The sequence below is a fragment of the Kribbella catacumbae DSM 19601 genome (assembly GCF_000372465.1).
In the GTDB taxonomy this organism is placed as follows: Bacteria; Actinomycetota; Actinomycetes; order Propionibacteriales; family Kribbellaceae; genus Kribbella; species Kribbella catacumbae.
Map to the genome: position 1 here is coordinate 1 of NZ_AQUZ01000029.1, position 56,344 is coordinate 56,344.

At 67.4% G+C, this 56,344-nt stretch carries 55 protein-coding genes, 2 pseudogenes and 1 riboswitch (1 of these 58 cut by a window edge); of the genes and pseudogenes, 42 read left to right on the top strand and 15 right to left on the bottom strand.

The annotated features are described in order from the left end of the window. The 4 genes from A3ES_RS48595 to A3ES_RS51585 form a co-directional block, all read left to right on the top strand. Window positions 1-275: hypothetical protein (locus tag A3ES_RS48595; RefSeq protein WP_040455697.1), on the top strand; the 275-nt coding region annotated here is incomplete at its 5' end. A gap of 164 nt (window positions 276-439) precedes the next feature. Next, window positions 440-3,964, top strand: a complete 3,525-nt coding sequence (locus tag A3ES_RS0126740) for an error-prone DNA polymerase (protein ID WP_237745058.1) — start codon at window positions 440-442, stop codon at window positions 3,962-3,964. 197 nt (window positions 3,965-4,161) lie between these two features. Then, the gene (locus A3ES_RS54325) at window positions 4,162-4,473 is read left to right on the top strand and encodes a hypothetical protein (protein WP_020389916.1); all 312 of its coding nucleotides are present in this window, start codon (window positions 4,162-4,164) and stop codon (window positions 4,471-4,473) included. Next, window positions 4,470-5,513 carry a zeta toxin family protein gene (locus A3ES_RS51585; protein ID WP_020389917.1) on the top strand — a complete coding sequence of 348 codons (1,044 nt, stop codon included), beginning with the start codon at window positions 4,470-4,472 and terminating at the stop codon, window positions 5,511-5,513. The genes A3ES_RS54325 and A3ES_RS51585 overlap by 4 nt, the downstream gene beginning before the upstream one ends. Window positions 5,514-5,688: 175 nt before the next feature. Here the strand turns inward: A3ES_RS51585 and A3ES_RS0126755 are convergent, their stop codons facing one another. Further along, window positions 5,689-6,978, bottom strand: a complete 1,290-nt coding sequence (locus A3ES_RS0126755; RefSeq protein WP_157630769.1) for an MFS transporter — start codon at window positions 6,976-6,978, stop codon at window positions 5,689-5,691. 83 nt (window positions 6,979-7,061) lie between these two features. Between A3ES_RS0126755 and A3ES_RS0126760 the strand changes: the two genes are divergently transcribed. Together A3ES_RS0126760 and A3ES_RS0126765 are read left to right on the top strand one after the other, a co-directional pair. Continuing rightward, complete coding sequence (locus tag A3ES_RS0126760) at window positions 7,062-7,964, top strand: LysR family transcriptional regulator (RefSeq protein WP_020389919.1); 903 nt, start codon at window positions 7,062-7,064, stop codon at window positions 7,962-7,964. A gap of 10 nt (window positions 7,965-7,974) precedes the next feature. After that, window positions 7,975-8,583, top strand: coding sequence for an acyltransferase (locus tag A3ES_RS0126765; protein WP_020389920.1), 609 nt, complete (start codon window positions 7,975-7,977; stop codon window positions 8,581-8,583). Here A3ES_RS0126765 and A3ES_RS51590 read toward each other — a convergent pair. Beyond that, window positions 8,580-9,457: pseudogene (locus tag A3ES_RS51590) on the bottom strand (serine hydrolase domain-containing protein). The gene A3ES_RS0126765 and the pseudogene A3ES_RS51590 sit on opposite strands and share 4 nt — an antisense overlap. A 13-nt stretch (window positions 9,458-9,470) precedes the next feature. Next, a complete protein-coding gene (locus A3ES_RS0126780) occupies window positions 9,471-10,367 on the bottom strand; it encodes a DMT family transporter (protein ID WP_051084819.1) in 897 nt (298 codons plus the stop codon). Between A3ES_RS0126780 and A3ES_RS0126785 the strand changes: the two genes are divergently transcribed. Further along, window positions 10,366-11,808, top strand: coding sequence for an aminotransferase-like domain-containing protein (locus A3ES_RS0126785; RefSeq protein WP_020389923.1), 1,443 nt, complete (start codon window positions 10,366-10,368; stop codon window positions 11,806-11,808). The two genes, A3ES_RS0126780 and A3ES_RS0126785, sit on opposite strands and share 2 nt — an antisense overlap. A 33-nt stretch (window positions 11,809-11,841) precedes the next feature. After that, the gene (locus tag A3ES_RS0126790) at window positions 11,842-12,207 is read left to right on the top strand and encodes a VOC family protein (protein WP_020389924.1); all 366 of its coding nucleotides are present in this window, start codon (window positions 11,842-11,844) and stop codon (window positions 12,205-12,207) included. 28 nt (window positions 12,208-12,235) lie between these two features. On the opposite strand, the gene A3ES_RS0126795 is transcribed toward A3ES_RS0126790, so the two are convergent. Next, window positions 12,236-13,438, bottom strand: coding sequence for an RNA polymerase sigma factor (locus tag A3ES_RS0126795; RefSeq protein ID WP_020389925.1), 1,203 nt, complete (start codon window positions 13,436-13,438; stop codon window positions 12,236-12,238). Further along, window positions 13,438-13,806 carry a YciI family protein gene (locus A3ES_RS0126800; protein WP_020389926.1) on the bottom strand — a complete coding sequence of 123 codons (369 nt, stop codon included), beginning with the start codon at window positions 13,804-13,806 and terminating at the stop codon, window positions 13,438-13,440. The genes A3ES_RS0126795 and A3ES_RS0126800 overlap by 1 nt, the downstream gene beginning before the upstream one ends. Window positions 13,807-13,899: 93 nt before the next feature. Between A3ES_RS0126800 and A3ES_RS0126805 the strand changes: the two genes are divergently transcribed. From A3ES_RS0126805 to gcvP, 13 genes are all read left to right on the top strand, one after another. Next, window positions 13,900-14,247 carry an ArsR/SmtB family transcription factor gene (locus A3ES_RS0126805; RefSeq protein WP_020389927.1) on the top strand — a complete coding sequence of 116 codons (348 nt, stop codon included), beginning with the start codon at window positions 13,900-13,902 and terminating at the stop codon, window positions 14,245-14,247. Further along, window positions 14,244-14,807 carry an SRPBCC domain-containing protein gene (locus A3ES_RS56255; protein ID WP_020389928.1) on the top strand — a complete coding sequence of 188 codons (564 nt, stop codon included), beginning with the start codon at window positions 14,244-14,246 and terminating at the stop codon, window positions 14,805-14,807. Before A3ES_RS0126805 ends, A3ES_RS56255 begins: the two co-directional genes overlap by 4 nt. Window positions 14,808-15,028: 221 nt before the next feature. Further along, on the top strand, window positions 15,029-15,625 hold the full coding sequence (gene clsA, locus A3ES_RS0126820; protein WP_020389929.1) for a cardiolipin synthase ClsA: 597 nt from the start codon (window positions 15,029-15,031) through the stop codon (window positions 15,623-15,625). A 3-nt stretch (window positions 15,626-15,628) separates the two neighbouring features. Then, window positions 15,629-16,465, top strand: coding sequence for a DUF881 domain-containing protein (locus tag A3ES_RS0126825; RefSeq protein ID WP_237745059.1), 837 nt, complete (start codon window positions 15,629-15,631; stop codon window positions 16,463-16,465). Continuing rightward, window positions 16,462-16,794, top strand: a complete 333-nt coding sequence (locus A3ES_RS0126830) for a small basic family protein (RefSeq protein ID WP_020389931.1) — start codon at window positions 16,462-16,464, stop codon at window positions 16,792-16,794. Before A3ES_RS0126825 ends, A3ES_RS0126830 begins: the two co-directional genes overlap by 4 nt. Window position 16,795: 1 nt before the next feature. Further along, on the top strand, window positions 16,796-17,668 hold the full coding sequence (locus tag A3ES_RS0126835; RefSeq protein WP_020389932.1) for a DUF881 domain-containing protein: 873 nt from the start codon (window positions 16,796-16,798) through the stop codon (window positions 17,666-17,668). A gap of 61 nt (window positions 17,669-17,729) precedes the next feature. Further along, on the top strand, window positions 17,730-18,110 hold the full coding sequence (gcvH, locus tag A3ES_RS0126840) for a glycine cleavage system protein GcvH (protein ID WP_020389933.1): 381 nt from the start codon (window positions 17,730-17,732) through the stop codon (window positions 18,108-18,110). A 292-nt stretch (window positions 18,111-18,402) separates the two neighbouring features. After that, on the top strand, window positions 18,403-18,924 hold the full coding sequence (locus A3ES_RS0126845; protein WP_020389934.1) for an FHA domain-containing protein: 522 nt from the start codon (window positions 18,403-18,405) through the stop codon (window positions 18,922-18,924). Next, the gene (gene ftsR / locus A3ES_RS0126850) at window positions 18,911-19,612 is read left to right on the top strand and encodes a transcriptional regulator FtsR (RefSeq protein ID WP_020389935.1); all 702 of its coding nucleotides are present in this window, start codon (window positions 18,911-18,913) and stop codon (window positions 19,610-19,612) included. Before A3ES_RS0126845 ends, ftsR begins: the two co-directional genes overlap by 14 nt. Before the next feature lie 102 nt (window positions 19,613-19,714). Further along, window positions 19,715-20,206, top strand: a complete 492-nt coding sequence (locus A3ES_RS0126855) for a bifunctional nuclease family protein (protein WP_020389936.1) — start codon at window positions 19,715-19,717, stop codon at window positions 20,204-20,206. Window positions 20,207-20,947: 741 nt separating this feature from the next. Then, complete coding sequence (locus A3ES_RS0126865; RefSeq protein WP_020389938.1) at window positions 20,948-21,565, top strand: MerR family transcriptional regulator; 618 nt, start codon at window positions 20,948-20,950, stop codon at window positions 21,563-21,565. Window positions 21,566-21,613: 48 nt separating this feature from the next. After that, entirely contained in the window at window positions 21,614-22,510 is an 897-nt protein-coding gene (locus tag A3ES_RS0126870) for a dihydrodipicolinate synthase family protein (RefSeq protein WP_237745061.1), read from the top strand. Window positions 22,511-22,525: 15 nt separating this feature from the next. After that, a riboswitch (glycine riboswitch) is annotated at window positions 22,526-22,624 on the top strand. A 72-nt stretch (window positions 22,625-22,696) separates the two neighbouring features. Further along, on the top strand, window positions 22,697-25,564 hold the full coding sequence (gcvP, locus tag A3ES_RS0126875; protein WP_020389940.1) for an aminomethyl-transferring glycine dehydrogenase: 2,868 nt from the start codon (window positions 22,697-22,699) through the stop codon (window positions 25,562-25,564). Between the two features lie 36 nt (window positions 25,565-25,600). Here gcvP and A3ES_RS0126880 read toward each other — a convergent pair whose 3' ends face one another. The 4 genes from A3ES_RS0126880 to A3ES_RS0126895 all read right to left on the bottom strand — a co-directional run bounded on the left by A3ES_RS0126880 (window position 25,601) and on the right by A3ES_RS0126895 (window position 27,479). Further along, window positions 25,601-26,023, bottom strand: a complete 423-nt coding sequence (locus A3ES_RS0126880; protein ID WP_020389941.1) for a hypothetical protein — start codon at window positions 26,021-26,023, stop codon at window positions 25,601-25,603. 20 nt (window positions 26,024-26,043) lie between these two features. Continuing rightward, window positions 26,044-26,532: a hypothetical protein gene (locus tag A3ES_RS0126885; RefSeq protein WP_020389942.1), complete on the bottom strand. Its 489-nt coding sequence runs from the start codon at window positions 26,530-26,532 to the stop codon at window positions 26,044-26,046. 187 nt (window positions 26,533-26,719) lie between these two features. Continuing rightward, window positions 26,720-27,010 (bottom strand): hypothetical protein, encoded by a 291-nt coding sequence (locus A3ES_RS0126890; RefSeq protein ID WP_020389943.1) that lies wholly within the window; start codon window positions 27,008-27,010, stop codon window positions 26,720-26,722. Between the two features lie 64 nt (window positions 27,011-27,074). Then, window positions 27,075-27,479 (bottom strand): hypothetical protein, encoded by a 405-nt coding sequence (locus A3ES_RS0126895; protein WP_020389944.1) that lies wholly within the window; start codon window positions 27,477-27,479, stop codon window positions 27,075-27,077. A 294-nt stretch (window positions 27,480-27,773) separates the two neighbouring features. On the opposite strand from A3ES_RS0126895, the gene A3ES_RS48620 reads away from it, so the two are divergent. From A3ES_RS48620 to A3ES_RS0126950, 12 genes and pseudogenes are all read left to right on the top strand, one after another. Further along, entirely contained in the window at window positions 27,774-29,159 is a 1,386-nt protein-coding gene (locus tag A3ES_RS48620; protein ID WP_020389946.1) for a helix-turn-helix domain-containing protein, read from the top strand. Then, complete coding sequence (locus tag A3ES_RS0126910; protein ID WP_020389947.1) at window positions 29,156-30,046, top strand: phosphotransferase enzyme family protein; 891 nt, start codon at window positions 29,156-29,158, stop codon at window positions 30,044-30,046. Before A3ES_RS48620 ends, A3ES_RS0126910 begins: the two co-directional genes overlap by 4 nt. 173 nt (window positions 30,047-30,219) lie before the next feature. Then, a pseudogene (locus tag A3ES_RS57190) lies at window positions 30,220-31,029 on the top strand (serine hydrolase domain-containing protein); the annotation flags it as partial. Between the two features lie 87 nt (window positions 31,030-31,116). Continuing rightward, window positions 31,117-31,428, top strand: a complete 312-nt coding sequence (locus A3ES_RS57195) for a DUF7586 domain-containing protein (protein ID WP_420323155.1) — start codon at window positions 31,117-31,119, stop codon at window positions 31,426-31,428. Window positions 31,429-31,548: 120 nt separating this feature from the next. Further along, window positions 31,549-33,078, top strand: coding sequence for a pyridoxal phosphate-dependent decarboxylase family protein (locus A3ES_RS0126920; RefSeq protein WP_020389949.1), 1,530 nt, complete (start codon window positions 31,549-31,551; stop codon window positions 33,076-33,078). Further along, complete coding sequence (locus A3ES_RS0126925) at window positions 33,075-34,721, top strand: IucA/IucC family protein (protein WP_020389950.1); 1,647 nt, start codon at window positions 33,075-33,077, stop codon at window positions 34,719-34,721. Before A3ES_RS0126920 ends, A3ES_RS0126925 begins: the two co-directional genes overlap by 4 nt. Continuing rightward, window positions 34,718-35,263: a GNAT family N-acetyltransferase gene (locus tag A3ES_RS0126930; protein ID WP_020389951.1), complete on the top strand. Its 546-nt coding sequence runs from the start codon at window positions 34,718-34,720 to the stop codon at window positions 35,261-35,263. The genes A3ES_RS0126925 and A3ES_RS0126930 overlap by 4 nt, the downstream gene beginning before the upstream one ends. Beyond that, window positions 35,263-36,555 carry a lysine N(6)-hydroxylase/L-ornithine N(5)-oxygenase family protein gene (locus tag A3ES_RS0126935; protein ID WP_020389952.1) on the top strand — a complete coding sequence of 431 codons (1,293 nt, stop codon included), beginning with the start codon at window positions 35,263-35,265 and terminating at the stop codon, window positions 36,553-36,555. Before A3ES_RS0126930 ends, A3ES_RS0126935 begins: the two co-directional genes overlap by 1 nt. Further along, window positions 36,552-38,294, top strand: a complete 1,743-nt coding sequence (locus tag A3ES_RS48625; protein WP_020389953.1) for an IucA/IucC family protein — start codon at window positions 36,552-36,554, stop codon at window positions 38,292-38,294. The genes A3ES_RS0126935 and A3ES_RS48625 overlap by 4 nt, the downstream gene beginning before the upstream one ends. 112 nt (window positions 38,295-38,406) lie before the next feature. Continuing rightward, window positions 38,407-38,556, top strand: coding sequence for a hypothetical protein (locus A3ES_RS54330; RefSeq protein WP_157630770.1), 150 nt, complete (start codon window positions 38,407-38,409; stop codon window positions 38,554-38,556). After that, window positions 38,553-39,092, top strand: a complete 540-nt coding sequence (locus A3ES_RS0126945) for a hypothetical protein (RefSeq protein WP_157630771.1) — start codon at window positions 38,553-38,555, stop codon at window positions 39,090-39,092. Before A3ES_RS54330 ends, A3ES_RS0126945 begins: the two co-directional genes overlap by 4 nt. Window positions 39,093-39,184: 92 nt before the next feature. Further along, window positions 39,185-40,114 (top strand): Mom family adenine methylcarbamoylation protein, encoded by a 930-nt coding sequence (locus A3ES_RS0126950; RefSeq protein WP_020389955.1) that lies wholly within the window; start codon window positions 39,185-39,187, stop codon window positions 40,112-40,114. A 77-nt stretch (window positions 40,115-40,191) separates the two neighbouring features. On the opposite strand, the gene A3ES_RS54335 is transcribed toward A3ES_RS0126950, so the two are convergent. From A3ES_RS54335 to A3ES_RS0126965, 3 genes are all read right to left on the bottom strand, one after another. Further along, a complete protein-coding gene (locus A3ES_RS54335; RefSeq protein ID WP_020389956.1) occupies window positions 40,192-40,347 on the bottom strand; it encodes a hypothetical protein in 156 nt (51 codons plus the stop codon). A gap of 286 nt (window positions 40,348-40,633) precedes the next feature. After that, a complete protein-coding gene (locus tag A3ES_RS0126960; protein ID WP_020389957.1) occupies window positions 40,634-42,154 on the bottom strand; it encodes a carbohydrate kinase family protein in 1,521 nt (506 codons plus the stop codon). 278 nt (window positions 42,155-42,432) lie between these two features. Then, a complete protein-coding gene (locus A3ES_RS0126965) occupies window positions 42,433-44,274 on the bottom strand; it encodes an SCO7613 C-terminal domain-containing membrane protein (protein WP_020389958.1) in 1,842 nt (613 codons plus the stop codon). Window positions 44,275-44,936: 662 nt separating this feature from the next. Between A3ES_RS0126965 and A3ES_RS0126970 the strand changes: the two genes are divergently transcribed. Together A3ES_RS0126970 and A3ES_RS48630 are read left to right on the top strand one after the other, a co-directional pair. Continuing rightward, window positions 44,937-45,605 (top strand): class I SAM-dependent methyltransferase, encoded by a 669-nt coding sequence (locus A3ES_RS0126970; RefSeq protein ID WP_026163230.1) that lies wholly within the window; start codon window positions 44,937-44,939, stop codon window positions 45,603-45,605. A gap of 129 nt (window positions 45,606-45,734) precedes the next feature. Further along, complete coding sequence (locus A3ES_RS48630) at window positions 45,735-46,184, top strand: DUF805 domain-containing protein (RefSeq protein ID WP_020389960.1); 450 nt, start codon at window positions 45,735-45,737, stop codon at window positions 46,182-46,184. A 121-nt stretch (window positions 46,185-46,305) separates the two neighbouring features. Here A3ES_RS48630 and A3ES_RS0126980 read toward each other — a convergent pair whose 3' ends face one another. Both A3ES_RS0126980 and A3ES_RS0126985 read right to left on the bottom strand, forming a co-directional pair. Then, window positions 46,306-47,715, bottom strand: a complete 1,410-nt coding sequence (locus A3ES_RS0126980) for a metallopeptidase TldD-related protein (protein ID WP_020389961.1) — start codon at window positions 47,713-47,715, stop codon at window positions 46,306-46,308. Continuing rightward, window positions 47,712-49,229 carry a TldD/PmbA family protein gene (locus A3ES_RS0126985; protein ID WP_051084822.1) on the bottom strand — a complete coding sequence of 506 codons (1,518 nt, stop codon included), beginning with the start codon at window positions 49,227-49,229 and terminating at the stop codon, window positions 47,712-47,714. The genes A3ES_RS0126980 and A3ES_RS0126985 overlap by 4 nt, the downstream gene beginning before the upstream one ends. Window positions 49,230-50,025: 796 nt before the next feature. On the opposite strand from A3ES_RS0126985, the gene A3ES_RS0126990 reads away from it, so the two are divergent. The 3 genes from A3ES_RS0126990 to A3ES_RS0127000 are packed head-to-tail and all read left to right on the top strand — an operon-like array spanning window position 50,026 to window position 51,933. Next, on the top strand, window positions 50,026-50,535 hold the full coding sequence (locus tag A3ES_RS0126990) for an RNA polymerase sigma factor (RefSeq protein ID WP_237745062.1): 510 nt from the start codon (window positions 50,026-50,028) through the stop codon (window positions 50,533-50,535). Then, complete coding sequence (locus tag A3ES_RS0126995; protein ID WP_020389964.1) at window positions 50,532-51,221, top strand: hypothetical protein; 690 nt, start codon at window positions 50,532-50,534, stop codon at window positions 51,219-51,221. The genes A3ES_RS0126990 and A3ES_RS0126995 overlap by 4 nt, the downstream gene beginning before the upstream one ends. 55 nt (window positions 51,222-51,276) lie before the next feature. Continuing rightward, a complete protein-coding gene (locus A3ES_RS0127000; RefSeq protein WP_020389965.1) occupies window positions 51,277-51,933 on the top strand; it encodes a hypothetical protein in 657 nt (218 codons plus the stop codon). Here the strand turns inward: A3ES_RS0127000 and A3ES_RS0127005 are convergent. Then, complete coding sequence (locus A3ES_RS0127005; protein WP_040455700.1) at window positions 51,916-52,380, bottom strand: NUDIX hydrolase; 465 nt, start codon at window positions 52,378-52,380, stop codon at window positions 51,916-51,918. The genes A3ES_RS0127000 and A3ES_RS0127005 overlap by 18 nt on opposite strands. Before the next feature lie 144 nt (window positions 52,381-52,524). Between A3ES_RS0127005 and A3ES_RS0127010 the strand changes: the two genes are divergently transcribed. The 4 genes in view from A3ES_RS0127010 to A3ES_RS0127025 are tightly spaced (each overlapping or abutting the next) and all read left to right on the top strand, a layout consistent with a single transcriptional unit that may run on beyond the window. Continuing rightward, window positions 52,525-53,454: an ABC transporter permease gene (locus tag A3ES_RS0127010; protein ID WP_020389967.1), complete on the top strand. Its 930-nt coding sequence runs from the start codon at window positions 52,525-52,527 to the stop codon at window positions 53,452-53,454. Then, a complete protein-coding gene (locus A3ES_RS0127015; RefSeq protein ID WP_020389968.1) occupies window positions 53,454-54,452 on the top strand; it encodes an ABC transporter permease in 999 nt (332 codons plus the stop codon). Before A3ES_RS0127010 ends, A3ES_RS0127015 begins: the two co-directional genes overlap by 1 nt. Next, the gene (locus tag A3ES_RS0127020; protein WP_020389969.1) at window positions 54,445-55,446 is read left to right on the top strand and encodes an ABC transporter ATP-binding protein; all 1,002 of its coding nucleotides are present in this window, start codon (window positions 54,445-54,447) and stop codon (window positions 55,444-55,446) included. The genes A3ES_RS0127015 and A3ES_RS0127020 overlap by 8 nt, the downstream gene beginning before the upstream one ends. After that, a protein-coding gene (locus tag A3ES_RS0127025) for an ABC transporter ATP-binding protein (protein ID WP_020389970.1) crosses the window boundary here: on the top strand, window positions 55,443-56,344 show its 5' portion. The gene runs 133 nt beyond the window's last position; 902 of the gene's 1,035 nt are visible here — the first part of the coding sequence; its start codon is at window positions 55,443-55,445; its stop codon lies off the right edge, out of view. Before A3ES_RS0127020 ends, A3ES_RS0127025 begins: the two co-directional genes overlap by 4 nt.

Genomic DNA, 56,344 nt, shown 5'->3' on the forward strand with positions numbered 1-56,344 from the left:
CGGCGGCCGGACCCAACACCACCGGGGCACTGGAGGAGTTCTTCCACCAGCTCGACGAGACCATCGGCGACCGCGCCGCCAAGCTCACCAACAAGGTCCGCACCGACGCCCTGCTGAAGCTCATCGCCGCCCGCCGCAACGGCTGGACCAACCAGACCCGCTGGGCCGAACTGATCCGCGAACACCTCACCCGACACCACGGCCACGCCCCCCAGCAGCGCCAGCACACCGACCCCAAAGGCGCACCCAGCCTCCGCTCACCATATCCACCCTAAGCGACATAGGACAGGTGTTCTACTTGAGGAGTAGGTTGTAGCGGTGTGACGCAGCGGGAGGGCGAGTGGGGTCCCAGCACGTTCGTGAGCGGTCAACGGTCACGAGGAAACCATCGCTCCAATGGGACAACCCGCCGATTCCGTGGTCGGAGTTGGAGCGGAAGTTGTCGGACCGGTCGCCGCCGCCCGCGCCCGCGGACGAGTTGCTGGAGGCCGACGGGGGAGACGGGCCGGCCTGGTCGCGGCACCGGCCGCCGTACGATCCGGATCCGGCGGACAAACCGCGCGGCCCAGAGGGACCGGTGGTGCCGTACGCCGAGCTGCACTGCCACTCGTACTACAGCTTTCTCGACGGCGCGTCCTCGCCGGAGCATCTGGTGGAGGAGTCGGTCCGGCTCGGGCTGAACGCGCTCGCCCTGACCGACCATGACGGGTTCTACGGCGTGGTCCGGATGGCCGAGGCCGCGGAGGAGTACGCCGAGCTGAAGACCGTGTTCGGCGCGGAGCTGTCGCTGGAGCTGACCAAACCGCAGAACGGGATGGCCGATCCGGAGGGCAGCCATCTGCTGGTGCTGGCCGAGCGACAGGAGGGGTACCACCGGCTGGCCGGCGCGATCACCGAGGCGCAGTTGCGCGGCCAGGAGAAGGGCCGCCCGATCTACGACCTGGAGGAGCTCGCCGCGATCGGTGAGGACAACTGGCTGATCCTCACCGGCTGCCGCAAAGGCCTGGTACGCCGTGCACTCGAGCTGGGCGGTCAAGCGGACGGCCCGGCCGCCGCGGCGCGCGAGCTCGACCGGCTGACCGCGTTGTTCGGCAAGGACCGGGTGGTGGTCGAGCTGATCGACCATGCTCTGCCGACGGACACCACCCGCAATGCTGTGCTGGCCCGGCTCGCGGCCGACGCGGGCCTCCCGGTGATCGCCACGAACAACGTCCACTACGCACAGCCCCGACGGCACAAGCTCGCCGCCGCGATCGCCGCCGTACGGGCCCGGCGCAGTCTCGACGCGATGGACGGCTGGCTGCCACCCGCCGGCACGGCCCACCTGCGGTCGGGGGAGGAGATGCTCGCCAGATTCCACCGGTACGACGGAGCTGTCGCGCGCACCGTCGAGCTCGCCGACCAGTTGGAGTTCAGCTTGCGCGCAGCCAAGCCGAGCCTGCCGCATCAGGAGGTGCCACCGGGGTACGACGCGATGAAGTGGCTGAAGAAGCTCTGCGAGGACGGGGTGCGCAAGCAGTACGCCGACAAACCGAAGTACCGGGCTGAGGCCGAGGCCAGGGTCAAGCGGGAGCTGCAGGTGATCAGCGACCTCAAGTTCCCGGGGTACTTCCTGATCGTGCGCGACATCGTCATGTTCGCCAAACGCAAGGGGATCCTCTGCCAGGGGCGGGGTTCGGCGGCGAACTCGGTGGTCTGCTACGCCCTGGAGATCACCGCGGTCGACCCGGTGCAGTACGACCTGCCCTTCGAGCGCTTCCTGTCCGCGGCGCGTGACGAGGAGCCCGATATCGACGTCGACTTCGACTCCGACCGGCGTGAGGAAGTGATCCAGTACGTCTACGGCAAGTACGGCCGGCGCAACGCGGCCCAGGTGGCCAACGTGATCACCTACCGCCCGAAGCTCGCAGTACGGGACATGGCCAAGGCGCTCGGGTTCAGCACCGGGCAGCAGGATGCGTGGTCCAAGCAGGTGGATGCTTGGGGTGCGGTGCGCAGCAGCGCCGATCACGACATCCCGCCGCCGGTGGTGGCGCTGGCCGAGGATCTGCTGAAGTTCCCGCGGCACCTCGGCATCCACTCCGGTGGCATGGTGCTGACCGACATCCCGGTCGGGCACGTAGTACCGGTCGAGCACGCCCGGATGGAGAACCGGACCGTGCTGCAGTGGGACAAGGACGACTGCGCCTGGATGGGACTGGTGAAGTTCGACCTACTTGGGCTCGGCATGCTGGCCGCCCTGCAGTACGCGATGGACCTGGTCCGTGAACATCTCGGTGAGAACTGGACGCTGGACACGATTCCGAAGGAGGAGCCGGGCGTCTACGACCAGCTCTGCAAGGCGGATTCGGTCGGGGTGTTCCAGGTGGAGAGCCGGGCCCAGATGAGTACGCTGCCACGGTTGCGGCCGCGCAGCTTCTACGACCTGGCGATCGAGGTGGCGCTGATCCGGCCGGGGCCGATCCAGGGTGGCGCGGTGCATCCGTTCATCCGCCGCAAGCTGGGGGAGGAGGATGTCACCTACCTGCATCCCGCGCTCGAGCCGGTGCTGAAACGCACTCTGGGTGTGCCGCTGTTCCAGGAGCAGCTGATGCAGATCGCGATGACGGTCGGTGGCTGCTCCGGCGAGGACGCCGATCTGCTCCGGCGCGCGATGGGCTCCAAACGCGGTGTGGAGAAGATCTCGTCCCTGAAGACCAAGCTGTACGACGGGATGGCGGCCAACGGCATCACCGGCGACACCGCCGACCAGATCTACGAAAAGATCGAGGCCTTCGCGAACTTCGGCTTCGCCGAGTCCCACTCGATCAGCTTCGCCCTACTCGTTTACGCCAGCACCTGGCTCCGCCTGCACTACCCAGCCGCCTTCCTCGCCGCCCTCCTCCGAGCCCAGCCCATGGGCTTCTACTCCCCACAATCCCTGGTCGCCGACGCCCGCCGCCACGGCGTCGAAGTCCTCCGCCCCGACCTGCAAACCTCCAACATCCACGCCACCCTGGAACCCCTGCCCACCCCCACCCCGGCTTCTCCTGCTCCCACCCCCACCCCGGCTTCTCCTGCTCCCACCCCCACCCCGGCTTCTCCTGCTCCCGCCGCCTCCTCCTCTCCGGGGGCGGGGGATGAGCCTGCTCGTTCCGGGGTGTCCGCCGGGAAGATAGTTGCTACTGGCAATGATTCTTGTCTGGTGAAGGAGCAGCCGCCGATCGGGAAGTTCGATCCGGAGGTGCCGTTCGATCCCGATCTGCACCGGCGGGATGGGCGGCTCGTGGTGCGGCTGGGGCTGGCCGGGGTGAAGTCGGTCGGGGTGCCGGCGGCGACCACGATCGTCGAGGAACGCGAGAAGAACGGACCGTACGCCGACATGGCGGATCTGGTTCGCCGGACCGGGCTGACCGCAGTACAGGTGGAGGCGCTGGCGACGGCGGGGGCGTTCGACTCGTTCGGGTTGTCGCGACGGCAGGCGCTGTGGAATGCGGGCCGTGCCGCCGAGGAGCGCCCGGGGCATCTGTCCGGCGTGAGCAGTTCCGGCCCGCCGCCGATGTTGCCAGGGATGACCGGGATGGAGACGACGATGGCCGACCTGTGGGCCACCGGCATCTCACCCGACGACCACCCGATCCGGCACATCCGCGCCGCCCTCGACGAGCGCGGCATCCTCCGCGCGAACCAGCTCTCCACCGCCGAGGACGGCACTCGCGTGTACGTCGGCGGCGTGGTGACCCACCGCCAACGCCCAGCCACCGCGGCGGGCGTCACCTTCCTCAACCTGGAAGACGAAACCGGCATGATCAACGTCGTCTGCTCGAACGGCGTCTGGAACCACTACCGCCGCATCGCCCGCGAATCCAGCGCGATGATCATCCGCGGCCGCCTCGAACGCTCCTCCGGCGTCACCAACCTCGTCGCCGACAAGCTAGAACGCCTACCCCTAGCCGCCAAAACCACCTCCCGCGACTTCCGCTGACCGCTGGTGTCCGTGGGGATCGGTGGTTGCAGCGCTGCGGTCAGCGAAGCGCGTCACCTCTGTTCGGGCATCGCCCCCGCCGCACACGATGAGGTAGCCTGCCCCGACCGGAGACTGGACCGGGCGGACGGTCGCTGGACGGGCAGTCCGCGGGGCCTCTGACCGGCAAGCCCGCAAGACCTGAGAGGGAGTCGACGATGCCGGCCAGCGAGGAGTCACGGAAGCACATCGCGGAGGCGCTCGGCGGCCGTCCTGGTGCGCCACTGAGCGACGCGGAACGGGTCGAGCACGAGCGCGTGCGGGACCTGATCCAGGCGGTGGCCGCTTGCTACAACACGCTCGCCAGCCGGGAGACGGACACCGGGCTGCGGACCGGTCTGGTCGCGAAGCTCTCGTTCCACGACGACGAATTCCGCCGGCGGGAGACGATGTCCGCCGAGGAGCGCGCCGAGGTGCTGCGCACCTACCCGGACCTGCTGGACCGCCTCCGGGCGGAGATCGGCGAGTGATCGCCGACGCCGTCCTGACCCCGGCCGAGGCGGAAGCAGTCGTCGCTCGCCGGCTGGCCCAGATCACGCCGCGGCTACTGCCCGTGCGGGCAGCTGGCGTACGACCCATCCTGGTGCTGATCGGTGGCCAGCCGGCCGCTGGGAAGTCGACCGTCCAAGAGCTCGTCCAGATCGCCCTCGATGCCGATCGGATCGCGTCGTACGACCGGGACGACGACCCTGCGGCTCATCCGCGGTACGACGCGATCATGCGCGCGAACGGTGTCCAGGGCAACGATCTCGTCGCCGCCGGCCTCCCGCCGGACCTGCGCGATCGCTGCCTCGACGAACTGCGCTCGCAGCGGTACGACGTCCTCGCCAGCAGCCCGCTGCAGTCGGAGGCGACGGCCGCGTACTGGGTGGACGGCTTCAGGCCTGCGGGCTATCGAATCGCGGTCGTCTACATCGCCACCAACGAGGCCAACAGTCTGCTCGGGATGGCCGACCGGTACCAACGAGCGAAGGACACCGTCGGCGTCGGCCGTCTGCTGGAGCGGGTACTGCACGACCGCCCCTACGCCGGAATGCCGGACGCGGCGCATGCACTGGAGGTTCAGGGGCACGTCGACGACATCTACGTCGTCGATCGTGACGGCAACGTGCTGTACGAGAACCACCGCGACGACAGTGGTGTCATGCAGCCACCGCACGGTGCCCGGGACATGATCATCGCCGAGCGCAACCGCCCACCGACACCGGCCGAACACCAGCGCTTCCTCGCAACCGCCGTCCCACTGCTCGAGCGGGGCCACGAGTTGGAGCCTGCGGTCCACGACCTGGTCCAGCTCGCGATGGGCAAGCAGAACGAACGGCCCGGGGTCCAGTCGCTGACGCGCGAGGCGACACCCGCGCTTCGCCTCGACCAGCGGCTGGTCGACCTCCAACGGATCACCAGCTCCGGGATCGCACCACCGCGCCCGGTCCCATCGCCCGGGTCGGCACAGTCGGCCGGCGGTCACTTGGGAAGGGCGTCGTCGTCGGGAAAATCGCTGGACCGCTGAGCTGCCCCCGGTTGCCTGGGCGGGATGGACTTCCGTGCACGCACACCTTGGCGGGCAAACGCTTCCACCGGCGTGTCGAGGGGCTGAAACCGGGTTGTGTATGCATGGCGGTCCGCGGTACCGGGGGATGAACTTCGTCGAGTGCGGGGCGGCAACTGCCGGGCATCGGGGGTGGTCAAGACGGCGACCCAGGCCGGTGGTCTGGGTTGGGGCTTGTTGTGGTGGTGGGGCGGATGTCGATTGTCGGGGTGGTGGGGGTTCGGCGGCGTAGGGCTGGGGCGATGGTGTGTACCGCGGCGAACAGGGCTAGCCCGGTCAACGTGCAGGCCGCCCACAGGGTGGTTCGGCCGGCGTGGTCGAGTAAGGCGGTGCCGAGGAGGGGGCCCAGTACCGCGCCCAGACTCCACGTCGTGGAGGCGATGCCCATGTAGCGGCCGCGTAGGTCGGCCGGCGCGAGGTTGGCGAACGTGGCGCCGAACATGACCGAGACGCCGATCTGGCCGAGGGTCCACACGATGATCGACCCGGCATGGGCAGCGCCGCTGTGCACGACCGCGCCGAGTCCGCCGCCGATGCCGGCCAGCAGCATCGAAACGGCCAGAACCGAGGCAGTGTCGCGACCGTCGAGCAGCCGTACCGCGATAGGTTGGACGGCGACGATCACGATCCCGTTCAGCGCGAGCACTGCACCATAGGTCCCCGGACCGTGGCCATCGCCGGCCATGACGAGCGGGAGGGTCGAGAACGTCTGCAGGAACATGGCGAAGTAGACGATGTGGATCCCCACCATGGCGAGCATCACCGGATCGCGCAGGAGTGCTGGGAGCAGCGCCCGTCGAGTAGTTTCCGGCACAGCCGGACGGGTCTCAGGGACGAAGCGCCACACGATCAGTGCCGCGAGGACCGAGGCCGCCGCATTGATCCAGAACAAGATGCCGTATCCCTGCCGGACCAGGATCCCAGCAGCCACCGTCGAGACCGTGAAGCCAAGATTGGCAGCCCAGAAGAGCACACCAAAGGCACGGAGCCGCTCCTGCGCGGGCAGGTCCGCCACGGCAGCCGACCCCACCGGCCGGAACAGTTCCGCCATCAGCCCGACACCGACGGCCGACGCGCAGATCGCCGGCATCGTTTCCGCCGAACCGAGCGCGACCAGCGCGAAGGATGTGCCCAGGAACCCGACCAGCATGGTGTGGCGTCGACCGATCCAGTCGCCCAGCCAGCCGCCCAACAGTTGCGACCCGATATCTCCGATGCCGACCGCCGCGATCACCGCCCCGGCCGTCGACGCCGAGAGTCCCCGGTCCTGGGTCAGATAGAGCACCAGGAACGCCCGCGCCACCCCGCCGGCCCGACTCACGAAATGAGTCGCTGTGAGCGCCCAGACCAGATTCGGCAATCGCGCCCGAGGCGGTCGGGGATCGGTCGCTTGCAGGGCGGGTGCCGCTGTGCCATGGGTTGTCATATCACCGACGCTAGATCCGCATTCGCATCGGGAAAAGCGATTGTTTTCGATCGGATCGATCGGTATCGCCTATACTTCGGCACATGGTCGAGGTGGAACTGCGGCACTTGGAGACGATGGTTGCCATCGTCGAGGAGGGCACGTTCGGGCGAGCGGGCGCGCGCCTGGGCTACACCCAATCGACGATCAGTCAGCAGATCGCCGGGTTGGAGAAGTCCGTCGGCGGCGCGCTGTTCGAGCGGCCGGGCGGCCCCAGGCCGGTGCGGATCACGCCGCTCGGCGCCGTGGTCCTCGAGCAGGGACGCGAGCTGCTGGCGAAGGCGGAGGCGCTGACCGTTGCCGTCGAGCGGTTCAAGGCCGGCGGTGGCCGGATCGACATCGGCACGTTCCAGAGCGTCTCCAACGTGATCGTGCCGTCGCTCATCCGGCGACTGCGTGACGAGCAGCCCGATTGCGAGATCAGGCTGTCCGACATGCCGGCGGATCCAGAGATCGGCGAGCTGGATCTGCTGTTCAACGACCGGCCGATCGAGGGCGACGTCGAGCACATCAAGCTGGCCGACGATCCGTACCTGCTGGTGGCGCGACCCGGAGACCTTCCCGACGGCCCGGTATCACTGCAGCAACTCGATGACGCGCCGATGGTGGGATGCCATCTGACCTGCGACCGGGCGTGGATGGATCAGGCACTCGCCGATGCCGACGTACGGCCGCGGATCGTCTTCCGCACCCCGGGCAACGAGACGATCCTGGCGATGGTGCGAGCCGGGCTGGGCTGGGCGGTGCTGCCGTGGCTCGCTCTGCACGGATCCGACATTCGCTCCGACGCGCGGCTCGCAGTCCACAAGCTGCGGCCGGCGCCGACCCGCGGGATCTACCTTCACTGGCCGGCCACATCCTCTCGGTCCCCACTGACCGTGCGGGCGATCGAGATCGCTGCCGAGATCGCCGCCGAGGTTTCAGCCGACCTGCGGGTCAGCACGTAGCCTGAGCCGCGTGGATGAGCTCCCCGCGCAGGCCAAGCTCTGGTTGCAGAAGTGGCGTTGGTACCAGCGCAACGCGCTGCCCTGGAATCGTGCGCGGATCCACTGGCACCTGATGCGTCGCGGGGCGTTTGCTCGCTGGCCGTTGCACGGGAATGTGCTCGAGGCCTTTGAGGACGGGCGGCTCGAGGTTGGCGCGCACACGATGTTCGAGCCGAACGTGTGGATCACGATCGGCGACCAGGGCAGGGTGCGGATCGGCGAGGGGACGTTCCTCAACATCGCGGTCATGGTCGCCGCGCACGAGCTCGTCGAGATCGGTTCGCACTGCATGTTCGCCAACGGCTGCTTCGTGACGGATGCCAACCACCGCTTCGACGACCCCGACCGGCCGGTCCCGTGGCAGGGCTTCGATTCCAAAGGGCCGACCCGGATCGGCGACAACGTCTGGCTCGGTGCGAACGTCGTCGTCACCAGCGGTGTGACCATCGGCGAGCGCTGCGTGATCGGCGCCAACAGCGTTGTCACGCAAGACATCCCGCCGTTCTCGATCGCGGCCGGAGCCCCAGCGAAGGTCCTGCGCACCATCACCTACGCGACCGACGGTCCGACCGAGCGTTAGGGCCGAGTGGGCAGGTGGGTGAGGAGTTCCGCCAGGCCGTCGGCGAGTTTGATGAAGCGCGCCAGTTCGGGTCCCGAGCGAGACCGGCGAAAGCCGTGGCGCCGACCCCAGAAAGCGGTTTGGACAGCGTGAAACTGCGACCGGCGGACGATCTCCAGCGCCCCGAACGGCGTACCGGCGTCTCCTTCGCGTTCAAGTGTGGTCCGAGTGAACGTCTCGGGGATGGCGATCATCCGAAAAGGCCGGCCAGTAGCTGCTCGGTCAGCCAGTTCGGGCTCGCCGAGCAGTTCGCCAGACAGGAGGGCTGCATAGAAGCGATTGAGATCCGCTGCTGTGGACACCAGTTCGCCGGCCGCCCAGGCTGTCGACGGGTTCAGCTGAGCGAGGTCCACCAGCTCACCGTCGACTGACAGGTAGCTGTGCACGTGCGGCTCTGGCAGAGTCACCTCGTCGCCCGGCAGCAGCGTGCGCTCCAGCGCGATCGGCTGCAGGATCCGGGTGCGCACCGCTTCGGCGTACGGGTGTCCTGTGATCGTCTCGATCAGGAGGCCGAGGGCGATGTAGTTGGTGTTCGAGTAGGACCAGGAGCTGCCGGGGTCGAACAGCCGTGGCTTGACTCAGGCACTTCTGGCAACCAGCGGGTGACCGGCTCGTCCAGTTGCAGCAAGCCCTCACTCACCAACTGCAGTACGACGACCGCCGTGAAAGTCTTGGTGATACTGCCTGCTCTGAACCAGCTCTCCGGGTCTACCGGCTGCCCCAGGTGCAGCTCAGCTCGACCGCTCGATCCGACCCATCTCTCGTCGCCTGCTCGGTAGTGCAACAGGACTCCGGTCGCTCCGCCGTCCACCAACGAGTCTAGGAACTTCTGCATGGCGGACAGTTCATCATGCGCGGGTGCGTTGGGTGGTCGCGATACAGGCCAGGACGATCACGGCGGTGATGAGGGCGAGAGGGGAGAGGTGCTCGCCCATGAGCAGCACCGACCAGGCGAGGGTGATCAAGGGCTGGGCGAGTTGGAGTTGGCTTGCCTTGGGGACACCGATCAGGGCCATGCCGCGGTACCACGCCACGAAGGCGCCGAACTGGGAGATGACGGCGATGTAGCCCATGCCGGCAACAGCCTTGATTGTCAGGTGCACTGGTTCCGAGGGAAGCGCCAAGGTCGTGACCAGTGCGGACACCGGCAATGCCGCAACTACACCCCACGCGATGACCTGCCAGCCGGGCAGATGCGAGGCGAGCCTGCCGCCCTGGGCGTAGCCGGCGGCGCAGACCAGTAGCGCGCCAAACAGGTACAAGTCGCCAAGGGTCGGCAGACCGTGGCTCTGCAAGAGAGTGAAGGCAGCCACGGCGAAAGCGCCGACGCCTGCAGCCGCCCAGAACGTGTGCGACGGACGCCGGCCGGTCAGCGAAGATGAGATGACAGCAGTCGCCAGCGGCAGGATGCCGATGACAACGGCCGAGTGCGCAGTAGTGGATGTCTGCAATGCCAGTGTGGTGAGCAGTGGGAAGCCGATCACACAGCCACCGGCCACAGTGAGCAGGCCCGGCCAGTCCTCCCGCGCAGGCACAGGTACTCGAGCCGCGAACAGGCACACAGCAGCAAGGAGGCCAGCCAGCAGCCCCCGTACGCCGGTCGCGGTCCACGGGCCGAAGCCGTCCAAGGCCCACACCGTGGCTGGGAAGCTGAGGGAGAAGGCGACGACGCCGAGCCCGGCGAGGAGCGTGCCGCTGCGAACTGTTATCGCCGACGGCAGAGTAGCGCTATCTTGTGCTGTCATGAACGACAGTAGCAGTGTGGCTCGCCTGGCCGCGGCCTTGCGGGATGAGCTGGACCGCTACTCAGAAGGCGAGAAGATTCCGTCGAGTCGAGCCCTCGTGACGCAGTACCAGGTCAGTCCGGTGACGGTCTCCCGGGCGATCGCTTCCCTCGCTGCCGAAGGCCTCGTCAGCTCTCAGCCAGGTGCTGGTGTCTTCAAGGCCGCCGCTCGCCGCGCGGCCGCTACTGGCGACGTCTCCTGGCAAGAGGTCGCACTGAGCGCGGACCCGCCACATGCAGCCCTCGACGTCGGCCCCCGTACTGCGGACGCGGCCGGGGTACTCGCCACTCTCACCTCTCCGCCACCGGAGGTCATCGACCTCAACGGCGGCTACCTCAACGTGGTGCTCCAACCGGAGCGCGCACTGGCCGCCGCTCTGGCCCGGGCCGGCCGCAGGCCAGGCACCTGGTCGCGCCCGCCGGTGGAGGGACTGACCGAGTTGCGGGAGTGGTTCGCCCGCGATATCGGTGGAGTGTCCGGCTCGCTCGACGCGTCCGACGTACTGATCACCGCTGGAGCCCAGAGCGCGCTCACCACCGCATTGCGAGCCCTGGCCGCACCTGGCTCGCCGGTGCTGGTCGAATCGCCCACCTATCCCGGCATGCTCGCCGTAGCCCGCGCTGCCGGGCTACGGCCGGTCCCGGTGCCGGTAGACGCCGACGGCGTACGCACCGACCTCCTGGCCGGCGCCTTCGCGACAACGAAGGCGCGGCTGTTCGTCTGCCAACCGCTGTTCCACAACCCCACTGGAAGCGTCCTGTCGCCGCAGCGCCGCAACGAGGTCCTTGAAGTCGCCCGGGCCGCGGGAGCCTTCGTCATCGAGGACGACTTCGCCCGCAGGCTTGTGCACAGCGACACTCCACCCCTGCCGCCGGCACTCGCTGCCGACGACCCGGATGGCGTGGTCGTCCACGTGCGCTCAATGACCAAGGCAGCCTCTCCGAGCCTACGGATCGGAGCCCTGACCGCCCGCGGACCGGCCTTCGAGAGGTTGCGCGCGATCCAAGCCGTCGACAGCCTCTTCGTGCCCCGGCCGCTGCAGGAGACCGCACTCGAGCTAGTCGGCTCCCCAGCCTGGACCCGCCACCTACGCACCCTGGCCGACGCGCTGCGCGACCGCCGTACGACGGTGCTGAAAGCGCTGAGCCAGAGCCTGCCGGAACTCCTGCCGGCCGATCCGCCGCGAGGTGGGTACCACGTCTGGCTGCGGCTGCCCGATGGTTCGGATGAGCGGGCTATCGCCGCGAACGCCCTGCGCCACGGCGTGGCGGTCTCGGCGGGCGCCCCGTACTTCACGGCCGAGGCGCCCGCTCCGTACCTACGCCTGAGCTACGTCAGCACCTCAGGTACTAGCCAGCTGGAGGAAGGCATCCAGCGCCTCCGCCAGGCATTGGCCGGGTGACCTGAGTAGATTCCGGAGATGCACAGGAGCCGGGTGAGTACCTTTCTGATCGATGTTCCGCGGGAGCAGGCGGCGGAGTCCGCGGCGTTCTGGGCGGAAGCCTTGGGGGTCGAGGCGGAGGGTGAGCCGGGGGAGCCGCAGTTCACCGTGTTGAAGGATGCGTTGCCGGGGTTCGTGACCGCCGTACAGGCGGTGGATGACGCGCCGCGGTACCACCTCGACATCGAGACGGATGATGTCGCCGCCGAAGTTGCCCGGTTGGAGGCGCTGGGTGCGGTCGAGGTCTCCAGCTGGCAGGGCTGCCACACGTTGCGGGCACCGGGTGGACAGCTGCTTTGCGTGATCCCCACCCACAGCACACCGGAGTACTTCGCCGAAAACGCGAAGACCTGGCCCTGAGCCAGGCTGGGGGTCACGCGGTCGATCGCTAGAGCGAGTCGGCGCGAGCTGTCAGGTAGCGCTGTTCGGGGGTGCTGAGGGTGAGGCGGGCGGCACGCCGGTAGGCGTCTCGGGCCGCGGGGAGGTCGCCGGCCAGTTCCAGGAGATGGGCGCGGACTGCTTCGACGCGGTGGTGGTCCTTCAGCGCCGGGTCGTCGGCGGCGGCTGACAACCGCTCCAGCCCGTACGCCGGGCCGTGCACCATCGCCAGCGCGACGATCCGGTTCAGGCTCACCATCGGGCCGGGGGCGAGTGTCTCCAGCAGTTCGTAGAGCACCAGGATCTGCCGCCAGTCGGTGTCCTCGGCCCGTGCCGCCTCGTCGTGGACCGCGGCGATTGCCGCCTGCAACTGATACGGGCCGATAGGTGCCGTGCGCAACGTTGCCGAGATCAACTCGGTGCCCTCAGCAACAAATGGCGCGATCCACAGCGAACGATCCTGTTCGGGCAGCGGGATCAGCATGCCGTCCGGCGAGGTTCTGGCCGGGCGGCGCGCGTCGGTCAGCAACATCAGCGCGAGCAGCCCGGCGATCTCGCCCTCCGAAGGAAGCTGCGCAAACAATTGCCGCGTCAGCCGGATCGCCTCAGTGCTCAACTCCGCTCGATGCAGAGTCTCTCCAGAGCTGGCCGTGTAGCCCTCGTTGAAAATCAGATAGAGCACGTGCAGTACTGCGGCCAGCCGCTCCGGCAGCTCCTCGGACGGCGGCAGCTGGAACTCCGCGCCGCTCTTCTTGATCGAAGCCTTCGCCCGGCTGATCCGCTGGCCGATCGTCGACTCCGGCACCAGGAAGGCTCGCGCGATCTCGCCCGTGGTGAGACCGCCGACCGCCCGCAACGTCAAGGCGATCTGCGACGGGGGAGTGAGGGTGGGATGGCAGCACAGGAACAGCAGCGTCAGAGAGTCGTCCACCGTGATCGGCGCAGGCTCCACCGGTTCCATACCGGCGACGGTCTCCTCGCGTCGCTGCCGAGCAGCCTCGCTCCGCAGCATCTCGATCCGCCGCCGCGACGCGACAGTGATCAGCCAGCTGCGTGGATTGTCCGGCACCCCGTCGACGGGCCATTGCTGCGAGGCCGCCAGCAACGCTTCCTGTACTGAGTCCTCGCAGGTGTCGAACCCGCCGTACCGGCGTACCAGTGGCCCGACGATCTGTGGTGCTAGTTCGCGCAGCAACTGGTCGATCTGGGTCATCAGGTGAGCGAACCCAGATCCCGGATCGGGCGGACCTCGACGATGCTGAACGGCGCCTCCGGGATCTGCGGGACGATCTCCAGAGCGCGCTCCATGCTGTCGCAGTCGAGCAGGTAGAAGCCGGCCAGCTGCTCCTTCACCTCGGCGAACGGGCCGTCGGTCGTCATCGGCTGACCGTTGCGGAACAGCACCTGCTTGGTGGCTTCCGGGGCATCGAGTGAGTGCGACACGACGAGCTCACCACTGGCCGCGAGCGCGTCGTCGAGCGCGGTGTAGCCGGTCATCGACTCCCTCTTCTGCTCGTCCGACAACCCGTCCCACACCTTCCGGGACTCGGGATTGCCATAGATCAGCACCAGGAACTTCACGGCGGACTCCCCTCGACAGAACTTCCGCCCACCATAGAACCAGCCGAGGCCGCCGGGTTGATATGTAGGATAAAACCTACCTATACTTGCACCATGCCACGCCCCAGTGTTGTTGCCGAAGGCACCGACGACCGTGTCTTCGCGGCGCTCGCCAGTCCGGTCCGCCGGGAGGTGCTCCGGCTGCTCCGCGACGGCGGGCCGCAGCCGGTGCAGCAGCTTGCCGAGCATTTCGCTATGGCCCGGCCGAGCTTCTCCGAGCAGTTGCGGGTACTACGGGAGGCCGGGCTGGTCAGCGAACGCAAGGACGGCCGGCAACGCTTCTACCGGTTGGAGGCGGTCCCGTTGGCCGAAGTACAGGACTGGCTCAGCCCCTACGAGCGCTTCTGGCGCGAGCGGATGGCCGAGCTCGGCAAGGTGCTCGACCGGATGGAGGACGAATGAGCGACCCGACGACGATCGAGGTCGACACCTTCTACCCGCATCCACCGGCGAAGGTCTGGCGGGCACTCACCGAGCCCGAGCTGATCGCCCAGTGGCTGATGCCCGGCGACTTCCGGCTGGAGGTCGGGCATCGCTACACGATGGAGAGCCGCGCGGTCGCCGCGACCGGATTCTCCGGGATGGTCCAGGCCGAGGTGCTCGGCTTCGAGGAGGAGAAGGTACTGCGAATCGCCTGGCGGGAGATCGGTACCGGGTTGGCAGAGGCGATCGACGACCCGGCTTGTGCCGACGCGCAGTTGCCGACTCCGGTGGGGTTAATGCCGTTCGCCGAGGTGGCCGGCGCGTTGTCCGAGGATGTGCTCATCCACACCTGGGATCTGGCTCGCGGAACCGGGGGAGACGAGCGGCTCGACCAGGAGGCCGTCGCGCACGTCTTCGAGAAGTTCAAGCCGATGGACGAGGCGCTCCGGCAGCCGTGGGCCTTCGGTCCGAAGGTGCCCCCGCCGCCCGGCGCCGACCTGCAAACCGAGTTCCTCTGCTTCGTCGGCAGGCGTCCTTAGCAACAGCCCAGCCACGGGAAGATCTCGATCGGGTCACCTTCGGGCCACCGGTCCGCGGGACGCGTAGCCGGGATGTTGTGAATGCGTTCACCTAGTCAGGGAAGAACCAGGCCTTCCCCGGAGTGGCCGGGGCAAAACCCGCTGGTCTGCCCAAGTACAGTAACGACCGGGACAGGGGTGCCGTTCGCGGATGCCCGATTTTGAAGCAGGGGGAGGATCGCGTGCCGGACCTGGAAGTATCTGACCGGGTGCTGACGATCCCGAACGCGCTCAGCTTCATCCGGTTGCTGGGGGTGCCACTCTTCCTGTGGCTGATCCTCGGCCCGGAGGAGGACGGCTGGGCCCTGGTGGTGCTGATGATCTCCGGCTTCACCGATTGGGCCGATGGCCAGATCGCGCGCCGGATGAACCAGACGACGCGGCTCGGCCAGATGCTCGACCCGGTCGCCGACCGGCTCTACATCTTCGCCACCGTGCTCGGTCTCGCGTTGCGCGACATCATCCCGTGGTGGCTCGCGATCGCGCTGCCGTTGCGCGACCTGTTGCTCACGTTCACCCTGCCCGCGCTGCATCGGCGCGGCTTCAACGCGCTGCCGGTGCACTTCCTCGGCAAGTCCGCGACCTTCTGTCTGCTGTACGCCTTCCCGTTGCTGCTGCTCGGTGACGGCGACAGCACCCTGAACGTGCTGGCCCGCGTCTTCGGCTGGGCCTTCGCCATCTGGGGCACCGCTCTGTACTACTGGGCCGGCGCCCTGTACTTCGCGCAGCTGCGGCACCTGATCCAGACCGTGAAGCCGATCAGCGACCCGGCGGGGTAACTCGTGACCCAGTCCCCTCCCGGGCAGCGACGCGTCGACGCGTCCATGTCGCTGCTGAACAACCTGATGGCCCACCCGCTGGACGAGGGCTATGCCGTCGCGGCCAGGTCGCGGCCGTCCCAGGGGGGCAAGCCCAACAAGTCGCGGAACCGGATCATCCTGGTGATCGCGCTCGCCTTCCTCGGCTTCCTGCTCACCGTGGCGGCGTCGCAGAACTATCGCAGCGCACCCGAGGCCGAGAAGCAGCGCAAAGAGCTGATCACCCGGATCAACCAGGCCGACACCCGGCTGAACGAGTTGCGCGGACAGCAGACCAAGGTCGCCGACGAGGTCCGCGGGCTGCAGGCCGGCGGGCTGGCCAACACCAGCGAGGGTGCGGCGCTGCAGCAGAAGCTCGACGACCTCGAACTGCAGACCGGTGCCGTCGCGGCGACCGGTCCGGGGCTGAAGGCTGTCGTCGACGACGCCAAGGACTCCGACGACAAGCAGGGCCGGCTGCTCGACGTCGATCTGCAGCAACTGGTCAACGGGTTGTGGACGGCGGGCGCCGAGGCGATCTCGGTGAACGGTCACCGGCTCACCTCGCTGACCGCGATCCGTGGTGCCGGCAGTGCCATCACGGTCGACTACAGTTCGCTGACCCCGCCGTACACGGTGCTGGCGATCGGGGACGCCGCGACCATGCCGGCCCGGTTCGCGCAGAGCTCGGGTGGCCAGTGGGTGCAGTACCTGGTCAGCAATTTCCAGATCCGGATGACGATCACGACGGAGGATTCCTTGCTGGTACCAGCCGATGCCACCATCGCGCTGCGGTACGCGAAGGTGGGTGGACCGAGATGATCGCCGTCCTCGGCCTGGTGATCGGCGTCGTCGTCGGTCTGCTGGTCGCGCCAGACGTGCCCGAGTGGGCCCAGCCCTATCTGCCGATCGCGGTGGTCGCCGCGCTGGACGCCGTCTTCGGTGCCTTGCGCGCCTTCCTGGACGGCATCTTCGACGACAAGGTCTTCGTCGTGTCGTTCGTGTCGAACGTGCTGATCGCCGCGCTGATCGTCTACCTGGGCGACCAGCTCGGCGTCGGCTCCCAGCTGTCCACCGGTGTGGTGGTCGTGCTCGGTATCCGCATCTTCACCAACATGGCCGCGATCCGGCGCCACGTCTTCAGGGCCTGACATGAGTACCGACGACCCGACCCCGCCACCCGAGCAGCCGAAGCCTGCGCCGGAGCAGCAACCCAAGCCTGTGCCGGAGCAGCCGGGGGAGCAGCAGCAGCCGGCTGAGCCGACGCCGATGCCCAAGCCGAAGCCGAAGACGCCGAACCTGGCGTTGCGGCGGCTGCGGGCCGGCTTCAAGCCCTCCCGCGGACAGGCGATCGTCGCCGTCGTCCTCGCGCTCGTCGCCTGCATGGCGGTCGTCCAGGTCCGGGTGAACCGGGCCGACGACGGCTACCAGAACGCCCGCCGCGAGGACCTGATCGCGATCCTCGACGGCCTCGGCCAGAACACCCGCCGGCTGGAGACCGAGATCACCGAACTGGAGGCGCGCAAGAACACGCTGACCTCCAGTGCGGACAAGGCGCAGACCGCCCGCGAACAGGCCGAGCAGCAGGTGCGCGTGCTCGGCATCCTGGCCGGCACGCTGCCCGCCCAGGGCCCCGGCGTACGGATCACGCTGAACGACCCGGACACCAAGATGCAGTCGAGCAACCTGCTCGACGCGATCGAGGAACTCCGCGACGCGGGTGCCGAGGCGATCCAGATCAACGGCCAGGTCCGGGTGGTCGCCAGTACCGATCTGGTCGACGACGCGCCGGGTGTGAAGATCGACGGGGAGAAGGTCCAGTCGCCGTACGTGATCGAGGCGATCGGCGATTCCAACAACCTGGCCGAGGCGGCCAAGTTCCCCGGCGGGCTGGTGAGCGAGGTGACCGGTCCGCAGATCGGTGGTACGGCCGAGGTGACCGAACTGCCGCTCGTACAGATCACTGCCTTGCACGCCCCGGAGGAGCATCGCTACGCTCGCCCGGCGCCAAGCCCGACGAAGTAGCTCACGGTAGTTTCTAGTTTTCCTTAGACTGGCAGTTTCTTTGAAAGAGAGAGGGACCGAGGTGTACCCCGAAGACCTGAAGTACACGGCCGAGCACGAGTGGGTGAAGGCCGGCGAGGGCCCGGCGCGCGTCGGCATCACCGACTTCGCGCAGGACGCGCTCGGCGACATCGTGTTCGTGCAACTGCCGGAGGTCGGTACCGCCGTCAGGGCCGGCGACTCCTGTGGCGAGCTGGAGTCCACCAAGAGCGTCAGCGACCTGTTCGCGCCCGTCAACGGCACTGTGCGCGCGGTCAACGAGGCACTGGCCGACCAGCCGGACCTGGTCAACACCGACCCGTACGGCGAGGGCTGGCTGCTCGACATCGAGGTCGACGACGATGAGGAGGTCGAGGCATTGATGGACGCCGACACCTACAAGGGACAGCTGGACCAAAGCTGATCGAAGGGAGTGCCCTGCGTCCGAAGTTCTTTGGCGCTTGCGGCGCCCAGGCACGCACCTCGCGGCACTTGACGAGCATCCACGATGCTCCGCATCGAGGACGCTCCTCAAGCACCGCGATGCACGCACCTGGACACCGCAATCACTCAAACAACTTCGGACGCAGGGCACTTGCTGGTAAGTTCTGTCGGACCTCAACCGCCAGTCGAGGGTTGGGGCCGCAGTCCACACTGTCATCACGGGGACAAACTGAGAACGTCGCCGGACCGCCGGCGATCGGGAGGATCACAGCATGCCGTTCTGCAACCAGTGCGGGCACGAGAACTCCGAGGGCAGCAAGTTCTGCTCGCAGTGCGGAACGATGCTCCCTGGCGCGGACCGTCCGGTGGCCGCCCCTGGCGTGACCGACACCGCGATGCTCGCACCGATCAGCGTCGAGCCCGACACCGAGCGCTTCGACTCCGGTGAGCAACTGTCCGCCGAGGACGAAGCCGCCGTCGGTGCGCTGCCGGCCGGCTCGGCCCTGCTGATCGTCCAGCGCGGCCCGAACGCGGGCAGCCGGTTCCTGCTCGACGTGGACGTGGTCACCGCGGGCCGGCACCCGGACAGCGACATCTTCCTCGATGACGTCACCGTGTCCCGCCGGCACGCGGAGTTCCGCCGCGAGGGGACGAGTGTCAAGGTCCGCGACGTCGGCAGCCTGAACGGCACCTACGTGAACCGGGACCGGATCGACGAGCTGCAACTGTCGAACGGCGACGAGGTGCAGATCGGCAAGTACCGCCTGGTCTACTACGCCAGTGGTCAAGCCTGACCCAGCGGTCGGAGACTCCTCGATAGGGGGCAGCAGCATCGGCGAGGTGCTGCAGCTCCTGCAGACCGAGTTCGCCGACGTCACCATCTCCAAGATCCGCTTTCTCGAAGCGGAGGGGCTGGTAACGCCGGCCCGGACCGCGTCGGGGTACCGCAAGTTCAGCGCCGCGGACATCGAGCGGCTGCGCTACGTCCTGACCGCCCAGCGCGACCAGTACCTGCCGCTGAAGGTGATCAAGGACCACCTGGGCGCGATGGATCGAGGGTTGCGACCACCGGCGCCTGGCGGCCGGCCCGCGGCACCGGAGCAGCTGCCTCAGCCCGCCGGTTTGCCCGACGCCGAGGACTTCTCGACGTACGGGACCGAACTGAAGCTGACCCGTGACGAGTTGCGCGAGGCGGCCGGGATCACGCCGGAGTTGCTTGACCAGTTGGAGAGTCACAACCTGGTGGTGGCTCGGGGCAACCATTACGACGGCGACGCGATCCTGATCGCGAAGGCGGCGGCCGAGTTCGCGGAGTACGGGATCGAGCCGCGGCATCTGCGGCCGTTCCGGGCTGCGGCCGATCGGGAGGTGGGGCTGATCGAGCAGGTTGTGCAGCCGCGCCGGGACGACAAGACACGGGAACTGGCCGCCTTGGCGGTTCGGTTGCATGCGGCACTTGTCCGCTCGCGGCTCGCTCGCTGACGCCGTACTGCGTGCCGCTCGCTGACGCCGTACTGCGGGTTGATGCGGCTGCGCCTGACCGGTGGGGCAGCCCCGGCCTGGGCCGCAGAGTAGGCTGGAGGAGTGCGCGAAGTCGACGTGGTCGGAGTCCGGGTTGAGATGCCCTCGAGTCAGCCGATCGTGCTGCTCCGGGAGGTCGGCGGCGAGCGGTACCTGCCGATCTGGATCGGTGCGGCCGAGGCGAGCGCGATCGCTTTCGCCCAGCAGGGGATGGAACCACCCAGGCCGCTGACCCATGATCTGTTCGCCGAGACGATCCGGGTGCTCGGCCACACCCTGAGCCAGGTCCGGATCGTGAACCTGACCGACGGCGTCTTCGAGGCGATCCTGGTCTTCGACGACAAAACCGAGATCTCCGCCCGGCCGTCGGACTCGATCGCGCTGGCGCTGCGTACCGGCACGCCGGTGTTCTGCACCGAGGAGATCCTCGCCGAGGCCGGCATCCCCGTCCCGGACAGCGAGACGGACGACGACGAGGTCGTCGAAGAGGAAGAGGTCGAACGCTTCCGCGAGTTCCTCGACCACGTAACTCCGGAAGACTTCGACAAGAGCTGAGTTAGTCAGGTACTGCGGGAAGTACGCCCGCGTCGCGTTCTCCTACGTCGCCCGCTCGACCCGCCCACCCCAGGGACGCCGCTCCTCCGTCGCGGCTGGAACGAATCGTGGGTGCCGACGCTTGCGGGTGAGGGCCTGGGTTGGGGGAAGAGCACCCGCTTCGCGTCCTCCCCGTCGCGTCCTCCTGCGTCGGCCGCTCGACCCACCCCACCCCGGAAGACCCGTCCAGCCACTTTGTGCACCGCCTGAGCGGATCTACCCCGGGCACGTGGTGCTCAAAGTGGTGGCTTGGCGGGGAGTGGGCGCGACGTTGGGCACCGGGTGGGCGGGCTTGCGGCGGTGGGATGACTGGCGGGTGCTCAAGGTGGTGGCTTGGCGGGGAGTGGGCGCGACGTTGGGCACCGGGTGGGCGGGCTTGCGGCGGTGGGATGACTGGCGGGTGCTCAAGGTGGTGGCTTGGGTGGGGGCGGTTGCTCGATTGGTGGACTGAGTCAGCCACCGCTCAGCCGCGACGCAGGAGGCCGCGATGCGGGCGCACTTTCCACTACCCAAACACCGTGTTTGAACTACCCTGGTACAAGGTCGGACAGGTAACGATTCGTATCGGATCCGCGACACGCATCCGGCTCCGGGCGGTTGTCGTTGACCGGGCCTGGGTGGCGGCTTACCTTGAAGGAGTTGTGGGGTGTTGTAACTCCACGGATGTGATCCGTTCCAGTCGGTACCCAGGGAGGCTCAGGCGTGACACGCACCGGCGACACTGATCTGACGGCGCAGTCGACGTCCGAAGCGCACGCCGAGGCGGCCGCCAGCGCCGGCGTCCAGGGTCTGCTGTTCGACGACGATCTGTCGCCGATGCCCGATGACGTCGGCTTCCGCGGCCCGACCGCGTGTGCCGCGGCGGGTATCACCTATCGCCAGCTGGACTACTGGGCCCGCACCGGACTGGTTTCCCCGTCCGTGCGCCCGGCCACCGGCTCTGGCACCCAGCGGTTGTACGGCTTCCGCGACGTCTTGTTGCTGAAGGTGATCAAGCGGCTGCTCGACGCGGGTATCTCGCTGCAGCAGATCCGCAGTGCCATCGCCCACCTGAGCAAGCGTGGAATCGATGACCTGACCCAGATCACGCTGATGAGCGACGGCGCCTCGGTCTACATGTGCACCTCGCCCGACGAGGTCATCGATCTGCTGGCCGGCGGCCAGGGTGTCTTCGGGATCGCGCTGGGCGGCGTCTGGCGTGAGGTCGAGGGTTCGCTGTCCGAGCTGCCGACCGAGCGGCTGGACGCGCACGACGGCGATTCCGGCAGCCACGCCGGTGACGAGCTCGCTGCCCGTCGCCGCGCGCGCATGACCGGCTGAAACTCCCGGTTCTCAGTGCGCCCACTCACCTCGGTCGACCTTCGGGGCGTGTGGGCGTCCTTGATGCTGCCGCTCACCACAGACGACACCGTCGATTTCGGGCGGCTGAGGCAGCAGGTCGAAACGCTGCTCACCGCTGGCCTGGACGGCGTCTACGCCCATGGCACGGCTGGGGAGTTCCAGACGCTGTCCGAGGCCGAGTTCGACCAGATCAACGAGCTGCTGGCCGGCGCCTGCGAGGCCGCGCGCGTCCCGTTCCAGCTCGGTGCCAGTCATCCGTCCGCTCAGTTGTCCCTGGATCGCGTACGCCGGGCCGCCGCGCTCAGCCCGTCCGCGATCCAGGTGATCCTGCCGGACTGGCTGCCGCTCAACGAGCAGGAGGTCGTCGCGTTCCTGACCGGCGTGGCGACCGCGGCCGACGGAGTACCGCTGGTCCTGTACAACCCGCCGCATGCAAAGACGCAGGTCGGGCCCGAGTTTCTCGTCGAGGTTGCGCGCGCAGTACCGACGTTGGTCGGGTTGAAGTCGGCCGGCGGTGATGAGGCGTGGTTCGGGCGGGCGCTGGAGTCGGGTTTGTCACTCTTCGTGCCTGGGCATCACCTGGCGAGCATGACGCGGCTCGGAGCGCACGGCAGCTATTCGAATGTCGCCGCGTTGTCGCCCGCCGGCGCGGTCCGGTGGTCAGAGCAGATCTTCGCCGATCCCGACGCGGCGCTGGACCTGGAGCGGCGAATCGGGGAGTTCTTCGCCGAGTACGTCGTGCCGCTGCAGAGCGCGGGACTGTCGAACCCGGCACTGGACAAGTTCCTCGCGGAGGTCGGCGGCTGGGCGGAGGTCGGGACGCGCGTCCGGTGGCCCATGGAGTTCGCGAAGCAGGAGCAGGTGGAGGCCGCGCGGCCGGCCGCCAGGCGACTCCTGCCCGAACTCTTCCAGTCTTCCTGGTAACCTCGGACACGCCGTACACAGCACTCGGGAGAGTCTCAGCAATGCAGTCTGGCTGGGCGCCGAAGGGGCAATTCCTCCCCGGAACCTCTCAGGCCCATGGACCGGGTGCCTTAGGCGACTCTGAAGCGTGCACTGCGTGACAGAGGGGGAGGCCACCGGCAATTGTCAGCAACGGAGCCTCTTCAAATGAGTGAACAGTCAATCCCTCAGGTATCGGCCGCGTTCGCCGACCGGCACATCGGGCCGCGTCAGGCCGAGATCGCACGGATGGTGGAGACCCTCGGGTACGCCGATGTCGACGCGCTGGTGGATGCCGCCGTGCCCGCGTCGATCCGGTCGACCGAGCCGCTCCGGCTGCCCGAGCCGGCCTCCGAGGTCGACGCGCTGACCGAGCTGCGTCAGCTCGCTGCGCGCAACAATGTCGCGACCTCGATGATCGGCCAGGGGTACTACGGAACGTTCACCCCGTCGGTGATCGTCCGCCGCCTGGTCGAGAACCCGGCCTGGTACACCGCCTACACGCCGTACCAGCCGGAGATCTCGCAGGGCCGGCTCGAGGCGTTGCTGAACTTCCAGACCGTGGTGTCCGATCTGACCGGCCTGCCGACCGCGAACGCGTCCCTGCTCGATGAGGGCACAGCCGCCGCCGAGGCGATGACGCTGGCTCACCGCTCGAACAGGAAGAGCAAGAGCAACCGCTTCCTCGTCGACGCGGACTGCTTCGCCCAGACGATCGCCGTGGTCGAGACACGAGCCGAGGCACTCGGCATCGAGGTCGTAGTCGCCGACACGAAGGACGGCCTGCCCGAGGGCGACTACTTCGGCTACCTGGTCCAGTACCCCGGCTCCGGCGGCGTCGTCCGCGACCTGAAGCCGCTGGTCGCCGCGGCCCACGAGCGCGAGACGCTGGTCGCCGTCGCCTCCGACCTGCTCGCCCTGACGCTGCTCGAGGCGCCGGGTGAGGCCGGGGCCGACATCGTGATCGGTTCGTCCCAGCGCTTCGGCGTCCCGCTCTTCTACGGCGGCCCGCACGCCGGCTTCATGTCCGTGCGCGCCGGTCTCGAGCGCTCCTTGCCCGGTCGCCTCGTCGGCGTCTCCGTCGACGCGGACGGCGCACCGGCGTACCGGCTGGCGTTGCAGACACGTGAGCAGCACATCCGGCGTGAGAAGGCCACGTCCAACATCTGTACTGCGCAGGTGCTGCTCGCCGTTGTCGCCTCGATGTACGCCGTTTACCACGGTCCCGAGGGCCTGAAGGCGATCGCCGACCGCGTGCACCGCAACGCGGACAGCCTCGCCGCGTCACTCAAGGCCGGTGGCGTCGAGGTCGTGCACGACCAGTTCTTCGACACCGTGCTTGCCAAGGTCCCGGGTCGGGCGGCTGATGTCGTCGACGCTGCCCGTCAGACCGGCATCTGGCTGCGCCAGGTCGACGCGGATCACATCGGAATCTCCTGCGACGAGAAGACCGACGCCACCGCGCTCGGCCGCGTCTGCCGCGCCTTCGGCGTCCGGTACGACGGGGCGCTGGCCGGCGCCGGTCTCGACGCCGCGGTGGTCCGTCAGAGCGAGTACCTGACCCACCCGGTCTTCAACACGCACCGGTCGGAGACGGCGATGCTGCGCTACCTGCGCAAGCTGTCGGACTACGACTATGCGCTCGACCGCGGCATGATCCCGCTCGGCTCCTGCACGATGAAGCTGAACGCGACCACCGAGATGGAAGCGGTCACCTGGCCGGAGTTCGCCGACATGCACCCGCTGGCGCCGATCGAGGACGCCGCCGGTTACGTGAAGCTGATCAGCCAGCTGGAGCGCTGGCTGGCCGAGGTGACCGGCTACGCGAAGGTCTCGATCCAGCCGAACGCCGGGTCGCAGGGTGAGCTCGCCGGGCTGCTCGCGATCCGCGGCTATCACCGGGCCCAAAGTAAGTTGAACGAGCGCAACGAAGATCGCAATGTCTGCCTGATCCCGGCCAGCGCGCACGGCACCAACGCGGCCTCTGCCGTGATGGCCGGCATGAAGGTTGTTGTTGTCAAGGGCAACGATGATGGCACGATCGACCTGGATGACCTGCGGGCCAAGGCCGATGAGCACGCCGAGAAGCTCGCGGCGATCATGATCACCTACCCGTCCACGCACGGCGTGTACGAGGAGAGCGTCACCGAGGTCTGCCAGATCGTCCACGACCACGGCGGTCAAGTGTACGTCGACGGCGCGAACCTGAACGCGCTGCTCGGGCTGGCCAAACCCGGTGAGTTCGGCGGCGACGTGAGCCACCTGAACCTGCACAAGACGTTCTGCATTCCGCACGGTGGCGGTGGCCCGGGTGTCGGCCCGGTCGCGGTCGCTGAGCACCTGGCGCCGTACCTGCCGAACCACCCGCTGCTCGACCAGGCCGGTCCGGAGTCGGGTGTCGGTCCGATCAGCGCGGCGCCGTTCGGGTCGGCCGGCGTACTGGCGATCTCCTGGGCCTACATCCGGATGATGGGCGCCGAGGGACTGACATCGGCGACGAAGGCCGCAGTACTGACCGCGAACTACGTCGCGAAGCGGCTCGAGAACGTCTTCCCGGTGCTCTACACCGGTGAGAACGGGCTGGTCGCGCACGAGTGCATCCTGGATCTGCGGCCGATGACCAAGGAAACCGGGATCACCGTCGACGACGTCGCCAAGCGCCTGGTCGACTACGGCTTCCACGCGCCGACGATGTCGTTCCCGGTCGCGGGCACGCTGATGGTCGAGCCGACCGAGTCCGAGGACCTCGGCGAGCTGGACCGCTTCTGCGACGCGATGATCGCGATCAAGCACGAGGTCGACCGGGTCGCGGCGGGGGAGTGGCCGGCCGGCGACAACCCGCTGGTCAACGCGCCGCACACCGCGTCGTCGGTGATCAACGACAAGTGGGAGCACGCCTACACCCGCGAAGAGGCGGCGTTCCCGCAATCGGTCGACCGCACCACGAAGTACTGGCCGCCGGTCCGCCGCATCGACGGCGCCTACGGCGACCGCAACCTGATCTGCTCCTGCCCACCCCCAGAGTCCTTCGAGTAGGTGATAGCCGGGGCCTGGGAACCAACCACGCCCCGGCTATTTGATCCGCCACCCGGCGGCTTCGACCGCTCGGTGCAGGTGTCCGATGGCGCAGAACGGCTTACCGGCTAGCTCCCACACCGCAACGCCATCAACTTCGGCGGGTGCAGTGAGGACACCTACTGAGTCTCCGGCCGAGTTGGTCGGCTCTGGCCAGGGACGGTTCAGCTCACCCATCGCGTCGTCCTGAAGTTGGAATGCGGCGAAGGCACATGCTTGCTCCACCCCGCCGCCCCTGACGTCGAGCGGGAACTCGTGTCCACCGGAGACCAGGATGAGGTCGCCGCCCAACGTTCCGGTCCAAGCTGGGTCAACCCGGATTTCGACCTTCTGCAGCCCGGCGCCGGCGAAGTCCGCGTTCAGCCGATCAGCGACGAAGGCCCGTGCAGCGCCCGCGTCACTTTCGGTCCAGGTGTCCATGACAGCTCCCCGGTCGTTAGTCACACTAGTTTGCACTTGATGAAGAACTTCTGCACGACCGCACCCTTGGTGTTATATGAGGTGCCGGTGATCTTGAAGATCTGGCCGGGCTGGTACGTCCGTACGTACCGGTTCTTCGATGTGTGCCACGTCCTGGCGGGGAGTGAGCCGTGCGGCGGGTAGTTCTGCTTCTTGCCGTCGACCTTCGTCGAGCCGACGTAGATGCTCACGACGTACCGATCGGCGGGTAGGTTCGGATAGGTACCCCATTGAATTGATGTTCCCGGACCCTTCTGCTGGATCGACAACCGTCCCAGCTTGTTCTTGTCGGTGTAGTTCGGCGAACAAGAATGGATCGTTGTCGAGCCTGAGCCGGGCGGGGGAGTGTCGGCAGCGCAGGCCTTGGCCGTCGGTCCGACCATCGCTAGAAGCGCCAGGGCGTGCGCCGGCGTCCGGGCCAGCTTGAGCTTTCTGGCAAAGTTGTCTTTGAGTTGCTGTACGGCGGACATCGGCGCAATCTCCGATCTGGCACATGGGCGGCGGCTGCACCGCTCGGTGTGCAGGGCACCGAGCGGTGCAGCTTCGGGGCGGGATCGGTTCACCGGTTAGTGAGGTCGTCGGCGAGCCGGTCCCGGTGGAACGGCAGAACAGACGCGGAGTGCAGGGGACTTGAGGAGAACGAGGAGGCGTCCCCTCTCAGCACGTCCGCTCCGCCGGCTCGATAGCGATCAGCACCTGGTGGTCGCTGCGGTTGAGGTGGTCTCGGATGTCCAGTGGGTTGCCGAGCATCGCCAAGTGATGCAGGGTCGGTACGACGAGCGGCAGACCGTCAGACTCCAGCAGCGATCCGAGAAGATCGAAGACCGTATCCGGCGGCCCGGGGTGCTGGATGTATACCTTCCCGAGCCGATATCCGCGGTCAGCGGCACAGGCGATCAGCCTTCGATGCGTCGCCAAGAGCTCGCCGATGTCTCTTACGAAAAGCATCGATATGAATCCGAGAGCTGACATTTCGGACATCTCACGGACCACCCTTCTCGGAGCAGATCGGCTACTGAACGACGACAACCGTGATGCCGTTGCCTTCAAGACGCTTGATCACCGACGCCGGCTCACCGGCAACCTCGAAGTGATGAGTGCCGGGCGCGATGATCATTTTCTGCTCGTCCTTCATCACCGCGGCGAGCAGATCGTGCAAGGCCTCGGGTGACGTCTCGATCTCTTCGACGTGGATTGCCGTCAGTTGGACGCCAAGCTGTCGAGCGGTATCGACGATGGCCTTCCGGGCTCGGGCCAGCTCCGCCTCGTTCATGAGGAAGTGTTTGCGGATGTATCCACGCGCCTGCATGATGTCGCCCCGTTTGCGATGGTCGTCGGTTGTGAGTCGTGCAAAGGTGCCTGCCGTCGCCGGGCCAACCCGCACGCGGTCACAATCGGTACCTTGGCCGTCACCCATTCCGGCCGCTCAGATCTCGGAGTAGGTCGGTGAGCATCGCAATCGTCAGACCTGCGGTGAAGCAGGACACGATGAGCGGTGTTGTCGTCATAGCTGGTCCCTCCTTCCTGGGCGGTGCCGGGCCCGACTGTGTTGCTCGGGGCTTGTTTCACTCTCTGTATCCACACAGTGAACTGGCGGTGGCATCGACCACTACAGGCAGTGCTCATCCACAGGACATATCGGCCGCGCCGATAGACTCGTCAGATCCGCACGGGCTAACTTCGCAGAGCCGCCTAGCGACAAGGAGTGACCATGACGGCACCTCGGCCGCCGCTTGACTCCGCCTGGTGGGATCGCCCGGAGTTGCGGCCCGTTCTTGCGTCTCGCGATGTAGCAGGCATCTTTCGCTGGCTGCAGCGGCACGGCTGGAGTCAGACACAGATCGGCGCGCGTACCTACCAGTCCCAGGGCGAGGTCTCGGAGATCCTCAACGGCCGCCAGGTCAAGGCGTACGACGTACTCGAACGGATCGCGGATGCGCTGGAAATCCCCCGCGGATTCATGGGACTCGCCTACAGTGCCGCATCGCAACCAGAGACCTACCAAACGCGCGATCTGACCACCGAGGATCGCAAGAACTTCGCCGGCGCGGTCGCGAGCGTCGCCTTCGGATCCGTGAACGACGACGCCAAGAAGTGGCTACCCGAGTTCACCAACGGTGTCGCCGCCGTACCGCCGATCATCACGGAGTCCGACGTACATCAGGTCATCTCCATGACCGCAGAGTTGCGGAAACTCGACCAACGCTACGGCGGCGGCGCGGCCGTTGACGCCGCCCGCGGGTTCTACGGCTACGCCCGGCGAATGATCCACTCCACCGCCGACCAGCGGACGCACCGGGACCTGAAGGTGTCACTCGCGGACTTCAGCAGCATGCTCGGCTGGTCATTTCACGACATCGGTGATCAGTCATCTGCGCGGCGCTATCTCATCAACGCTCTCGTGCTCGCAAAGGACGCGGACGAACCGTCGCTGGCGTCGTCAATCCTCTACCGACTTGGCCGCGTGAGCATGCAGGAAGCGCAGCCTGTCGAAGCCCTGAAGATGCTGCAGCTTGGGCAGTTGGCCGCCCAGGACGCGGGCGACCCCGCCGAGGTCGCCCGCCTCCACGCCAACGAAGCGCTTGCCTACGCCATGCTCGGCAAACACGACCATGTGCGGGACGCCCTAGCCCGCGCCGAACACGAGATGGGCCGCGCTGACAAGAGCCGGGTGTCGCCATGGACCACCCTCTACTTCACTCCGGGCGACTACACCGGACATCGGGCGCTCGTGTACAACTCGCTGGCCGGATACGCCAGGAACCCCGCCGAACGCCAGGCGTACGCCGTACGCGCCGTAGCATTCGCGCACCAGGCGCTAGAGGAGTCCGGTCCGGACAGATCGCGGCGTAGCCGGACCTTCGATCGCATCATCCTGTCGACGAACCTCCTACGGACACACGAACTGGAGGCCGGCAGCGAAGTCGCGCACGAGGTGATCGGGGAAACCCAGCACCTGCGCAGCGGACGCGGCATCAGCCGTCTCTCGGAGATCGCGACCGCAGCAGCTGACTTGTCCACCAATTCAAACGCGAAGGACCTCGAGCATCAGCTCGTATCCGTACGCGCCACCGCGATGAAGGCACTCACCGCATGACGAACCTGACGCCGGAGCTCGACCAGAAGCTCAAGCACGCCCTCAAGGCCATCTGCCAAGAAGCCGGACTGGTCGCCGACGAAGCAGAACTCATCAAGTACACGAACAACGCGGTCTACTGTCTCCCGACTCAAGGCGCCGTCGTCAGATTCGGCGCTGGCGACCTGGCCAGTCAGCGCGCCAATCACGTTGCCAACATCGCCACCTGGCTCCAAGCCAACGACGCCCCCGCTGTGAGACTCGCGCCCGGGATGTCGCAGCCCATCCTCTTCGAGAACTACTCAGCAACAATCTGGGAACTGCTCGAAGCCGGCAACCCGACCTGGACGGGCGCCGAACTCGCCGCACCGCTGCTCGGCTGGCACAAACTCACTCCGATACCCGGACTCAAACAGTGGGACCCGTTCAGCAGCGCCCGCAGCCGACTGGCCATGGCTGACGGCCTGCCGGCCGATGACCACTCCTGGTTGGTCCGGCAATGGTCCGAGATCGAAGCCGACTACCGGGCATTGCTCCCCGATCTACGAATCGGCCTACTCCACGGAGACGCCTACATCGGCAATCTCCTCCGCGAACCGTCAGGCCGCTTCGTGTTTTGCGACTTCGACGGCACCAGCATCGGGCCACTCGCCTACGACCTCGTCGTCGCCGCCGTCAGCGCCCTCCGCTTCGGCGCAGTCCAAGACCATGAAGCCCTAGCCGCCACTTACGGGCTGGATGTCACCACACTCCCTGCCTGGCCGGTACTCCGCCGAATCCGTGAACTCGTCCTAGTCACCAGCGTCATCACTGACCTCCGCAACCGCCCCGACATCGCCAAAGTCCACGCCCACCGCCTAGCCACCCTCAGATCCGGCGCCCACGAACTCTGGCACCGCTACAAGTAACTGAGCTCCACGTATTTCCCGCATCGGCCGGATGAGTCGCATACTGGTCTGTCCATGACGACCTGTACTGGAGCTGTCGAGTGACTGACGTACGTCCTGATACTGCTGCTGCCCTGTACGCCGATGTCGCGGCGGCCCAGAGTGAGTGGAGGTTGCCGTCGATCAACGCCGGTGTGCTGCGGGATGGCAAGCTGGCGTGGATCGGGTCGCGCGGGCGGTTCGCGGATGCGAAAGGGCTGGAGCCCGGGCCAGATGTGCAGTACCGGATCGGGTCGATCACCAAGACGATGACCGCAGTACTGGTCATGCAGTGCCGCGACGACGGGTTGCTCGCGCTGGACGATGCCGTAGGCAAGCATCTGCCCGGGGTGGCGTTCGGTGATCTGACCATCAGGCAACTGCTGGCGCACTCGGGCGGGATGAACGCCGAGCCCGAGGGCGTCTGGTGGGAGCGCAATCCGGGAGTGTCGTTCGAGGCGCTGACGGCGGCGATGGACGAGTCGCAGGCAGCCGGCAAGCCCGATCGCCGGCACCACTACTCGAACCTCGGGTACGGGTTGCTCGGCGAAGTCGCCGCACGCTTGCGGGGCACCCCGTGGATGGAACTGGTGGCGTCGAGGATCCTGGACCCGCTGGAGATGCGCCGTACGACGTACTTCCCGGTGGCGCCCGCCGCGCAGGGGTTCTCGGTGCATCCGTTCAGTGGCCGGCTCGAGGAGGAGCCCGCGTACGACTCCGGTGCGATGGCGCCGGCCGGGCAGTTGTGGAGCACGATCGAGGACCTGGCGAAGTACGCGGCGTTCTGGATCGACCCGGGCTACGACGTGCTCAACCGGGACACGATCGACGAGATGGCCGCGCCCGCCGCCGCGGATCCGCGCGAGGCGCTGAGCGCGTCGTACGGGCTGGGTCTGCGGCTGCATGCCGACGACCCGCATCTGTTCGTCGGGCACACCGGGTCGATGCCTGGCTTCCTGGCGGGACTGTTCGTCGACCGGCCCCGGCGGATCGGCGCTGTGACGTTGGGCAATGCGACGTACGGGAAATGCGCGTCGGTGCCATTGGACCTGATGCGCACGCTGGCGTCGTACGAGCCGTCGCTGCCGGCGGAGTGGGTGCCGGAGCCGGAGCTTGCCCAGGGCGAGGAACTGCTGGGGCACTGGTACTGGGGCAACACGCCGCTGACGCTGTCCGTGGCGAGCGGCATCCTCCAGTTGGCCGGTGCGATGTCGTGCCGGTTCTCGCCGGTCGGTCCAGACCTGTATCGCGGCCGCGACGGCTACTTCGCCGGCGAGCGGCTCCGCGTCATCCGAGAGGGCGACGAGATCAGCCACCTCAACCTAGCCACCTTCACCCTGACGCGCACGCCGTACGGCACCTGACATAGCTTCTGTGTCTCATCACGCACGGCAGGTCGGTTGACACGCAACGTCTCCGGGTTAGTAAGTTAGGGATACCTAAGTAAGGGTTACCTTACTAAACAACTTTCCTGGAGAAGCTGGATGTCGTCCCCCGACGCACCGCACAGTCCCTTCGATCGCGACCAGCGCGTGGAGGACCGTCGCCGATGGCCCTTGGCCTCGACCGTGCGGGACCGCCAACGAGGCCCGCTGCCAGCCGGTACGCCGGCCGCCGTGCTGCAGCGTACGACGAATGTGCTCCAGCGTACGACCGTGCTGGACAACACGACGGAAGGGTTCGGCGCGCCGCGAGTGCCGTCGACCGGGGTCGGTGAGTCGGCCGCGCTGGACCTGATCGCCGGCCTGCTCGACCGGGATGGGATCGATCTCAGCCACCCGCACGCGGCCGCGCATCTGCAGCCGCCGGTGCTGCAGGTCGCGGTCGACGCGGACGCGCTGGCGTCGGCGAGCAACGCGTCGATGGACACCTACGACTCGGGTCCGGCGACGCTGGCGATCGAGCAGTGGGTGGTCCAAGCGCTCGCGGGAATGGCGGGATTCGGCCCCGCCGCCGATGGCGTGCTCACCCCTGGCGGCTCGATCTCGAACCTGCTCGCAGTACTGATCGCGCGCGACCACGCAGCCGCTGCCATCGGCATCGACGTACGGCGAAACGGGCTGCACGGCCTGGAGAAGCCGGTCGTGTTCTGCTCCGAACTGGCGCACTTCTCGATTCAGCGCGCGTGTGCCACGCTCGGTCTCGGCGAGGACGCGGCCATCACGATCCCGGCCGACGGTGACTTCCGGATGCGGGCGGACATCTTGTCCGACGAGCTGGACAAGCCCGGCCGTACGCCGATCGCCGTGGTTGCCACCGCCGGTACGACGGACTACGGCTCGATCGACCCGATCGCGGACGTTGCCGCGCTGGCGCGACAGCACGGCGCATGGGTGCATGTGGACGCGGCGTACGGGTTCGGTGCATTGTTCTCGGACCGGCTCGCGCCGCTGCTCGCCGAGCTGCCGTGCGCGGACTCGGTGACGCTGGATCTGCACAAGATCGGCTGGCAGCCGGCCGCCGCCAGCATGTTGCTGGTGGCCGACCGGGACAGGTTCGCCTCGTTGGGCCGTTCGGTGGACTACCTCAACCCGGCCGACGACATCGATTCCGGTTTGGACGGATTGCTCGGCCGCAGCCTGCAGACCACTCGCCGGCCGGACGCGGTGAAAGTCGCCACCACGCTGACGGCATACGGCCGCGCCGGACTGGGCAAGATGCTCGACACCTGTCACGAGCTCGCGCACGCCGCCGCGGCCAGGATCGTTGCCGACAGCAACCTTGAGTTGCTGGCGCCGGTGACCCTGACCACGGTGCTGTTCCGGGTCGCGGGCCAGGGACTGGCGGCATCCGAGCGGGATGCTGTTCAGGGCGAGGTCCGGCGCCGGTTGCTGACGTCGGGTCGGGCGCTGATCGGCCGGACCAGGATCCCGGCCCGCGGCGGCCGTCCGGCGGTGGTCGCGTTGAAGCTGACGCTGCTGAACCCGAACGCCGGCGCGACGGATATCGAAGAACTGCTCGACCAGATCGTGGCCGCTGGTCACGACGTCCTGTCTCGCGAGGGAGCAGCGTGAACTCACCGACCTCAGTGGCAGTCGAAGCCCATCTCAACGCCATCCTCCGGTGCTACACCCGAGAGACCTCCGTGCCGGTCGCAGCCGGCCCGCTGACGCTGACCGTCGGCCCTTCGACCTTGACGGCGACCGTCCTGCACGCGTCGAAGACGGGGTTGCACCAGTTCACCGACATCCGCGTAGACGGCGCACGAGTGAGTCCCGAGCAACTCGTCCGGTTGCTGTCCGTCGACGCGGATCCGGCCGAGATCGACGACCTCGCCGCCCGTACCGCGGAATCGGTCCGCAACGTGACGGTCTTCGTCGCCGACCAGGGCGAGCGTGGGCCTGGTCGTTTTCTCGAGGCGGAACAGGCCTTGCTGTTCGGCCATCTGAACCACCCGGCTCCGAAGAGCCGAGACGGGTTGAGCGGTGCCGAGCTGACGGCGTACTCGCCGGAGCTGGGCGGCCGCTTCGCAGTGCACTGGTTCGCGGTGGACGCCGAGTTGGTGTCGTCGGACCAGGTGGCCGGCGCGCCATCACTGCAGGGACTGGACGCCTTGCAGTTGATGGCCGCGCTGGCCGGTATCAGTGCTCCTGACGGTCAGGTGCTGGTGCCAGCTCATCCCTGGCAGGCCGCTGCTGTCCTGCAACGCCCACGGGTAGCCGCACTGGTCGCTGAAGGCCGGGTGGAGCCGCTGGGACCGCTGGGCGCGCAGTGGTACCCGACGTCGAGTCTGCGCACGGTCTACCACCCGGACCTGCCGGTGATGCTCAAGCTGTCGCTCGGCTTGCGCATCACGAACTCCCGGCGCGAGTCGACGCCGACAGAGCTGCGACGCGGCCTGGAGATCAACCGCCTCCTCGACGCCGCCTACAACGCCGGTACTGCGACCGCGCATCCGCGGTTCTCCATCGTGCGGGACCCGGCGTGGGTGGCACTGGACGAGGGCGGCCCGCTGTTGACCGGGCTGGACGTCGCTGTGCGCGAAGTACCTGCCGATGTCGACAGCTATGCCTGCCTGGCCGGGCTAGTCGCGCCGCGGCCTGGACAGCTCAGTCGACTAGGTGCTGCTGTCGCCGGTCATGGCGATGGCGGTGCAGAGGCCTGGGTGGCGTCGTATGTGGATGAGGTACTCGTCCCGATGCTCCACCTGTACGCCGAGACGGGTATCGGGCTGGAAGCGCATCAGCAGAACACGCTGGTCCGGCTGGATGACGCCGGACGCGTTGCAGGTGGGGCGTACCGGGACAATCAGGGCTACTACCTGGCATCGTCGTACCTGCAGGGTTTGCTGGAGGTCACCGGGCTGCGGGACTCAACACTGGCTGTCGTGGACGACGCCATCGTCGACGACCGACTGACCTACTACATGCTCCACAACCAGGCCTTGGCCGTGGTGGGCTCACTGGCCGTTGATGGGCTGGCCGATGAAGACCAGCTGCTCGGTGTGGTCCGCGACCGGCTCTCGGAGGCTCTGCCGTCGCTGAAGGCTGCGGGGCCCGATGGAGAGCGCCTGGCGCAGCGCTGGCTCTCTGCTGAGCAGCTGCCCTGCAAGGCGAACATGATGACCCGGCTGCGCGGCATCGATGAGGTAGTAGCGCCACTGGATGCGCAGTCGGTCTATCTGGACATCCCGAACCCTCTCCGGTTGGCGCAGTGAGGTGCGACGTCGCCCCGCTGTTGCATCTGGACAACGGCTTCGACCTGCGGCCTGCCAAGACCTCGGACGCGTCGACCATCGCGTGGTGGATGGTCCAGCCCTACATCCAGAAGTGGTGGCACCAGGACTGGTCGGTCGAACGCTGGGCGCAGTCGATCGAGGAGCAGCTCGCCGGTGAGCACTCGATCCCTTGCCTGACCTCCGTCGACGGCGAGGACTTCGGCTACGTGGAGCTGTACAGGGTGCGACACGACCGACTGGCGGAGTACTACGCCTGGCAGCAGCACGACTGGGGCCTGCACGTGGCGATCGGCGACCCTGACCGGCTCGGCAGAGGAGTGGGACGTCAACTGCTGACTTCGCTGGCCGACGCGTTGCTGCGGGCGGATCCTCGCTGCAACCGGGTGGTCGCGGAGCCTGACCTCACCAATCACCGGTCGGTCCGCGCGTTCGACGCGGCCGGCTTCGTCGCCCAAGGGGAGCTACAGCTCCCCGAGAAGACCGCACTACTGATGGTCCGCACCCGGACTGTGGAGGCCTGATGACTACCGTCCCGTACGACGTGATCGCGATCGGCTGTGGCCCTTTCAACCTCGGACTGGCCGCATTGGCCGATGGCGTGGACGACGTGAAGCTGGCGGTGCTGGACAGCCGCCCTGAGTTCACCTGGCACCGCGGGCTGATGTTCGAGGACGCGATGCTGCAGGTGTCCTTCCTGGCCGACCTGGTCAGCCTGGTCGAGCCGGCGCATCCGTTGTCGTTCCTCTCGTACCTGCGGGACAACGATCGGCTGTACCAGTTCTATGTGCGGGAGAGGTTCCATCCGACGCGACGGGAGTACGAGGCCTATCTGCGCTGGTGCGCGGCCCAGCTGGACTCGTTGCACTTCGGGCATCACGTTGCCGAGGTTGCGTTCGACGGGGACGTCTTCGCGTTGACTGTGGAGCGCGCCGGGTCGGTGGAGGTGTTCACTACTCGGCACCTGGTGCTGGGCGTCGGCACTGAGCCCGCTGTGCCTGCAGCGCTTGCTGGCTTGCCGGCGGAGCGGTTCCTGCATTCCGCCGACTACTTGTACCGCCGGGACGACCTGCTGCGCGCTGGGCGCGTGACAGTGGTCGGGTCTGGCCAATCCGGTGCGGAGTGCGCACTGGACCTACTACGAGCCAACGCAGCCGGTGGGCCCGGGGTGAGCTGGCTGACCCGCACCCCGTCGTACACGCCTCTGGACTACTCCAAGTTGGTGCTGGAGATGACCACACCGTCGTACGTCGACTACTTCCATGCACTGGAGGAGCCGGCCCGCGATCGGCTCGTCAAGGATCAGTGGCGGCACTACAAGGGCATCTCCTCCGACACCCTGGAGGAGATCCACGAGGTGCTCTACCAGCGTGACCTCAGTACTGCGGCCGTGGCGCCCGTCGAGCTGCAGGTGGGGGTAGCAGTGGAGGCAGCAGTGGCTCATGCCGACGGTATCGAGCTGACCTTGCGGCATACAGACAGCGAGCGAACCTTCCAGCACGTAACGGACGCCGTAGTTGCTGCTACTGGCTACCGGAACCGCCCGCTGCCGTTCCTGTCCGCGGTAGAACCGCTTGTGCACAAGGACGAGGCGGATCGCTGGGTGGTCAACAGGGACCACAGTGTCAGTACCGACGATCCACTGACGGGCAGGTTGTTCGTCTCGAATGCGGACCTGCACAGTCATGGCGTCGCAGCGCCTGACCTGGGCATCGGCGCCATCCGGAACGCCACCATCCTCAACAGCGTCGCCGGACGCGAGGTCTTCCGGCTACCCAAGTCCACTGCCTTCACTAGCTTCTCGATCCCCGGATGAGCTGGAACGAGTGCTCCTCCCAGCTGCTGGCCAAGCTGATCTCGCAGCTCTGCACAGAGGAGCTCCTGCAGCCCGATGGCGATCGCCTAGTGCTTGGCGCGGCGACCTACACGTTCTCCTCGACCCGTGGTGCGTTCGGCAGCTACCAGGTCGTCCCGGGCTCAGTACGCCGTACTGCGACAGGCATCCTCGGCAACGACGAGAGCGAAGAAGCCATTGACCCAGTGCAGTTCCTGGTGGACGCAGCGAGCACTCTGGGCCTCTCCGGATCCACAGTGGCCGGCTACGTGGCTGAGCTCTCGAGCACGCTCGCTGCCGACGTGCGGATGGCCTCTGCTGCAGTGTCGAACGCAGAACTCTTAGAACTGCCCTACGCAGAACTAGAAGGTCACCTCACCGGCCACCCTCTACTGGTGGCCAACAAGGGCCGCCTCGGCTTCTCCGCCGCCGACAGCCTCCGCTACACCCCAGAGGCCCGTACTCCGCTCCGCCTGGTCTGGCTGGCCGTACGACGCGGCCTTGCCGAGTTCCGTGGGACGCCGGAGCTGTCTGAGCACGCAGTGGTCGGCAGGGAGTTGGGTCCTGCTGCTCTAGACGCCTTCCGCGCCAAGGTGGTCGACCCGGACTCGTACGTGTGGCTCCCTTGTCATCCGTGGCAGGTCGACCACGTAGTACGGACGCAGTGGGCTCGTGAGCTGGCCAATGGCGAGATCGTGGTGCTGGGGGAGGGGCCTGACGACTACCTGCCGACCCAGTCGATCCGCACGATGGTGAACATCTCCCAGCCCCTGCGCTATCAGGTGAAGCTGCCACTGAAGATCCTGAACACCTCCGTGTACCGCGGCATCCCGGCGCACTGCTCCTTGGCGGCACCGATGGTCACCCAGTGGCTGCGTGGTCTCTGGTACCGCGACGAGGTCTTCAACCGGCTGGGGACCGAGCTGCTGGGTGAGGTCGCGTCGGTGACCGTCCGCCATCCACAGCTTTCGGATGGAATCCCTTACCAGTGGACGGAAACGCTCGCCTGCATCTGGCGAGACCCGCTGACGCCTCGGCTGCAACCAGGCGAGACGGCTTGGCCGCTGGCCGCAGTACTGCATCGAGATGCCGCGGGGGAGCCGTTGGCTGGAGCTTTGATCGCAGCCTCCAACGCCGATGCCGAGACCTGGACGGCGGAACTGATCTCCACGCTGATCCGCCCGTTGCTGCACCTGATGCACCACTACGGCATCACGGTGAACCCGCACGGCGAGAACCTCGCCATCATCTGCGGCCCCGAGGGCGTGCCTGCCCGGCTCGTCATCAAGGACCTGATCGACGACGTCAACATCTCCACCACCGCGATCCCGGAGCGCGGTCCCGAGCCCGACTCGCAGGAGAGAGTCCTTCCCCGCAAGCCGTGGCACATCCTGCGCCAGTACCTCGTGGACGCCTTGTTCCTGGGCGTCCTCAGCCCTTTGGCAGACCTTCTTGCCAGTTCCGATTTAGTTGCTCCTGACAAACTGTGGGGGATGCTGCGTGGCGAGGTCGAGCAGTACGCGAGCACCCATCCGCAGTATCAAGACCGGCTCGCCGGCACCGATCTGCTGGCCGAAACCGTGGCCCGCTACCCGCTCAACGGCTACCGGCTGACTCTCGGCTACGCCGACCTCGACACCCGTCCACCCATCCCGCTCACCGGCCGGATGCCGAACCCGCTGTTCGCGGTACCGGGGATCAAGCCGTCGCGAGAGTGGTAACAGACACCAGAACCGCTCGTTGCACTCTGTGTGGCGTTGGCCACAGACTGAGAATCTGTGGCATTCTGAAGACAATCGTCCGCTCAGCGGGCAGGATGGAGCGAGGAGCGGCATGATCGACCGTCATCCGGCGATCTGTGCGGTTTCAGGGGGCGTTCTTTCAGGAGGCAGGGCCGACGAACATGGCCGCCTGCCGGAGTTTCTCCTGCCATCGGACGACATCGACCGCTCCACACAGAAAGACGTCAACCAGTGTCGTTGACCGGCGTATCGAGCCGTCCCGCTGTCACCTCCACGAGTCGTACGCTGCACGGCCGGTCCTTTCCGGTCTGGGTCAGCGAGCTCGCCGGCCATCGCAAGCGCCTCCAGGACGCCTGGTCCGACAAGACCATTCATGAGGCCTTCAGGAGTCCGGCCGGCGCGGATGTCGCCGCTTCGCGCGGGCAATGTGGCGTCAGTTCGGCTTGGCTGGTCGAGACCCTGGCGTTCGGCAGCCACCACGTCCGCGGTCTCACCTACTGCTACGGCGATATCTTCACGGTGGCCGGACCGGAACTGGCCCGGCACTGCTGGGTCGAGTTCTGGGACGGGCGCGATCGCTTGGTCATCGACGTGACCGGTGACCAGTCGAAGGTCCTCGGACTGCCCGAGGTGCTGTACGACTGGCACGACGAACTGCTGACCGGGCGCCAGATCGACTATCGCCCGCACACCCGGCTGACACCCCTTCAGCTCAAGTACGACCTGGTCCAGCCGCGGCTCGGCATTCTCAAGGAGAACCTGCGCACCAAGCGCTGACCCGGCCCGCTGACTCAGCCAACGTCCTTCCGTTCCCGCGGGTACCATCATTTGTGGTGCTTGACGCCCATCGCAAGACAGGAGGCGGGAGCTTGTGCGCCCTTGCCATCAGAACGGATCCTCCCGCCGCGGCACCGCAGCCGAAGTTCTCGCTCGACGAGTGCCGCGGCGCTGATTCCCCTTTTGCGGCGCTGGTCGCCCAGTCGGCGGCCAGGCATAGCGTCGAACCACGCGCACTGAACGTCCGCACCTTGCTGCACCTGCCGCGCGTGGCCGGGCACAGTGGGCGGCTGACCCGGCGGCAACTGGACGCCGAGTTGCGCAACTGCGCGGTCGGTCTGCGCGCTGACCAGGCAGAGATCCTGGATCTGATGCCGACCGACGAATACGCGTTGCAGGATCTGCGTTTCATCTCGTACGACGCCGAGAATGCGGCCCGGATCTTCGGGCACCTGCATTATCTGAGAAGCGCCCGCGGCGGCTCGAAGAATTACGCGCTGGTCGATCCGCTGCACGGCCGGCCGGTGACCTTGTGCAGTGTTTCGCCACTGGAGTGGGCGGTCGTCGGCAAGCAGCTGCGAAATCAGTTCGGCGTTGCGCCGGACCGGGTCTGGGACGTTTCCCGGGTTTACTCGTTCGACGTCGCCCCGGGCAACGCGATCTCCTTCCTGCTGGCCAAGGTGCGTAACGCACTGCGGCAGAGTGAACCACAGATCGAGTTGCTGACCACCGCCGTCGATCCGAATCTCGGCTTCACCGGATCGAGTTACCGGGCGGCGAACTGGCAACGCTGGATGTCGATCAGCCCGCGCCCTTACCTCTACCTAGACGGGCGCTACATCAGTCCGCGCAAACTGCGCGAGGACTACGGCACCGCCAACCTGACCACGGTCAAGACGTTGTCGGGTGCCGTCGTCGAGCAGAGCCGGGCGAGGTTGCTCGACTCCGCGATCTTCTGCTGCCGGCTCAAGGGCGAGACGGAGTTCCTGCCCGTCGATGATCAGCGCCGGCTCCGCCGCTGAGCCGCGTCCTGAGTCTCGTCCTGAACAAGGAACAGGCACCCGCCGTCGGCGGGTGCCTGTAGTCCTCGGCGTGCTTCTCAGCTGGCCATGCTGGCCGCGAAGCTGTAGATGCCGAAGCAGAAGATCGTGATCACGACCATCAGGATCAGGAAAAGAATCTGCTTCCAGAAGCTGTACAGGATGGCGGTCACGATTCCCATCAGAATCAGTACCAGGGCGTTGTTCTCAGTCATCGGGATCCCTCACTTCCATGGCTGACCGGCGTGCTGGTGCTTGCATTCTTGGCGGTGTGCGCTAGATTGGGGTCCCGCACCGCCTTGTCGTGCTCTGTTCTCAGTGAACAACACGGCAATTGGATGTCAATGTGCTTTATTGGCGCCGGTTGAAGCGGGTCAATGCGGCCGGTCCGGTCGCCGCAGGCGGTGTTCACCGCCGTTGGTCCTGCCAAAAGGAAGACGTTGTTGCCAATTGGCAGCGAGTTCTGCTCCGGACGGCCGGAAAAGTGCCAGAACGGCACGGTCAGCGGCCGCCGGCCTTCGCATTGCGCAGTTTCCGTTCGATCCGTTCCCGGTCGGGCATCGTGGTCGAGTGTGTGTGGTCCTCGGCGACACAGGCCATCGCCGCGGTCGCCCACTCGGCGACGTCTTCGGTGAAGGCGCCGTCGTCGATCAGCTTGGCGGCCAGGGCGGCGCAGAAGGCGTCGCGAGTGGTCGAGGACTCCTTGAACGGCGAGGAGACGGTGGGTAGCCGGTCGATCCGCGGAGCGGTCTGGGAGTAGATCAGGCCGCCGCCGTAGCCGAGCAGGCAGACCGTCCCGACGCCTCGCTCGAGCAGATGGTCGCCGACCCGGTCCGGATCGAAGCGGTCGTGACCGGCCGGAACATAGCGCTCCAGCTCCCAGGCGTGGGCGACCAGGTAGTCGATCTGGGACAGTGCCTGGCGGGAGATGCCGCCATCGGGGTACGGCTGGCCCGGGGTGACGATCACGGTCGGGCCTTTGCGCAGGTCCGGGGTGGCCAGGTCCACAGCGCGCTGGAAGGTCTCACGCGGGATCTCGAACGTGAGCAGGACCGCGTCGCAGTCGGCGATCTGGCGGGAGAGCAGGTCGAGGTCACGGACGCTGAGATTGATCACCTTGTCGTTGCGCCAGACCGCGGCGATGCTGTCGCCCAGTCTCAGCTCGAACACGCCGGTCATCGGGGTGCGCGCGCCCCGGACGATCTTCAGCAGCGAGGTGTCGACGTTCTCCTCGCGGAGGTGCTCGACAATGTCATGGCCGAACTGATCGTCGCCCAGGGCCGCGACGAGGCTGACCTTGAGCCCCAGCCGGGCCGCCGCGACGGCCTGGCTGACACCTTTGCCGCCTGGCGCGAGCCGGCAGTCGTCGGCAAGCGTGGAGGTCTCGTGCTGCGGAATCACCTTGGTCCGGAAGATGACGTCCATCACCGCTCCGCCGACGACGATGACCCGCCCGGCCGGAGACGTCCGCGGCCGGGCGGCAGGTTCAGGGCCGTCCGGTACTGCGAGTGGGTGGTTCTCCGGTTCGAGCAGTTGCCGCGCCAACTGACGCAGTACGTCGGACTCCATCGTGCCGCGCAAGGTGCGGTCGCTCGGCGGATCACCCGGCAGGAGGCCCATCGCCAGGTGCAGGTGCCGCCAATGGGTCAGGAGCGTGGCTCGGCGGCGTCCCAGGGAGTCAGCGCGGAGCGCCTGGACCACCTTGTCCTCGAGACCGTGCTGGGAGTAGACGTCACCGAGCACGCCCAGGCCCAGGATCGCGTCGGCGACGATCTGGTGGGTCCCGTCGGTCGTGTCCCGGACGCACTGGGCCACCACCTGCAGGGCGGCCAGAGCGGGATCGATGTCCTGCAGTGTCGCGAAGTCCTGGACCAAGGGCAGCCTGATCAGCGGTGCGACGTCGCTCTTCCTGGTCGTGGTCTGCAGACGCTCCAGGACCAGACCGTCACGCGCCCGGAGCTTCTCCAGCGCGTGCGTCAGCACAACGGCATCGGACGAGTCCAGTTCTTCGCGGTTGGCCATTCGCCCCCCGGCGTTGCAGTCGTGAGTCGTTCCCCAGTATCGCCAGAGAGCCGGACTCCCCGCAGCCCCTGCCGGAGTGGCGCTCCCGCGCACCCTCGCCCGTCGAGGTGCGCGCGACCTTGAGCACCCGCCAGTCGCCTGGACGGCTTTGGCGTGCCCGGCGGGTGCTCAAGGTGGTGATTGCGCCAAGGTGCGCGCGACCTTGGGCACCCGCCAGTCGCCTGGGCTGCGATTGCGTCGCTGGCGGGTGCTCAAAGATGACATGCGTCGGCGCAGGGTCAGCGGAGGGCGGTTAGCCAGCGGGCGGCTTGTTTCGCGTTTTGGAGGCGGCGTTCGTAGGTGGCGCCGACGGTGAGGAGGATCAGGCCGGCGGCGGCCAGGGTGATCCAGCGGGGGACCAAGGGCGCTACCTCCAGGAACTGCCAGAGGGCGATCTTGAGCAGGACGCCGGCGCCGATGACGAACGGTGCCTGCAGGGAGAAGCGGGTTCCGATCAGGATCACCGCGAGTGCGGCAGCTACGACGAACGTCGTCCGCAGGTAGTCGTAGTTGCTGTTGGCAATTAGCGCCGAGGGCACCAGACCGAGTAGCAGCCCGGGGCCGAGGAAGACCCAGCTCGGTTGGTTGCGCCAGCCGTAGACGCCGATCGCGAGCATCACCGCAGCCGGCGGCAGGGTGAACCACTCGATCGTGGTGGCTCCGGCGCCGAGGACGAAGGCCGTGTTGGCGACCATGAGCAGGCCACCGGCCAGGAGTAGTGCCTGTCGTCGCTCCGGACGCATGCCGTAGGCAACCAATGGAGCCGCGGCGATGGTGAGCACGATGCCGGTGCCCACAGCCTGTGACTCCATCAGTACTACGAGTTCGGCCAGGGCGACCGCGGAGGCCGCGGAACCCAGGAGAGCGCGCTCTAGTGGCACATTGGTGAAGAGGCAGGCGACGGCGACCGAGATAGCACCGACCACCGCGAGCGTGATCGCCCCGGTCCAGAGGTTGAAGAATCCGTCGAAGGTCACCAGCACGATGGCGAGCTGCGCCGCGAAGCTGGCGGTCATCGCTGCCGTCGGCGCTTGCAGCCGCTTGCGCCAGACGGCGACCAGAGCAAGCGCGGAGACGATCGCGGAGATCAGCCCGAGCTGAACGACGTCCTCCGTGAGGAAGCAGACCAAGAAGTTGATCGCAGCAACGACTATGGTCGCGGTCCACACCACCCCAGCCCGTACGCCGGTCCGCTTGGCCATCAGCAGCGCGGTCAGGGCAAGGGCGGTGGCGAGGCCGGTGCTCAGCCAGCGTCCGGCCGTGGGCAACTGGGGGAGACACGTCGCCAGGGCGAACGCGACGGCCGCAGTACAGGCGCATTCGCCGAGGCCGGCCGGGAGGGTGCGGGGGAGCTTTACCTTGCGGAGCAGGAAGACGCCGGTGATCCCGGCCAGGCAGATGACGATGGTGGTGGCGATGACGGGGAAGAGCGCTGTCGGCGAGCCGTCGAGGAAGGCCCGGAGCTCCGGGCGGGTCTCGGGTGAGTGGTGAGCGATCAGGCTGAGGAAGATTCGGACGCAGCCGGTGATCATCAGCGCCCAGAAGACGAGCGCAGCGCAGCTGGCGCCGGTGACGCGAACGACCTTGGTGCCCTTCGAGGACCAGTACAGCGTGATCGCTACCTGGATCAGCATGCCCAACAGGAAGGGGGCGAGATCGACGCGGTCGGCCAGCAGGAAGGGCAAGGGGAGTTGCCCGATGATGACGGCGGCGACACCGTACGTGATCACGCTGGGTGCGATGCGTGACATCAAGAGGTTGGTCGCGGCAACCAATCCGGCCGCCAGCCCGAAGTACGTGAGGCCGTCCATGGTCTCGGGGGAGACCAGGCCGAGCGCGCGGGCGCCGTACAGGTCGACGGTGAGCAGGCCGGTGCCGAGGATAGCGAGAGCTTCAGCCGTGCCGGCCAGTTTGTAGCGCGCGGACGGGACGGAACCGGCCAGCGCGATCGCGGCGAGGGTGGCGATGATCGATGCCTGGATCGGGACCGAGAGGCTGTCCCAGTTGACGGCGAGGAAGGTGACGCCGGCGGCGAGCAGGAGCAGTACGCCGAGGCTGAGGAGCGTTGCCTGCGGGCTCAACCGGCGCCTTGGGCGGGGCGCCTTCCGCGGCTTCGGCAGCGGGGGCGGGCGCAGAGGGCCTTGCGGGCTGGGTCGCTGAGCTTGGCGCGGCTGGAAGCCACGCGGGGGTGGGGCGGGGTGTCCGCCTTGTGCAGCAGGCGGACGGAGGGTGGCCGTCGGCGCGGCGGGAGCAGCCCACGGTGCGAACCTCGGAGTTTCCGGTGGCGCGGGTGTGGATGCAGCAGCTTGCGACGGCGGCTGCGGCTCGACGGGCGATGCAGGCGATACCGGCGACCCCTGGACGGGCGATGCAGGCGATACCGGCGGGCCCTGGACGGGAGATGCGGGCGACGGCTGGACGGGCGTCGCAGGAGACGGCGGCGACGGCGGGTGGAACGGAGTTGCCGGTGGGTGGGTGTGTGGGGTTTGTGGTGCCGGGGGCAACGGTGCCTGGTGGGGACGTGATGTCGCGGTCAGCTGGACATCCAGGTGGAGTGGCGTGTGACAGACAGGGCACTGGAAGTCGGTGGGATGGGCGTTCATCGGGCGTCCTCCTCGGTGGTCATCCTCACTATCGCCAGGCGGAACGGGTGGACGCTTGAGTACGTCTACTCAATTCGTCGCGTAGGCTGCTGCGGGTCTGCCGGTTCGAACAGATCGGCGAGGCGAACACGGGGAGCAAGATGAAGACTGGATACGTGGAGCTCGCGAGGGCTCAGCAGGAGCGATGGCAGACGGCCTACGAGCAGCATCCGAGCTTGCACGGCACGGACCCGTCGGCGGCGGCCCGGTGGACGGCGAAGCTGTTCGGTGCCGCAGGCATCGATGATGTGCTGGAGCTGGGCGCCGGCCAGGGCAGGGACGCGTTCTACCTTGCCAGGCAGGGATTCAGCGTGCACGCCACCGACTTCAGCGAGTCGGCTCTGGACCAGCTTCGGCTGGAGGCGCAGCGGGAAGGGCTGGACGACCGGGTCACCGCTGCCCTGCACGACGTCCGCGATCCGCTGCCACCGGCCGACGCGACCGTCGGCGCGGTCTACGCGAATGTCTTGCTGAACATGGCCTTTTCGCGAACCGAGCTGCGCGCCCTGGTCAACGAGATCCGCCGCGTACTGCGTCCCGGCGGGCTCTTCGTCTACACCGTCTGGTCGACCGACGACAGCCGGTACGGTAAGTCCACCGAGATCGGTGACGGCCTGTACGCCAAAGACGGATTCGCCGGCCGATTCTTCGACCTCGACCTGGTCCACGAACTCGCCGACCGCTGGGAGCTCGGCGGCGCCGACGCGTACGAGGAGAACGACAACACCTGCTGGCGAGTCACCCAAGCAAAACCCGCCCCGACAACCTGAAGTCGACTCTAGCTAATACGGCGCGCCGTGTTGCGGTGTGGTCACCAAAGCGAAAAGTTGCATTGACGAACCCGATGGGTTCCGCCAGGCTCGGTCCGCGTCTCACCTTCGACCATCGGAGAAACACCAATGCAGTGGTTTACAGAGGTCATCAAGAAGTACGCCGTGTTCAGCGGTCGCGCGCGGCGTAAAGAGTTCTGGATGTTCGCCCTGTTCAGTACGATCATCTCGATCGTTCTGGGCATTATCGACCGCGCCATCGGCACCACCTACGGCGCCGGCGACAGCGGGGTGCTGCAGTCGATCTACGGCCTGGCCGTGCTGCTGCCGACCATCGGCGTAGCGATCCGCCGGATGCACGACACCGGTCGTACCGGCTGGTGGGTGCTGATCTCGCTGGTTCCGTGTGTCGGCTGGATCATCTTCATCGTCTTCGCCGCCCAGGAGGGTGCTGCCGGGGACAACCAGTACGGTCCGGACCCGAAGGCCGCCGAGCGTTTCGGCCCCGGTGGCGAGCCGGGCTACCCGGGTTACCCGCCGGCCCCGCAGGGACCGCCGCAGGGTGGTCCGCAGGGCTGATCCACCCACGTCGTCCCGCGAACCTGGTTGAGAGACGCCGGTTCGCGGGACAGGTGGTTCGAAGGCCCGCATCCCGCAGTACGGGGTGCGGGCCTTCGTGTTGGCTAGCCTGTTTGATCGATCAGGAGGCTTGGCTGACGCTCGACATGTTGAAGTCGGGCACCAGCAGCGGCGGGGTCGCAGTACGAGAGAACTCGTCGCCCCACTCGCGGGAGAACGACGGGACCGTCGCACCGGCCGCCGTGAACCGGGCGAGCAGGTCGACCGGGCTTTCGTTGAAACGGAAGTTGTTCACGGCACCGGTCACCTCGCCGTTCTCGACCAGGTAGACGCCGTCCCGGGTGAGCCCGGTCAGCAGTAGGGTCTGCGGGTCGACCGGGCGGATGTACCACAGGCAGGTGAGCAGCAGACCGTTGTCGAGCCCGGCGACGAGGTCGTCCGTCGTACCGGTCGCGCCGTTGACCGAGAGCGCGAAGTTGTCGATCGGCGGCGTCACCGCGGGCGCACCGGTGAGCTCGGCGGTGAACCGGCTCTGCATCAGGTTCTCGAGCTTGCCGCCGCGGATCCAGTCGGTTGCGCTGAGCGTGAGGCCGTTGTCGAAGACGCTCGATGAGCCGCCGGACGACCTCGCAACCGCGAATGGGAAGGTCTCCAGCCCAGCCAGATTGGGGTCGGACCGCAGGCTGACACGATGGGGTGACAGGGCCTCGCCGATCCGGGTGCCGCCCGAGGGCTTCGAGAAGACGCTGCGACCCTCGTAGGCGTCCCGGCCTTCGAGTTGCCAGAACAGGAACGTGACGAGGTCGGCCACGGCGGCGGGCGGCAGCACGGTCGCATGCCGGCCTGGTTCCACCGAGACGGTCCGGCTGGCCCAGCCGAGCCGACGGGTGAGCTCGGTGTCGATCGCGAGCGGGTCGATGTCACTGAAGTCGCGAGTGGCCGCGCCGACCCAGGCCGACTGGCTCAGGTCACCTGACTTGCCGGTGGCCGACACGAAGCCCCGCGGAAGGCTGTGGCGCAACCGCAGTCCGGTGGACGACCCGACGTACAGGGTGACGACCTCGTGGTCGGCGAAGCCGTAGAGCCAGCGGTTCTCCTTGCCGGCCTGGGTGAGCGCCTCGCCGAGTGCGGGGGCGAATTCGGCGTACACGTTGACGGAGGTCTCGTCCGGCTCCTCGTCCCAGCCAGAGCCGACAGTGCCGTCGATGAGCGGCCGGGCGTCTTCGGCCGGGCTGGAGCTGCGTGCTGCGTCTACTGCAGCCGACACGAGCTCCCGGAGGCTGGAGTCAGTCGTGGACGAGCGGCCGACCACGCCGGCCGCAGTACCCTCGCCTGCGCCGACAGTGGCGATCACGGTGACCCTAGAGCCGCGCATGGCGCCGTTGGTGGTCAGAGTGTTGTTGGCCCAGCGCAGGTTGGCACTGGAGCTCTCAGCGACCAGTACGACGCAACCCGAGGCTCCGGCGGCCGCTGCCAGGTCTAGCCCTCGCTCGATGGTGTCCTGCGGGCTGAGCTGAATGGCGGTCGTCACCGGCCGGCCTCCTGCGTGGTGTTGAGAATGCGGACGTCGCGGAACAGAACGGACGGGCAACCGTGGCTGACGGCACCGGTCTGCCCCGGCTGGGCCTTGCCGCAGTTGAGGGCGCCACCGAGCTGGTAGGTCTCCGGGCCGCCGACTGCCTCCATCGAGCCCCAGAAGTCGGTCGTGGTGGCCTGGTAGGCCACATCCCGCAGCTGACCGTCCAGCTTGCCGTCGGTGATCTTGTAGAACCGCTGGCCGGTGAACTGGAAGTTGTACCGCTGCATGTCGATCGACCAGGACTTGTCGCCGACGATGTAGATGCCGTTCTTCACCCGGCTGATCAGCTCCTCGGTCGACGGGCCGTCCACAGCCGGCTGCAACGACACGTTGGCCATCCGCTGGATCGGGATGTGCCCGGCCGAGTCGGCGAACGCGCAACCGTTGGAGCGGCCGGTGCCGAGTCGCTCCTCGTTCACCTTCGCCATCCGCCGATCCACCTGGTAGCCGACCAGGATGCCGTCCTTGACGAGATCCCACTGCTGCCCGGCGACACCCTCGTCGTCGTACCCGATCGTGGACAGCCCGTTCTCCGCAGTACGGTCGCCGGTGACGTGCATGACTGGTGAGCCGTACTGCAGGCTGCCCAGCTTGTCGATGGTGGCGAAACTCGTACCGGCGTAGTTGGCCTCGTAGCCGAGTGCGCGATCCAGCTCGGTCGCATGGCCGATCGACTCGTGGATGGTGAGCCACAGGTTGGTCGGGTCGATCACGAGGTCGTAGCTGCCGGCCTCGACGCTCGGCGCGACCATCTTCTCGGCGAGCCAGCCGGGGATCTGGGCGAGCTCCTCATCCCAGTTCCAGCCGGTACCGGTCATGTACTCCCAACCCCGGCCGGCCGGCGGTGCGCAGCTGGCCATCGAGTCGAATCGGCCGGTCTCGGCATCCACCGCGACCGCCTCGATCGTCGGGCCGATCCGCACCCGCTGCTGCGTGGTGGAGGTGCCTTCGGAGTTCGCGTAGAACTTGCACTCGTTGATCGAGTCGACATGCGCGGTCACATGCGAGACCCCGTCGGCCTGGAGCAGCCGGTTGCTCCAGTCGGTGAGCAGGGCGACCTTCTCGGATCGCGGCAGGCTCAACGGGTCGATCTCGTACGACGAAACCCAGCTCACGTCGTCGTACACCGGCTCGTCCGCCAACTCGATCGGCTCGCTGTTGATCGGCCGCGAGACCTGAGCCATGTGCACAGCCTGCTCGGCGACGCGGACGGCCTCGTCGGTCGTCAACGCGACACCGGCGGCAAAACCCCAGGTCCCGTCGTGGATGACCCGGACGGCAAGCCCGAGATCCTCGTCATCGCGGGCACTCTCCAGCACCCCATCGCGAAGCGAGATCGACTCCGACCGGATCCGCTCCAGCCGGAACTCAGCAAACGTGGCCCCGAGATCCTTGGCCCGCTGCAACGCGGCACCGGCAAGTTCGTGACGGGGAAGGACTAGGAAGGAAGCATCGACTTCGGGCACGTGGATGACCTTATGACAGTCGGGTACTTCGCCCTGCGACACGCGGGTGTACTGGGGGTCGCGCGGCTCCTCCGTCGCCGTGCTCGTCGACGTCCAGCCCGGAGGTCCATCCCATCAAACGTCCGGTTCCTCAGGCTTCGTCAGGCGTAAGCGCCCCACGCAACCAGGCCCTTGATGGGCTGGAGCTCCGGTTCCCCCGACCAGTCGCGGAAGGGCAGCCGCCTGGCGCCCGCACGCGGTACGTCGCGCCGCAGACGGTCGTGCGCCTGGCGCCGAGAACTCCAACCTGCGTGGCGCAGACCCGTGCGGGGCCGACCTCGGCAGCTCCGACGTCGCCTTCCGGAGATCCATCCCATCAAAGCCCCGGTCGTTCAGCCTTCGCCAGGCGTGGGTGCGCCCGCGCGAGCGAGCCTTTGATGGGCTGGAGCTCTGGTTCCCCCGACCAGTCGCGGAAGGGCAGCCGCCTGGCGCCCGCAGGCCGGCAAGCGCCGTCGATCGCCGGAATCTCCCGTACTCCGGCGCGGTGCGCCAGGCGCCGGTGAGCTCCAATCCGCGCGGCGCCGGCCTGCGCGGCTCCGACGTTGCTGGCTCCCGGACGTCCAGCCCGGAGGTCCATCCCATCAAACGTCCGGTTCCGCAGGCTTCGTCAGGCGTGGGCGCTACCGCGCGGGGGGCCTTTGATGGGCTGGAGCTCCGTGTCCGGAACCATTTGCGGCCCCGCGGTGTAGAGACAATGCAGGGGATCAAAACAGGAGGCGGAATCAGCGCAAGTGACGACTCGGCGATTCTGGCTCGGGTGCGAAGCGGGGACACCGCCGCGTACGCCGAGTTGGTGATGCTGCACGCCTCGGTGGCGAAACGTACTGCCGTGTTCATGGGTGCCGGCTCCGACGCGGATGACGTAGTACAAGAGTCGTTCGTCAAGGCGTACCGCGCGTTGAACACCTTCCGGGACGGCTCCGCCTTCAGGCCGTGGTTGCTGCGGATTGTGGCTAACGAGACGCGCAATGTACTTCGGTCACGCGGGCGTCGGGCTCGCCGGGAGGAGTTGGCAGTACTGCCGGACGCTGTGCTCGATCCGGCGGATCACGCCTTGTCAGCGGAACGCCGGGCCGAGCTGTTGGCCGCAGTACGGGCTCTGCCTGAGCAGTACCGGCTGGTGGTGACGTGTCGCTACCTGCTGGAGCTAGACGAGCAGGAGACGGCCACTGTGCTCGGTTGGCCGAAGGGCACGGTCAAGTCGCGGCTGCATCGTGCTCTGGGGCGGCTGCGGACGCAACTACCGGACAAGGAGGTGCAGCGATGACCTCACTGGAAGACGACCTCCGTGCGCTCGGTCGTAGCGCCGCTGTGCCGCCTGTCGCGGAAGGGCTGGCCGCTGCCGTGCTCGAGCGAGTTGCCGAGCCCCCTGTACGCCGTACCGTCGCCGCAGCCGTCAAGGAGAAGTGGCGCGCGTTGCTGGCTCTCCTGTCGCTGCTGCTGGCCGGTGCGCTGGTTGCGCCGCCAGTGCGTGCTGCGGTGGCCGAGTGGCTCAACATCGGGGGAGTGGGGGCCGTGCAGGTGCCGAGCGGGCCGACGAGTGCGCCGGCTCCTCCCCAAGCCAGTGGTCAGCTGAGCATGGTCGAGGCGGCTAGAAAGGCTGGGTTCACTCCGGTGGTTCCCACAGCGCTAGGGGCGCCGACGGGTGTGCAGGCGTCGACAGGCTTCGTCGCCATGAGCTGGGAGACGGCAGATGGCGTAGTACGGCTGGAGCAGTTCCAGGCTGAGCCGTCGCCGCTGTACTTCAAGAAGTACTACTCCGAGTTGGAGCACGTGCCGGAGATCGACGGGTTCTGGTTCAGCACGCCGCATGAGCTCGTGCTGATGAAGCAGACCGGCGAAGAACAGAGGGTCAGGGTGGCAGGACCGACGCTCGTCTGGGTGCGCAACGGCATCACCTTCCGCCTCGAAGGCATGCCCGACAAGAACCGCGCGACCGAGCTGGCCCGCTAATTGGGAACCGGACCAAGCGCGGCGGTGTATCTAGAGCAGTCGATAGGAGACCGCCATGAACCGCTGGGTACGCCGTACCGTCCTGCTGATCGTGTTGGGCATCGTGGGAGTCGGCGCGCTGCCGGCCCAGGCCGGTGGGCCGACCAGTGTGCTGCTGCGCGCGGGGGACATCGGCAAGGTGGCTGCCATCAGCTACCAGGACAAGGCGTACAGCGAACTGGAGCAGCTGCTCAACGCGGAATCGCGGGACATCCCGGGCGAGGACAGCCACGAGATCGGCCCCTCCATCCAGGTGAGCTGGCTGCTCCACGACATCAAGGCTTGGCGAGTGGACACGATCTACCCGGACGCGCCCGGCGGCCCCTGGATAGCGACCACCGAGGGCCTGAATGACCAAGGCCAATTGCCGGAGAAGCCGGTCTGGCACCGCGCTACCGACGACGTGCAACTGGTCAAGTTCCTCGTCTCGCTCGACCTGCTCCATGGCACACGCAAAGACGGCGGCCCGACCACCCTCCCGCAGCCCGCACCGCAGATCCCACCAGAGGCCGCCGCCGTCGACGACACCCCGACCACCGCACTCAAGATCGAAGAGAAACCCCTCCTCGGCTGGCGCTGGTCGATCCCCGGCTTCCTCCTCGGCGCAGCCATCGCCTACCTCGCCCTCCGCTACCTCCCGCGCCGCAACTGGCAGCTAATCGACGAGGAGTAACCCAGCGAGCTGGTCGACCAGCCCGGCCGGATGCAGCCCAAGCGAGTCGAGCTCATCCGGCCCGGCCCACACCAACTCAAAGCTGTTGGTGTCGCAGTGCTCTTCCGCCTCCGGACCTGACAACTCGGCCTTCCCCGTCACGCCGTGCATCAGGAAGTAGTACGCCGGCCTGCCGTTGTGCAACCCGGTCCAGAGCAGCCGGTCGATGGCCGCGGTGAGGGTGGTCTCCTCCGCAAGCTCCCGAACCGCCGCTGTCTCCGCGTCTTCATCCGCCTCGACATGCCCGCCCGGCAGTACGGCGTACCGATGTCCGGCGCACTCCGGTCCCGGAGATCCGCTGTCCTCGCACATGACGCAGTCCAGAGCCCGTCTCTGCTTCAAATACCGCTTGATCACCAGCACTTCGCCACCGTCGACCACAACAGCAACCGCCCTCGGAATCGCCATGCCGACACGCTGCCAGGCGGCACCGACAGAAACTCTTGCGGGTGGACTGACATTCTCAACATTCAAGATGGGACCCGGATGGTGGGAGACTCTGGCCTACCGTCATTCGGCTTGGGTTCAAGTCCATCGTTGTCAGGAGTGCTCGTGAGTTCCTCGGTCCCTGCGGCCGTCTCACCGACCCGCCAGGCCCTGCGCCGTGTCCGGCGGGACCGGAGTGCCCGGCTGGGGGCTTGGCTGGTGATCGGCCTGATCGTGATCGCGGCCCTGGCGCCGCTGCTGGTCAGACTGGCCGGGCAGGACGCCTATACCTACAACATCGGGCTGCTCGACCCGGCTCGTGGCAACGCCCCGAGTGGCACGGCCGGTGGCGTCAGCGGCGACCACTGGTTCGGGGTCGAGCCACTGACCGGCCGCGACCTGTTCTCGATCGTCGTACTCGGTCTGCGCACCTCGCTGTTCATCGCGGCCGTGTGCACCGTGGTGACGACAGTGGTCGGCACCCTGGTCGGGATCAGCGCCGCGTACTTCGGCGGCTGGTACGACGCCATCGTGTCGCGACTGCTCGACTTCCTCTTCGGCTTCCCGCAACTCGTCTTCATGATTGCCCTGGGCATCATCGTGCCGGCCGGCTTCCCGCGCTGGCTGCTGCTCATCCTGGTGATCAGCGTGTTCGGCTGGGCCGGCCTCGCGCGGCTGATCCGCAACCAGGCCAGGTCGCTGGTCACTCGCGAGTTCGTCGAGGCGGCCCGCAGCGTCGGCTCCAGCGGCTGGCATGTGATCACCCGCGAACTCCTGCCGAACCTGCTCGGCCCAGTCCTCGTCGTCGCCACCATGGCCGTGCCCGGCTACATCGGGCTCGAGGCCGCGCTGTCGTTCCTCGGCGTCGGAGTACCACCGCCGACACCCAGTCTCGGGCGGTCGATCTCGGACTCGATCGTCTGGGTCTACACCGGTACCGACCCGTGGTTCCTGTTCTTCCCGGGCGCGATGCTGTTCCTCGCCGTCCTCGGATTCACCTTGCTGGGCGACGGTATCCGCGACGCCTTCGACGTCCGGCTGCGGAGGGCGACCTGATGCCTGACCTGGTGTGGTTCCTGATCCGCAGGTTGTTCGCGACAGTGCTGGTCCTGCTCGCCCTCAGCCTCGCCGTCTACTTGATCTTCTACGCCCTCCCCGCCGACCCGGCCCGACTTGGCTGCGGCAAGCCCTGTACGCCGGACCGGCTCGAGCAGGCGCGCCACTTCATGCAGCTGGACCAGAGCACCATCCAGCAGTACCTCGCATTCCTCCGTGGCATCGTCGTCGGCCGCACGTACGGCGAGGGCGGCGCGGCCGTCCACTGCGACGCACCCTGCTTCGGTTACTCGTTCCCGCTGGCCCGCCCGGTCACCACGCTGATCCTCGACCGGCTTCCGATCACCGCATCTATCGCGCTCGGGGCAGCGGTGATCTGGCTTATCGTCGGCGTCTCGCTCGGTGTCGGCGCGGCCCTCAAACGGGGCAAGCTGTTCGACAAGCTGGCCGTCGGCCTGGCACTGATCGGTGTCGCGTCGCCGTCGTTCCTGGTCGGCCTGCTGGCCATCCTCGTCTTCGGGTTTTGGCTGAACATGGTGCCGGTCAACGGTTATGTGCCATTCACGGAGAGCCCGGTCGACTGGGCCTGGCACCTGATCATGCCGTGGCTGGTGCTCGCGGCGCTCTCGTCCGCGTCGTACATCCGGCTGACCCGCGCGCAGATGCTCGAGGAGATGAATCTCGACCACGTGACCACCGCCCGAGCGAAGGGTGCCGGCGAACGAAGAGTGGTCCTCGTGCACGGGTTGCGTGGCGTGCTCGTGCCGATCGTGACCATCTTCGGGCTCGATCTGGGCAGCCTGCTCGGCGGCGCGATCCTGACCGAGAAGGTGTTCAGCATGCAAGGGCTGGGGGAGTTGCTGATCAGCGGCGTCAGCCAGGTCGACGTGGCCGTGGTGGTCGGCGTGACGCTGTTCTCGGCGTTCCTGGTGATCATCGCGAATCTGGTGGTCGACCTGCTGCACGGAGTACTCGACCCGAGGGTGACCCATGGCTGACCGTCCTGTCCTCGAGGTTCACGACCTGCACGTCACCTTCCGGACCGAAGGCGGCTTGGTGCCCGCCGTGGCCGGCATCGACTTCGCCGTCGCACCCGGCAAGACACTGGCGATCGTCGGCGAGTCCGGTTCCGGCAAGAGCGTCTCGTCGGCAGCGGTGATGGGTCTGCTGCCCAGCAACGCGGACGTCAAAGGCGAGGTGTTGCTCGACGGGCGCGAGCTCGTCGGCCTGCCCAACGACGAACTGCGCAAGATCCGCGGCAACGACATCGCGCTGGTCTTCCAGGACGCACTCTCCGCGCTCAACCCGTACTACAGCGTCGGCTGGCAGGTCGCCGAGGCGTACCGGCTGCACCACGACGTCTCCAAGAAGGAAGCGCTCGAACGCGCCGTGCGGATGCTCGACCTGGTCGGCATCCCGGCGGCCAAGGCCCGGGCCAAGGACTACCCGCACGAGTTCTCCGGGGGAATGCGGCAGCGGGTCGTGATTGCTATGGCTTTGGTGAACGACCCCAAGGTCCTGATCGCGGACGAGCCGACGACCGCGCTCGACGTCACCGTGCAGGCCCAGATCATGCGGCTGCTCGAAGACGTGCAGACGGAGTTCGGTACTGCGCTCGTGCTCATCTCGCACGACCTCGGAGTCGTCGCGGAGGTCGCGGACGACGTACTGGTCATGTACGCCGGTCGCGCGGCCGAGCATGGTTCGGTGAAGGACCTGTTCTATCGGGCGGCGCATCCGTACAGCCTCGGGTTGCTCGGCGCGATGCCGCGGGTCGACGTACCGCCGCGGCATCGGCTGACCACGATCCCCGGCAGTCCGCCGTCGCCCGGTTCGGTCAAGACCGGCTGCCCGTTCCAGCCGCGCTGCGCCTACACCGAGCGCGTGGGGGAGCGGTGCATCACCGAGCGCCCCGAGCTCACCCCCAGGCCCGGCGAGGGCAATCACGAAGCCGCCTGCCATCTCGGCCGCCGACCGGAGGTCGCGCCATGACCGAGGCCTCATCCAAGTCCGCGACGCCAAAAGACGAGCTGCTCCGACTCGACGGCGTGAAGAAGTACTTCGGCCTGGGCACCGCACCCTGGCAGCGGTCGCAGTCGGTGAAGGCCGTCGACGGCATCGATTTCGTCGTACGCCGAGGCGAAACCGTCGGCCTGGTCGGCGAATCGGGTTCGGGCAAATCCACCCTCGCCCGGCTCTCCACCAGACTCCTCGACCCCACCGCGGGCAAGGTCTCGATCGGCGGCCAGGACGTCACCAAGTGGCGTGGCCGCCGGCTCCGCCCGGTCCGCCGGAAGATCCAGATGGTCTTCCAGGACCCGCAGGCCTCGCTCAACCCACGGCAGTCCGTCGGCACGATCCTCACCACACCGTTCCGGGCGCAGGGGATCCGCCCGACCCGCGCGCAACTGGTCGAGCTGCTCAGCCAGGTCGGTCTGTCCGAGGAACACCTGGAGCGCTACCCGCACGAGTTCTCGGGTGGTCAGCGGCAGCGGATCGGAATCGCGAGAGCGCTTGCTGTGAAGCCCGATCTGCTCGTCTGCGATGAGCCGGTGTCGGCGCTCGACGTGTCGGTCCAGGCGCAGGTGCTCAATCTGCTGGCCGACCTGAAGGATGAGCTCGGCCTGTCCTACGTGCTGGTCGCGCATGACCTCGCCGTGGTTCGCCAGGTCGCCGACCGGCTCGCGGTGATGTACCTCGGCACGATCGTGGAGGAAGGCCCGGCGGCCGAGGTCTACTCGTCTCCGGCTCATCCCTACACGCGCGCGCTGCTGTCCGCAGTACCGGTGCCTGAGCCTGGTGCGGTCCGGGACCGGATCGTGTTGACCGGTGATGTGCCGACGCCGATCGATCCGCCTTCCGGGTGTCCGTTCCGGACTCGGTGCTACAA

What these genes read in the sequence shown, in the direction of transcription:
- A3ES_RS54325 (WP_020389916.1), top strand. Translation starts at nt 4,162, where the DNA reads ATGCCGGCCAGCGAGGAGTCACGGAAGCACATCGCGGAGGCGCTCGGC.
- A3ES_RS0126755 (WP_157630769.1), bottom strand. Translation starts at nt 6,978, where the DNA reads ATGACAACCCATGGCACAGCGGCACCCGCCCTGCAAGCGACCGATCCC.
- A3ES_RS0126760 (WP_020389919.1), top strand. Translation starts at nt 7,062, where the DNA reads ATGGTCGAGGTGGAACTGCGGCACTTGGAGACGATGGTTGCCATCGTC.
- A3ES_RS0126785 (WP_020389923.1), top strand. Translation starts at nt 10,366, where the DNA reads ATGAACGACAGTAGCAGTGTGGCTCGCCTGGCCGCGGCCTTGCGGGAT.
- A3ES_RS0126780 (WP_051084819.1), bottom strand. Translation starts at nt 10,367, where the DNA reads ATGACAGCACAAGATAGCGCTACTCTGCCGTCGGCGATAACAGTTCGC.
- A3ES_RS0126795 (WP_020389925.1), bottom strand. Translation starts at nt 13,438, where the DNA reads ATGACCCAGATCGACCAGTTGCTGCGCGAACTAGCACCACAGATCGTC.
- A3ES_RS0126805 (WP_020389927.1), top strand. Translation starts at nt 13,900, where the DNA reads ATGCCACGCCCCAGTGTTGTTGCCGAAGGCACCGACGACCGTGTCTTC.
- A3ES_RS56255 (WP_020389928.1), top strand. Translation starts at nt 14,244, where the DNA reads ATGAGCGACCCGACGACGATCGAGGTCGACACCTTCTACCCGCATCCA.
- A3ES_RS0126830 (WP_020389931.1), top strand. Translation starts at nt 16,462, where the DNA reads ATGATCGCCGTCCTCGGCCTGGTGATCGGCGTCGTCGTCGGTCTGCTG.
- A3ES_RS0126835 (WP_020389932.1), top strand. Translation starts at nt 16,796, where the DNA reads ATGAGTACCGACGACCCGACCCCGCCACCCGAGCAGCCGAAGCCTGCG.
- A3ES_RS0126845 (WP_020389934.1), top strand. Translation starts at nt 18,403, where the DNA reads ATGCCGTTCTGCAACCAGTGCGGGCACGAGAACTCCGAGGGCAGCAAG.
- gcvP (WP_020389940.1), top strand. Translation starts at nt 22,697, where the DNA reads ATGAGTGAACAGTCAATCCCTCAGGTATCGGCCGCGTTCGCCGACCGG.
- A3ES_RS0126880 (WP_020389941.1), bottom strand. Translation starts at nt 26,023, where the DNA reads ATGGACACCTGGACCGAAAGTGACGCGGGCGCTGCACGGGCCTTCGTC.
- A3ES_RS0126885 (WP_020389942.1), bottom strand. Translation starts at nt 26,532, where the DNA reads ATGTCCGCCGTACAGCAACTCAAAGACAACTTTGCCAGAAAGCTCAAG.
- A3ES_RS0126890 (WP_020389943.1), bottom strand. Translation starts at nt 27,010, where the DNA reads ATGCTTTTCGTAAGAGACATCGGCGAGCTCTTGGCGACGCATCGAAGG.
- A3ES_RS0126895 (WP_020389944.1), bottom strand. Translation starts at nt 27,479, where the DNA reads ATGGGTGACGGCCAAGGTACCGATTGTGACCGCGTGCGGGTTGGCCCG.
- A3ES_RS48620 (WP_020389946.1), top strand. Translation starts at nt 27,774, where the DNA reads ATGACGGCACCTCGGCCGCCGCTTGACTCCGCCTGGTGGGATCGCCCG.
- A3ES_RS0126910 (WP_020389947.1), top strand. Translation starts at nt 29,156, where the DNA reads ATGACGAACCTGACGCCGGAGCTCGACCAGAAGCTCAAGCACGCCCTC.
- A3ES_RS57195 (WP_420323155.1), top strand. Translation starts at nt 31,117, where the DNA reads ATGCGCACGCTGGCGTCGTACGAGCCGTCGCTGCCGGCGGAGTGGGTG.
- A3ES_RS0126920 (WP_020389949.1), top strand. Translation starts at nt 31,549, where the DNA reads ATGTCGTCCCCCGACGCACCGCACAGTCCCTTCGATCGCGACCAGCGC.
- A3ES_RS0126935 (WP_020389952.1), top strand. Translation starts at nt 35,263, where the DNA reads ATGACTACCGTCCCGTACGACGTGATCGCGATCGGCTGTGGCCCTTTC.
- A3ES_RS48625 (WP_020389953.1), top strand. Translation starts at nt 36,552, where the DNA reads ATGAGCTGGAACGAGTGCTCCTCCCAGCTGCTGGCCAAGCTGATCTCG.
- A3ES_RS54330 (WP_157630770.1), top strand. Translation starts at nt 38,407, where the DNA reads ATGATCGACCGTCATCCGGCGATCTGTGCGGTTTCAGGGGGCGTTCTT.
- A3ES_RS54335 (WP_020389956.1), bottom strand. Translation starts at nt 40,347, where the DNA reads ATGACTGAGAACAACGCCCTGGTACTGATTCTGATGGGAATCGTGACC.
- A3ES_RS0126960 (WP_020389957.1), bottom strand. Translation starts at nt 42,154, where the DNA reads ATGGCCAACCGCGAAGAACTGGACTCGTCCGATGCCGTTGTGCTGACG.
- A3ES_RS0126970 (WP_026163230.1), top strand. Translation starts at nt 44,937, where the DNA reads ATGAAGACTGGATACGTGGAGCTCGCGAGGGCTCAGCAGGAGCGATGG.
- A3ES_RS48630 (WP_020389960.1), top strand. Translation starts at nt 45,735, where the DNA reads ATGCAGTGGTTTACAGAGGTCATCAAGAAGTACGCCGTGTTCAGCGGT.
- A3ES_RS0126995 (WP_020389964.1), top strand. Translation starts at nt 50,532, where the DNA reads ATGACCTCACTGGAAGACGACCTCCGTGCGCTCGGTCGTAGCGCCGCT.
- A3ES_RS0127000 (WP_020389965.1), top strand. Translation starts at nt 51,277, where the DNA reads ATGAACCGCTGGGTACGCCGTACCGTCCTGCTGATCGTGTTGGGCATC.
- A3ES_RS0127005 (WP_040455700.1), bottom strand. Translation starts at nt 52,380, where the DNA reads ATGGCGATTCCGAGGGCGGTTGCTGTTGTGGTCGACGGTGGCGAAGTG.
- A3ES_RS0127015 (WP_020389968.1), top strand. Translation starts at nt 53,454, where the DNA reads ATGCCTGACCTGGTGTGGTTCCTGATCCGCAGGTTGTTCGCGACAGTG.
- A3ES_RS0127020 (WP_020389969.1), top strand. Translation starts at nt 54,445, where the DNA reads ATGGCTGACCGTCCTGTCCTCGAGGTTCACGACCTGCACGTCACCTTC.